Source organism: Micromonospora sp. NPDC003197 (assembly GCF_053590565.1).
This window is the reverse complement of sequence record NZ_JBSFTE010000008.1, coordinates 172,105-229,605: the sequence shown is the minus strand read 5'-3', so window position 1 is coordinate 229,605 and position 57,501 is coordinate 172,105. Positions and strand designations below refer to the sequence as shown.

Annotated in this window: 51 protein-coding genes and 2 pseudogenes (2 of these 53 cut by a window edge); 38 read left to right on the top strand and 15 right to left on the bottom strand. The window is 69.7% G+C overall.

Annotation, left to right across the window (positions count from 1 at the left end):
- The 4 genes from ACWDV4_RS11990 to pspM all read left to right on the top strand — a co-directional run.
- Window positions 1-32, top strand: the final stretch of a protein-coding gene (locus tag ACWDV4_RS11990) for a CinA family protein (RefSeq protein ID WP_449977175.1). It extends 484 nt beyond the left edge of the window; only the last 32 of its 516 coding nucleotides appear in the window; its start codon lies off the left edge, out of view; its stop codon occupies window positions 30-32.
- A gap of 371 nt (window positions 33-403) precedes the next feature.
- Entirely contained in the window at window positions 404-988 is a 585-nt protein-coding gene (locus tag ACWDV4_RS11985) for a helix-turn-helix domain-containing protein (RefSeq protein ID WP_449977173.1), read from the top strand.
- A 217-nt stretch (window positions 989-1,205) separates the two neighbouring features.
- Entirely contained in the window at window positions 1,206-2,069 is an 864-nt protein-coding gene (locus tag ACWDV4_RS11980; RefSeq protein WP_449977171.1) for a PspA/IM30 family protein, read from the top strand.
- Between the two features lie 29 nt (window positions 2,070-2,098).
- The gene (gene pspM, locus ACWDV4_RS11975) at window positions 2,099-2,905 is read left to right on the top strand and encodes a phage shock envelope stress response protein PspM (protein WP_449977168.1); all 807 of its coding nucleotides are present in this window, start codon (window positions 2,099-2,101) and stop codon (window positions 2,903-2,905) included.
- 23 nt (window positions 2,906-2,928) lie between these two features.
- On the opposite strand, the gene ACWDV4_RS11970 is transcribed toward pspM, so the two are convergent.
- Window positions 2,929-6,579, bottom strand: coding sequence for a hypothetical protein (locus ACWDV4_RS11970; RefSeq protein ID WP_449977166.1), 3,651 nt, complete (start codon window positions 6,577-6,579; stop codon window positions 2,929-2,931).
- 267 nt (window positions 6,580-6,846) lie between these two features.
- Window positions 6,847-7,341 (bottom strand): type II toxin-antitoxin system PemK/MazF family toxin, encoded by a 495-nt coding sequence (locus ACWDV4_RS11965; protein WP_449977165.1) that lies wholly within the window; start codon window positions 7,339-7,341, stop codon window positions 6,847-6,849.
- 181 nt (window positions 7,342-7,522) lie between these two features.
- On the opposite strand from ACWDV4_RS11965, the gene ACWDV4_RS11960 reads away from it, so the two are divergent.
- Window positions 7,523-8,758: a hypothetical protein gene (locus tag ACWDV4_RS11960; RefSeq protein ID WP_449977163.1), complete on the top strand. Its 1,236-nt coding sequence runs from the start codon at window positions 7,523-7,525 to the stop codon at window positions 8,756-8,758.
- A gap of 65 nt (window positions 8,759-8,823) precedes the next feature.
- On the opposite strand, the gene ACWDV4_RS11955 is transcribed toward ACWDV4_RS11960, so the two are convergent.
- Window positions 8,824-9,630: a DNA-formamidopyrimidine glycosylase family protein gene (locus ACWDV4_RS11955; RefSeq protein WP_449977160.1), complete on the bottom strand. Its 807-nt coding sequence runs from the start codon at window positions 9,628-9,630 to the stop codon at window positions 8,824-8,826.
- A 239-nt stretch (window positions 9,631-9,869) separates the two neighbouring features.
- Entirely contained in the window at window positions 9,870-10,115 is a 246-nt protein-coding gene (locus tag ACWDV4_RS11950) for a CPCC family cysteine-rich protein (protein WP_312881863.1), read from the bottom strand.
- Window positions 10,116-10,371: 256 nt separating this feature from the next.
- Here ACWDV4_RS11950 and ACWDV4_RS11945 point away from each other — a divergent pair, with 256 nt between their 5' ends.
- From ACWDV4_RS11945 to ACWDV4_RS11935, 3 genes are all read left to right on the top strand, one after another.
- Window positions 10,372-10,851, top strand: coding sequence for a GNAT family N-acetyltransferase (locus tag ACWDV4_RS11945; protein WP_449977236.1), 480 nt, complete (start codon window positions 10,372-10,374; stop codon window positions 10,849-10,851).
- Window positions 10,852-10,925: 74 nt separating this feature from the next.
- Window positions 10,926-11,624: an alpha/beta fold hydrolase gene (locus tag ACWDV4_RS11940; protein ID WP_449977156.1), complete on the top strand. Its 699-nt coding sequence runs from the start codon at window positions 10,926-10,928 to the stop codon at window positions 11,622-11,624.
- A gap of 55 nt (window positions 11,625-11,679) precedes the next feature.
- Window positions 11,680-12,405, top strand: coding sequence for a hypothetical protein (locus ACWDV4_RS11935; protein WP_449977153.1), 726 nt, complete (start codon window positions 11,680-11,682; stop codon window positions 12,403-12,405).
- A gap of 113 nt (window positions 12,406-12,518) precedes the next feature.
- Here the strand turns inward: ACWDV4_RS11935 and ACWDV4_RS11930 are convergent, their stop codons facing one another.
- The gene (locus ACWDV4_RS11930; protein ID WP_449977150.1) at window positions 12,519-17,174 is read right to left on the bottom strand and encodes an ATP-dependent helicase; all 4,656 of its coding nucleotides are present in this window, start codon (window positions 17,172-17,174) and stop codon (window positions 12,519-12,521) included.
- Between the two features lie 214 nt (window positions 17,175-17,388).
- Here ACWDV4_RS11930 and ACWDV4_RS11925 point away from each other — a divergent pair, with 214 nt between their 5' ends.
- From ACWDV4_RS11925 to ACWDV4_RS11875, 11 genes are all read left to right on the top strand, one after another.
- The gene (locus tag ACWDV4_RS11925) at window positions 17,389-17,718 is read left to right on the top strand and encodes a hypothetical protein (RefSeq protein WP_449977148.1); all 330 of its coding nucleotides are present in this window, start codon (window positions 17,389-17,391) and stop codon (window positions 17,716-17,718) included.
- Between the two features lie 135 nt (window positions 17,719-17,853).
- Entirely contained in the window at window positions 17,854-18,255 is a 402-nt protein-coding gene (locus tag ACWDV4_RS11920; protein WP_449977145.1) for a hypothetical protein, read from the top strand.
- A 168-nt stretch (window positions 18,256-18,423) separates the two neighbouring features.
- The gene (locus tag ACWDV4_RS11915; protein ID WP_449977142.1) at window positions 18,424-21,219 is read left to right on the top strand and encodes a Na+/H+ antiporter subunit A; all 2,796 of its coding nucleotides are present in this window, start codon (window positions 18,424-18,426) and stop codon (window positions 21,217-21,219) included.
- Window positions 21,216-21,698 (top strand): Na(+)/H(+) antiporter subunit C, encoded by a 483-nt coding sequence (locus ACWDV4_RS11910; RefSeq protein WP_449977139.1) that lies wholly within the window; start codon window positions 21,216-21,218, stop codon window positions 21,696-21,698. The genes ACWDV4_RS11915 and ACWDV4_RS11910 overlap by 4 nt, the downstream gene beginning before the upstream one ends.
- A complete protein-coding gene (locus ACWDV4_RS11905) occupies window positions 21,695-23,200 on the top strand; it encodes a Na+/H+ antiporter subunit D (protein WP_449977136.1) in 1,506 nt (501 codons plus the stop codon). Before ACWDV4_RS11910 ends, ACWDV4_RS11905 begins: the two co-directional genes overlap by 4 nt.
- Window positions 23,197-23,937, top strand: a complete 741-nt coding sequence (locus ACWDV4_RS11900) for a Na+/H+ antiporter subunit E (RefSeq protein ID WP_449977133.1) — start codon at window positions 23,197-23,199, stop codon at window positions 23,935-23,937. The genes ACWDV4_RS11905 and ACWDV4_RS11900 overlap by 4 nt, the downstream gene beginning before the upstream one ends.
- Window positions 23,934-24,194 (top strand): monovalent cation/H+ antiporter complex subunit F, encoded by a 261-nt coding sequence (locus tag ACWDV4_RS11895; RefSeq protein ID WP_449977131.1) that lies wholly within the window; start codon window positions 23,934-23,936, stop codon window positions 24,192-24,194. The genes ACWDV4_RS11900 and ACWDV4_RS11895 overlap by 4 nt, the downstream gene beginning before the upstream one ends.
- Window positions 24,191-24,547, top strand: a complete 357-nt coding sequence (mnhG, locus tag ACWDV4_RS11890) for a monovalent cation/H(+) antiporter subunit G (RefSeq protein ID WP_449977129.1) — start codon at window positions 24,191-24,193, stop codon at window positions 24,545-24,547. Before ACWDV4_RS11895 ends, mnhG begins: the two co-directional genes overlap by 4 nt.
- A 236-nt stretch (window positions 24,548-24,783) precedes the next feature.
- On the top strand, window positions 24,784-26,112 hold the full coding sequence (locus ACWDV4_RS11885; protein WP_449977126.1) for a hemolysin family protein: 1,329 nt from the start codon (window positions 24,784-24,786) through the stop codon (window positions 26,110-26,112).
- Window positions 26,109-27,173 (top strand): hemolysin family protein, encoded by a 1,065-nt coding sequence (locus ACWDV4_RS11880; RefSeq protein WP_449977124.1) that lies wholly within the window; start codon window positions 26,109-26,111, stop codon window positions 27,171-27,173. Before ACWDV4_RS11885 ends, ACWDV4_RS11880 begins: the two co-directional genes overlap by 4 nt.
- A gap of 177 nt (window positions 27,174-27,350) precedes the next feature.
- Window positions 27,351-28,283, top strand: a complete 933-nt coding sequence (locus ACWDV4_RS11875; protein ID WP_449977233.1) for a sporulation protein — start codon at window positions 27,351-27,353, stop codon at window positions 28,281-28,283.
- 62 nt (window positions 28,284-28,345) lie between these two features.
- On the opposite strand, the gene leuE is transcribed toward ACWDV4_RS11875, so the two are convergent.
- Both leuE and ACWDV4_RS11865 read right to left on the bottom strand, forming a co-directional pair.
- Window positions 28,346-29,017, bottom strand: coding sequence for a leucine efflux protein LeuE (gene leuE / locus ACWDV4_RS11870; protein ID WP_449977121.1), 672 nt, complete (start codon window positions 29,015-29,017; stop codon window positions 28,346-28,348).
- On the bottom strand, window positions 29,014-30,261 hold the full coding sequence (locus ACWDV4_RS11865) for a bifunctional pyridoxamine 5'-phosphate oxidase family protein/GNAT family N-acetyltransferase (protein WP_449977230.1): 1,248 nt from the start codon (window positions 30,259-30,261) through the stop codon (window positions 29,014-29,016). The genes leuE and ACWDV4_RS11865 overlap by 4 nt, the downstream gene beginning before the upstream one ends.
- Before the next feature lie 39 nt (window positions 30,262-30,300).
- On the opposite strand from ACWDV4_RS11865, the gene ACWDV4_RS11860 reads away from it, so the two are divergent.
- Complete coding sequence (locus ACWDV4_RS11860; RefSeq protein ID WP_449977119.1) at window positions 30,301-31,641, top strand: aminotransferase class I/II-fold pyridoxal phosphate-dependent enzyme; 1,341 nt, start codon at window positions 30,301-30,303, stop codon at window positions 31,639-31,641.
- 111 nt (window positions 31,642-31,752) lie between these two features.
- A complete protein-coding gene (locus ACWDV4_RS11855) occupies window positions 31,753-32,481 on the top strand; it encodes a UdgX family uracil-DNA binding protein (protein ID WP_449977116.1) in 729 nt (242 codons plus the stop codon).
- A 37-nt stretch (window positions 32,482-32,518) separates the two neighbouring features.
- Here the strand turns inward: ACWDV4_RS11855 and ACWDV4_RS11850 are convergent, their stop codons facing one another.
- Entirely contained in the window at window positions 32,519-32,932 is a 414-nt protein-coding gene (locus tag ACWDV4_RS11850; RefSeq protein WP_449977113.1) for a TrmH family RNA methyltransferase, read from the bottom strand.
- Between the two features lie 247 nt (window positions 32,933-33,179).
- On the opposite strand from ACWDV4_RS11850, the gene ACWDV4_RS11845 reads away from it, so the two are divergent.
- The 8 genes and pseudogenes from ACWDV4_RS11845 to rny all read left to right on the top strand — a co-directional run bounded on the left by ACWDV4_RS11845 (window position 33,180) and on the right by rny (window position 40,274).
- Window positions 33,180-33,377 (top strand): hypothetical protein, encoded by a 198-nt coding sequence (locus ACWDV4_RS11845; protein ID WP_449977110.1) that lies wholly within the window; start codon window positions 33,180-33,182, stop codon window positions 33,375-33,377.
- Window positions 33,378-33,412: 35 nt separating this feature from the next.
- Window positions 33,413-34,729, top strand: a complete 1,317-nt coding sequence (locus ACWDV4_RS11840) for an MFS transporter (protein WP_449977108.1) — start codon at window positions 33,413-33,415, stop codon at window positions 34,727-34,729.
- 2 nt (window positions 34,730-34,731) lie between these two features.
- Window positions 34,732-34,932 carry a DUF3046 domain-containing protein gene (locus tag ACWDV4_RS11835; protein WP_449977105.1) on the top strand — a complete coding sequence of 67 codons (201 nt, stop codon included), beginning with the start codon at window positions 34,732-34,734 and terminating at the stop codon, window positions 34,930-34,932.
- Between the two features lie 181 nt (window positions 34,933-35,113).
- Window positions 35,114-35,965, top strand: a pseudogene (gene recA, locus ACWDV4_RS11830) (recombinase RecA); the annotation flags it as partial.
- A 60-nt stretch (window positions 35,966-36,025) separates the two neighbouring features.
- Window positions 36,026-36,580 (top strand): annotated as a pseudogene (locus ACWDV4_RS11825) (LAGLIDADG endonuclease); the annotation flags it as partial.
- 171 nt (window positions 36,581-36,751) lie between these two features.
- Window positions 36,752-37,255, top strand: coding sequence for a hypothetical protein (locus ACWDV4_RS11820; protein WP_281385014.1), 504 nt, complete (start codon window positions 36,752-36,754; stop codon window positions 37,253-37,255).
- Between the two features lie 23 nt (window positions 37,256-37,278).
- The gene (locus tag ACWDV4_RS11815) at window positions 37,279-37,998 is read left to right on the top strand and encodes a regulatory protein RecX (protein ID WP_449977102.1); all 720 of its coding nucleotides are present in this window, start codon (window positions 37,279-37,281) and stop codon (window positions 37,996-37,998) included.
- Between the two features lie 506 nt (window positions 37,999-38,504).
- Window positions 38,505-40,274 carry a ribonuclease Y gene (gene rny, locus ACWDV4_RS11810; protein ID WP_449977100.1) on the top strand — a complete coding sequence of 590 codons (1,770 nt, stop codon included), beginning with the start codon at window positions 38,505-38,507 and terminating at the stop codon, window positions 40,272-40,274.
- A gap of 219 nt (window positions 40,275-40,493) precedes the next feature.
- Here rny and ACWDV4_RS11805 read toward each other — a convergent pair whose 3' ends face one another.
- From ACWDV4_RS11805 to ACWDV4_RS11790, 4 genes are all read right to left on the bottom strand, one after another.
- The gene (locus ACWDV4_RS11805) at window positions 40,494-41,387 is read right to left on the bottom strand and encodes an amino acid ABC transporter permease (protein WP_449977097.1); all 894 of its coding nucleotides are present in this window, start codon (window positions 41,385-41,387) and stop codon (window positions 40,494-40,496) included.
- Window positions 41,387-42,061, bottom strand: coding sequence for an amino acid ABC transporter permease (locus ACWDV4_RS11800; protein ID WP_449977095.1), 675 nt, complete (start codon window positions 42,059-42,061; stop codon window positions 41,387-41,389). Before ACWDV4_RS11800 ends, ACWDV4_RS11805 begins: the two co-directional genes overlap by 1 nt.
- An 84-nt stretch (window positions 42,062-42,145) precedes the next feature.
- Window positions 42,146-43,000, bottom strand: coding sequence for a glutamate ABC transporter substrate-binding protein (locus tag ACWDV4_RS11795; protein ID WP_449977092.1), 855 nt, complete (start codon window positions 42,998-43,000; stop codon window positions 42,146-42,148).
- A gap of 58 nt (window positions 43,001-43,058) precedes the next feature.
- On the bottom strand, window positions 43,059-43,787 hold the full coding sequence (locus ACWDV4_RS11790) for an amino acid ABC transporter ATP-binding protein (RefSeq protein ID WP_449977225.1): 729 nt from the start codon (window positions 43,785-43,787) through the stop codon (window positions 43,059-43,061).
- Window positions 43,788-44,077: 290 nt separating this feature from the next.
- On the opposite strand from ACWDV4_RS11790, the gene selD reads away from it, so the two are divergent.
- Together selD and ACWDV4_RS11780 are read left to right on the top strand one after the other, a co-directional pair.
- The gene (selD, locus tag ACWDV4_RS11785; RefSeq protein ID WP_449977090.1) at window positions 44,078-45,094 is read left to right on the top strand and encodes a selenide, water dikinase SelD; all 1,017 of its coding nucleotides are present in this window, start codon (window positions 44,078-44,080) and stop codon (window positions 45,092-45,094) included.
- A gap of 339 nt (window positions 45,095-45,433) precedes the next feature.
- Entirely contained in the window at window positions 45,434-45,916 is a 483-nt protein-coding gene (locus ACWDV4_RS11780; RefSeq protein ID WP_449977087.1) for a hypothetical protein, read from the top strand.
- On the opposite strand, the gene ACWDV4_RS11775 is transcribed toward ACWDV4_RS11780, so the two are convergent.
- Window positions 45,865-46,125 carry a DUF2277 family protein gene (locus ACWDV4_RS11775; RefSeq protein ID WP_449977085.1) on the bottom strand — a complete coding sequence of 87 codons (261 nt, stop codon included), beginning with the start codon at window positions 46,123-46,125 and terminating at the stop codon, window positions 45,865-45,867. The genes ACWDV4_RS11780 and ACWDV4_RS11775 overlap by 52 nt on opposite strands.
- 122 nt (window positions 46,126-46,247) lie before the next feature.
- Here ACWDV4_RS11775 and miaB point away from each other — a divergent pair, with 122 nt between their 5' ends.
- On the top strand, window positions 46,248-47,747 hold the full coding sequence (gene miaB / locus ACWDV4_RS11770; RefSeq protein WP_449977082.1) for a tRNA (N6-isopentenyl adenosine(37)-C2)-methylthiotransferase MiaB: 1,500 nt from the start codon (window positions 46,248-46,250) through the stop codon (window positions 47,745-47,747).
- Window positions 47,748-47,954: 207 nt separating this feature from the next.
- Complete coding sequence (locus ACWDV4_RS11765; RefSeq protein ID WP_449977079.1) at window positions 47,955-48,293, top strand: hypothetical protein; 339 nt, start codon at window positions 47,955-47,957, stop codon at window positions 48,291-48,293.
- A 366-nt stretch (window positions 48,294-48,659) separates the two neighbouring features.
- On the opposite strand, the gene ACWDV4_RS11760 is transcribed toward ACWDV4_RS11765, so the two are convergent.
- Entirely contained in the window at window positions 48,660-49,868 is a 1,209-nt protein-coding gene (locus ACWDV4_RS11760; protein ID WP_449977077.1) for a DUF349 domain-containing protein, read from the bottom strand.
- A gap of 209 nt (window positions 49,869-50,077) precedes the next feature.
- Here ACWDV4_RS11760 and ACWDV4_RS11755 point away from each other — a divergent pair, with 209 nt between their 5' ends.
- The 3 genes from ACWDV4_RS11755 to dapF are packed head-to-tail and all read left to right on the top strand — an operon-like array spanning window position 50,078 to window position 52,703.
- Window positions 50,078-50,869 carry a hypothetical protein gene (locus ACWDV4_RS11755; protein WP_449977075.1) on the top strand — a complete coding sequence of 264 codons (792 nt, stop codon included), beginning with the start codon at window positions 50,078-50,080 and terminating at the stop codon, window positions 50,867-50,869.
- On the top strand, window positions 50,854-51,771 hold the full coding sequence (miaA, locus tag ACWDV4_RS11750) for a tRNA (adenosine(37)-N6)-dimethylallyltransferase MiaA (protein WP_449977073.1): 918 nt from the start codon (window positions 50,854-50,856) through the stop codon (window positions 51,769-51,771). Before ACWDV4_RS11755 ends, miaA begins: the two co-directional genes overlap by 16 nt.
- Window positions 51,772-51,818: 47 nt before the next feature.
- Window positions 51,819-52,703, top strand: a complete 885-nt coding sequence (gene dapF, locus ACWDV4_RS11745) for a diaminopimelate epimerase (RefSeq protein ID WP_449977071.1) — start codon at window positions 51,819-51,821, stop codon at window positions 52,701-52,703.
- 76 nt (window positions 52,704-52,779) lie between these two features.
- Here dapF and ACWDV4_RS11740 read toward each other — a convergent pair whose 3' ends face one another.
- The gene (locus ACWDV4_RS11740; RefSeq protein ID WP_449977068.1) at window positions 52,780-54,261 is read right to left on the bottom strand and encodes a malic enzyme-like NAD(P)-binding protein; all 1,482 of its coding nucleotides are present in this window, start codon (window positions 54,259-54,261) and stop codon (window positions 52,780-52,782) included.
- A 310-nt stretch (window positions 54,262-54,571) separates the two neighbouring features.
- Between ACWDV4_RS11740 and hflX the strand changes: the two genes are divergently transcribed.
- Both hflX and ACWDV4_RS11730 read left to right on the top strand, forming a co-directional pair.
- Window positions 54,572-56,008 carry a GTPase HflX gene (hflX, locus tag ACWDV4_RS11735; RefSeq protein ID WP_449977065.1) on the top strand — a complete coding sequence of 479 codons (1,437 nt, stop codon included), beginning with the start codon at window positions 54,572-54,574 and terminating at the stop codon, window positions 56,006-56,008.
- A gap of 64 nt (window positions 56,009-56,072) precedes the next feature.
- A protein-coding gene (locus tag ACWDV4_RS11730; protein WP_449977063.1) for a hypothetical protein crosses the window boundary here: on the top strand, window positions 56,073-57,501 show its 5' portion. 212 nt of this gene lie beyond the right edge of the window; only the first 1,429 of its 1,641 coding nucleotides appear in the window; it begins with the start codon at window positions 56,073-56,075; the stop codon falls past the right edge of the window.

Genomic DNA, 57,501 nt, shown 5'->3' with positions numbered 1-57,501 from the left:
TCCACGCTGCCTCGGCCGGCTCGGCCGGGTAGCGGCCAATTCGGCCGGGTGCCGACCAATTCAGCCGGGTGTCGACCAATTCGGCCGGGTAGCGGCCAATTTGGCTAGGTGTCGCCCAGCTCTGCGGCACGCCAGCTCGCCCGAGGGGTAGCCAACGTGCCAGTCGACTCGGTGCTGACCGCCAGGCGCGAGCGAGCGGGCACGGGCGGGCGGGCACGAGCGAGCGGGACGAACGGGAACCGGAGGCAGATTCGGTGCGGCGCTGGGATGTCGTGGTGGCCGGCAGCGGGTACGGTTGCGGAAAGGCTCTGGCGGTGGCCGGGCTGGTTCGGAATGATTCAGTTGAGCGCCGGGGGCGCCAGTGCTGGAGCGGGGAAGTCGTCCCGCGTGAGGGGGAGGTGCGATGATCCTGTTACGCCGGGTAATCGGTGACGCCTTGCGCGCCCGCCGACAGGGCCAGCACCGGACCCTGCGTGAGGTCTCCTCCGCAGCCAACGTCAGTCTGGGCTACTTGTCCGAGATCGAACGAGGGCAGAAGGAGGCGTCGAGCGAACTGCTCGCCGCCATCTGCGCAGCCCTCGGCGCGCAGCTCTCCGAGTTGCTGCGCGAGGTGGGTGACACGGTCGCCCTGGCCGAGCAGATGACTGGCGTGCTGGTGCCGGTCACCGAGCAGTCGGTGCGGGCAGCCGGATCGGCGCAGACATCCGCTGCTACCAGCGCCGCCACTGAGCCGGCCACCTCCGGTACACCGGCCGGCGCTCCTTCGACGGCTACCACCCCTGCGGCGGCGCCTGAACCCGCGATGGCCAGCGCTGGTGCCGGCCTGGGCTCGCGCCGGATGACGCCAACCCCGTCGGTGCATCGCGTGACGACCGACGGCAACGTCTCGGTTTCGGTCCGCCAGGATTCGCCGCTGAAGGCCACCTTGCGGACGACCCGCCGGGTCCGGTCGGCCAAATCCGAGCCGTGCGCCGTCGTCGCAGCCTGACCAGCGCGTCGTACCGAGCCCCAGCATGGCCCTGATCGGCGGCATCCCCAGGCCATGCTCGTCGGGCACCTGCGCTTGGCGTCCATCCGCTGGCAACCCGCTACGGTTCTTTGCCGGGGGTGGCATTCGGCTGCGACCATGGAAAGCCACCGCGCCGTTCGCCAGGTCGATCCGGCGCGGCCGGTAGAGGCGATGACACTGAGGGGATACTGCGAATATGGCGAACCCGTTCGTCAAGGGCTGGCGTTACCTGATGGCGTTGTTCGGCGCCAAGATCGATGAGCACGCCGATCCCAAGGTGCAGATCCAGCAGGCCATCGAGGAGGCGCAGCGGCAGCACCAGGCGTTGGTGCAACAGGCTGCCGCGGTCATCGGTAACCAGCGTCAGCTGGAGATGCGACTCTCCCGGCAGATGTCCGAGGTCGAGCGTCTCCAGGCGATGGCCCGGCAGGGGCTGGTGCTCGCCGACCGGTCCCGGGCCGCTGGCGACGAGGCGGAGGCCACCAAGTTCGAGCAGACCGCGCAGACCCTAGCCACCCAGCTCGTCTCCGCCGAGCAGTCGGCCGAAGACCTCAAGGCGCTGCACGATCAGGCCATTGGTGCCGCTGCCCAGGCCCGGCAGGCGGTCGAGAACAACTCGATGATCCTCCAGCAGAAGCTGGCCGAGCGTACCAAGCTGCTCAGCCAGCTCGAACAGGCCAAGATGCAGGAGAGCGTGGCCCGGTCGCTGGAGTCGATGTCGTCGCTGGCCGCACCTGGCAACACCCCCTCCCTGGACGAGGTACGCGAGAAGATCGAGCGGCGGTACGCCAACGCGATGGGCCGCGCCGAACTGGCCGGTAACTCGGTCGAGGGGCGGATGCTTGAGGTCCAGAAGAGCACGCTGGACCTGGCCGGCTCGTCCCGGCTGGAGCAGATCCGGTCGAGCATGGCGGGCGAGAAACTGGCCGGTTCCCCGGCTCAACCCAGCGTCACCCAGAACGCGCCGGCCGCCGACCCGGCCAGCGTCGCCCGGTTGGACGAGATCCGGGCCAGCATGGCCCGGGACAAGGGCACGGGCGACACCAGCGCCGCCAGCTGAGGCGGCCGGCCTGAGCTAGGAGGGCTGTCGTGGCGGACCAGCGGGCTCGTTACTTCCGGCAATTGCGCAAGCTGCGCCGGTCCGCCCGACGGTGGAGTGTGCTGGGCGGTGGTCTGGGCGGTGCCGCGGCGATCCTCACCCCGTACAGCGGTTTGGGGTTGCCCGACGCGTTCTGGGCCGCTGCCGCCGGTGGATCCATCACGCTGGCTCTGTGGCGTTGGTCCGACCTGCGGGCGTTGGCCGCGCAGCCGGCCCCGCCGCCCCCCGAGCAACGGTCGGCCGAGCTGACCCAGGCCCGGTTGGCAGCCGCCGTCGAGCGGCTGCCGGCCGGCCGCAGGGTGCTGACCGGGGTACGCCGGGGACGGTCCCGGCTGGCGCTGCGCGGCTCCGCCGCCGCGCGTCCGTGGGCCCGGCTGAATCGGGCCACCTCGACGCTGGCCGGCTTCGCCAATCGGTTGACCGGTCCCGCCGCGCCTGCGGTGCTGGAGGCCGCCGTTGCGGAACGATCGCTACGCGAGCTGGCCAGCCGGGTGGTCAGTGTGGATAAGTCGCTGCGGCGCGCGCCGGCCGAGTCCCGACCGGCGCTGAAGGCGGCCCACCGCAACCTGACCGAGCAACTCGACGGGGGAGTGACGGCCTACGAGAAGCTGGTCGCGGCGGCGGCCGGCTACCTGGCCGAGGAGGGCCGGACAGCCGGGGAACATCCCGCTGCGGCGCAGCTCGACGAGGCCACCGCGTTGCTGCACGGCGTTGCCACCAGTCTGGCCGAGCTGCGTTCGCTGGGTGATCCGGCGGCGGGACCGACCGGCCGGAGCACCCCACAGGCCAGCCACTGAGAGCTGCGCCGGCTCGAACCCGGTCACGGTGGGGTGGTGACGGAGACCGGGGCGGTGAAGGCGGAGAGCCCGGCGGCGTTACCAGCTCGGATGCGGTAGTAGTAGGTCGTACCCCGGGTCAGGCCGGTGTTGCTGAAACAGTGGCTCGCGCTGGTGACGCTGAAGGTCGCCAGGCCGGCGGTGAAGCTCGGATCGGTGGCCCGTTGGATGGTGCAGCCGCTGACCGCGCTGCCGCTCGGCTCGGTCCAGCTCAGTTCGACGGTGGCCGCGTCCGTGCCGGCCGCGACGGCGGTGGCGGTGAGGTTGGTTAGGGCCGTTGGTGGTGCGGGTGTGGCCGTCGAGGACACGTTGGACCAGGGGGACGACGCGCCGAGGTAGCTGGTGCGAACCCGGTGGTAGTAGGTCGTGTTCCCGGCGACGGTGCTGTCCAGATAGGTGCTGGTGACGGGGATCGACCGGGTGACCAGGCCGGCGCTGAAGGTCGGGTTGGTGGCCCGCTGCACGTCGATGCTGGTGGCGAAGGAGCGGTTGGTCCAGGCCAGACTCGCCCGTAACGGGGCTGCTGGCGGCACGGCCACGGTCAGCCCGGTGGGGGCGAGCAGTCGTACCACTGTGGAGACCGTGCCGGACCAGGCGGAACAGCTGACCGCGTTCTCGGCCCGGATGCGGTAGTAGTAGGTCACCCCCGGGGTCACCGTCGAGTCGGTGTGCGCACTGGCGTTGGCCGGGACGTTGAGGTTGGCCAGGTTGGTGCTGAAGGTGACGTCGGTGGCGCGCTGGATCAGGTTGATGGTGGCCGCCGGTCGGGTGGCGTTGTTGGTCCAGACGAGCGCGATCGCCGGTAGCTGGGTGGCCGAGCCGGGGGACGGGGTGGCGGTCAGCCCGGTGGGCGCGGCCGGTGACACCCGCAGCACCAGCGGCCGGGCCATTTCACCGTCGGCGTGCCCGAGGAGTTGGCCCTGCCAGGCGTACGTCCAGCCCAGGTTCACCTCCCGGTTGGTGACCAGCGCCGGCTCGCCGCTGTGCGGGTCGACCTGCACGAGGCCCTGGGCGGTTCCGGCGACCCGGGTCGGGTCGGAGAGTCGTACGTTGTCTGTGATCTTGAAGGGCAGTGGCTCGGGCAGCGCCGGGCGCATCGCCACGATCGTGTCCTCCAGCGGGTTCAGTCGTACGGTGTCCTTCCAGCCCAACTCGTTGGGATCGGGCGGTCGGATCACCCCGTTCCGGCTTACCCGATTGATCAACTGAACGTTGACGTGATGGAAGTGGACGAATTCGGTGGCCACGCCGTGATGGGAGACCTTCCACAGTTGGGTGCCGTCGTCGTCCGAACCGATCGGAGTGGAGAGGTCCGAGGCGAAGAGCGTCTCCGTCGGTGGATCGGCGTACCCCAACGGAATGGTCGTCTGGACCAGGGCGCTGGTGCTGGGCAGTTCGACACCGAGGCGGGTGGAGGTGCGGCCGTACTCGGACTCGAACTGTTCCGCGACCGCCTTCGGCAGCAGCGGCAGGGTCACCGGCCCGATTCCGCCGAAGGGCGTGAAGGTGATCGAGGTGTCCTGGATCGGCACGTAGGTGTTTCGCTCGGTCTGGGTGCCCAGTGCCGGGTCGTACGCCTGCTGCGGCACGATCGGCGGCGGCTGGCTGGCGGCGTACGCCCGGGGTAGCCGTTCCTCCAACGCCGCCAGGTCGAACGGGGCCGACGGGGTGCCGACCACCTGGAACTGCAGCAGGGTCCGGATGTTCGGTCCGTAGCCGGGCAGCGTGGAGGGCGCCCCACCGTGCTGCGTCTGGTCGGCATCCTCCGTGTAGTAGTCGTAGCGGGCGTCGAAGGCCGGGATCGGGGCCGGGCAGTCGTTGTAGAGGATGATCTTCGAGCCGGGGGGCGCGGACGAGAAGTCGACGATCACGTCGGCCCGCTCGCCCGGCCCGATCAGCAGGGTGTGGGCGCAGAGGTTCAGTGTCGTGGCCTCGCGGCGGTGGTAGGCGTAGTTGATCGGCTGGTTGGCCAGCACCACCGGGGCCGGTAGCAGGCCACCGTCGTTGCCGATCTGAATCATCTCCGGCCCGGTCGACGCCGGGTCGGGCACCCCGCCGGGTCGGCCGTCGGTCGGCCAGTCTGCCGGGAAGCCGGGCGTGGCGGCGGCCTCCACCATCGGCACCTCGCCAGCGCCGCCGTCCTGTAGCGAGCCGTCCGGATTCCACATCGGGGCATTGGAAGCCGCGTAGTAGAGCTGGAGGTTGAGCGCCCGGTCGTTGCAGGCGTTCAGGATCCGGAACCGGTACGCCTTCGGCAGCACCCGCAGGTACGGGTAGGCGCAGCCGTTGACCAGCGGGGTGTCCAGGTACGCCTCGGGCACGATGGACGGGTTCGGCGTACCCGGGGCGACCGGCGGTTGCCAGGGTGCCCCATCCGGGTCGTGGTACGGGTTGGGCACCGGCCCGTGCACCGTCCCGGTCGACGGTGGCCAGAACCACGGCGCGTAGTCCCAGCGGCCCATCCGGTTCGATCCGGACTCGTTGTACGGGTTCTGGTTGGGCATGTACACGTGCGGAAACCACAGGTTGCTGCGTGCCCCCCAGGCGGCCCGGTCCCAGGTCGGGTCCTGAGCGGCCAGTTGGTCGTCGTCGGGCACGAAGGTCTTGTCCTGGATCACCAGCGGAATCTGCTCGCTGGGCAGGATGCCGTCGGCCACCAGCCGCTGCTCCGCCGGGTCGTCGAGCAGATAGAGGCTGAGCTGTCCGGAATGGACGGTCAGGCGGCTGAGGCCGGCGGTGTTGTCGTGCAGCCACAGCAGTCGGCCGCTCTGCTGGTTCGGATAGAACAGGGTCACCGCGCCCTGGTTCGGCTCCGTCATGTCCGGCACGTTGGCCAGCCCCGCCCCGGTGGCGTACCGGGTGGCCTCCCCAGCCGGGGTGAGCCACTGGTCGGGCGTCCCGCTGCTGATCCACGGCGTCGCACCCCCGTGCAGGTGCAGCACCGCACGGTTCTGCGGGTATGTCTCGGCTCCGGCCAGGGGCCCGGTGCCGCCCAATGGTCCGGCTCCGCTCAGTGGTCCGATGCCGGCACCGGGAACGGTGGGGTCGACCGGCAGGAAGAGTTTGCCCGCCGGGCCGGTGGGCAGTTGGTTGATGAACTTGATTCGGACCGGGCGGTTGCGGTGCGCCACGATCACCGGCCCGAGGTGGTGTACCCGGTTTGGCGGCGTCACCGTGTTGTGGCCATTGGCGTCCGTACCGTTGTTGACTTGGCGGTAGCCCCGGAGCCGGGTCATCTGGAGATCCTGGTGCAGTTGCTGGCTGTACTGCTGCAACCCGATCTCGTAGTAGTCGCAGCCCGGGTAGGTGATGGTGTCGGGTACTGCCACCGGCAGGTAGTTGCCCAGGTCGTTCTGGTTGGCCGGCCCGAGGCCGGGCAGCGAGTCGACGAACTTGCGGATCCCGGTGCCGGGCGCCACCCGACCGGCCGAATCGAGGCGGGGCAGTGGGCTGTTGGCGTAGTTCGGGATGAATCCGAAGTAGTCCGGCGGCGCGCCTGGGTCCAGCGCCGCCGGTGGTTCCGCTGGGCGTTCGGTGGCGACGCGAGCCGAGGGCACCGTGGGCCGGTCGCCCTCCGTCGCCGAGTGAGCGGTACGCGCGGAGCGGATCGCCGCGAGCCTCTTGAACATGAGCATGCTCCTCCCCAGGCGACGGCTCGACGGCCCCGGGTCCAACCCGAGCACGGCCCAGGCTGAGCACAGGCCCGGGCCCAGCCCGAGCCCAGCCCGAGCCCAGCCCGAGCACGGCCACAGGCCCAGCCCGAGCATGGCTACGGTTTTAGCCGGAGCGGTCGCCATCACCAGTCCGCGACGCTGACCATCCGTAAGCAGATAACTGCCGAACGTGTCCAGTGGATACGGCGAAGGAGTGGTCAGTTGCGGCGGAGGAGCGGTCGGCCGCGGTCAGGACCAGCCGTAGCCGGCGCGCAGCGCCTGACTGACCCGGTCGAACCGGGCGCGGTCCAGCACCGCACCCTCACGCCGGATGCTGTCTTCCCGCATGGTGAGGACTCGGTCGAGGCGGACCCAACTGGGCCGGTTGGCGTTGTCCCAGGCGCCGGGGCCGAGGGCGAACCAGTGTCGTTGGCCGTTCCGGTCGCTCTGACTGGACAGCATGAGGCCGAACAGGGTCCGACTGTGGCGTCCGACGACCAGTACGGGGCGGTCCTTGCCCTGTCGGGGGTCGTCCTCGTACGGCACCCAGGTCCACACGATCTCGCCCGGATCGGCCTGCCCGTCCAGTTCCGGGGCGTAGGTCAGCTGACGGCGTTGCAGTGCGCCGAGCTGGCGACGTCGAGCGACCTGTGCCGGTATGGTGCGGGGACTCCCCGCTGCCGTGGCGCGGTTCCTGGTCAGTCGGCTGATCGTTGCCGCCACGTTCTTCAAGAGATTTGCCACGGCGGGCAGCCTATTCCCCGTACTGCCAGCCCGCTGATCCGGCCAGTCCGCTGACCCGGCGTCGGCTGGAGCTTTCCTTCTTGACTATCGATCATGGTGGTGATTTTCTACATCGCATCGATCGATACATTTATCGGCATTGAGCAGTCGTCGCCGACTGGCGGCCCGCAAGGAGTGTGTGATGACGTACCGCAGATCCCGTCCACGCCTGGTCACCGCAGTGGCCGGCGCCATCGTCGCGGTCCTGGCCGCGACACCGGCCACGGCCGCCACTGGTACAGCCCCGGCGTCAAACCCCGACCGCCAGCAGTGGCGCGTCGATCTGTCCACCATCGACGGGGACGACGTCAATGTGGTGTACACGCGGACCGATGGTCTACGCCTCGCCGGCCCGGCCGGGCTTTCCGCCGGTCAGCGTCGGACCACCGCCGTCGAGGGCATGTTGGTGCTCACCCCACATTCGCTCACGACCCCGGCCAACCGGGTACGCGCCGAACTGACCGCCGACGTACCGGCCGGCGGCACGGTCGACGTCGAGGTACGCGGCTGGCGGTCGGCGGGCTGGACGGAGTGGCGCTCGGCCGCCGCCGAGCCGGCCGTCTTCGACCAGCCGGTGAGTCAGGTCCAGGCCCGGGTGACGCTGACCGCCGAGCAGCTCGCCGCCGCCCCGACCGCGCGGGAACTGAGCCTCTCCGTCGACACGGTAGCGGTGACGGCCGCCGCGACCCCGGGGCTGACCTACCGGGTGTACGCCACACGGGAGGGACTGGTCGGTGGCACCACCGCGAACGGGCACGTGATCACGTCCCGGGACCACTTCGTCGCCCTGCCCTCCCGGCGGGGCCTGGCACCGAAGAACACCGGTGACTACACCGTCCGGGTCTGCACCACCAGCGGCAGCCGATGCGAGTACGCGCCGGTCTGGGACGTCGGGCCGTGGAACACCAAGGACGACTACTGGAACCCGTCGAGCGTCCGCGAGTCGTGGCAGGACCTGCCGCAGGGCAAACCCGAGGCGCAGGCCGCCTACCAGGACGGCTACAACGGCGGCAAGGACCAGTTCGGTCGTACTGTGGCCAGCCCGGCCGGTATCGACCTGGCCGACGGCACCTTCTGGGACGGGCTGCTGCTGACCGACAACGCCTGGGTCGACGTCGCGTACCTGTGGACCGGCAGCGGTCCCCGGGGACGGATCGGCAGCGGCCCGCTCAACATCCGCAGCGGACCGGGCACCAGCTACGCGAGCAAGGGGTACGCGGCGACGTACGCCATGGTGCCGATCGAGTGCTGGGTCAGCGGCCAGTCGGTCAGCGGCCCGTACGGCACCACGACCAGGTGGAACCGCCTGGCCACTGGGCAGTACATCAGCCACGCGTACATCTCCACCGTCACCGGCGGCACCGTCCCCACCTGCTAGCTGTGTTAGGAAGGGCCCCTTGTTATCGCATTTTGTAGAGGAAGGGGCCCTTCCTAACACGTTGATCAAGGAGCGCCGTTGGTCGGCGGTGGCGGCTGGCAGACCGGGCACCAGTAGGTGATCCGCTCCCCCTGACCCGTTGAGCGGATCGGGGTGCCGCAGCGCAGGCAGGGGCGGCTTCGGCGGCCGTACACATAGCTGGCCTGACCCGGCCGGGTCGAGCCGGTGGTGCTCCGACCCCACCGCGACCGGTTGGCAACCAACAGCCGGTAAGTCAGCGACACCAGGGCGGGCAGATCCGGTACGTCGCGTACCGGGGTCCACGGTGAAACGCCACGCAGGAACAGCACCTCGCACTTGTAGACGTTGCCGATACCGGCCAGATTCCGTTGGTCAAGCAGGGCGTCGGCGATCTGCGTGTCCGGGTGGGCGGCGAGTCGACGTACCGCCTCGTCCAGGTCCCAGTCCGGTCCGAGCAGGTCAGGCCCAAGGTGGCCGACCAAATCGGTCTCGGCAGCCGTCGGCAGTAGCGCCAGGTCGTGCAGGTGGTATCCGACGGCGACTCGTGCTGCGGTACGCAATACCACCCGGATCAGGTGGGACGGGCCGCCGGTCCAGCGCTCGCCCGGGGCGTACGTCCGCCAAGCGCCCTCCATCCGAAGATGCGAGTGCAGGGTCAGCCGCCGCTCGTCCGGGGCGGCCAGGCGCAGGAGCAAATGCTTGCCCCGGCTGGTCGACTCAGTCACGAGCCAGCCGGCCAGGTCGACGGTGGCCAGCCGTGGCACCCGGAAGTCGGATGCGGTCAACCGGGAACCGGCCAGTGCGTCCTGTAGTACGCGGGCGGTCAGCCACACCGTGTCACCCTCGGGCATCCGTCCATCCTGGCCGCGATCCGTCGGTTTCGCCGTGAAACGCGGCGAGCTGCCTGTCGTACGGCTTTGTGGGGCCAGGTTCGGTGCTGGCGCTGATGTCGACCGGTTCTGGTGTGGGGCTCGCGTCAGCGTCGGCGTCGGCCGGAGGTGCTCCGGCCGACGGGGCGGATGGTGGGGCTGGCGGGGCTGGCGGGGCTGGTTGGGGCTGGGTGGGGCTGGTTGGGGCTGGTGGGGGATCGTCAGGGCAGCTCGTCGGGCCTCGGCGGGCGGACGGTGTCCTGGTAGCGGGGATGGCAGGCGCCGTAGATGGCGAAGTTGAGCCGGGCGTGGGAGAGGGTCAGGTCACCGTTGGGGCCGTCCCGCACGATGTCGGCCTCCTGGTCGCGTCGGCCGTCGTCCGTCCAGAAGCAGACGGGGCAGGTTTCACATCCGGTCCGGTAGCCACAGCAGGGGCACGCATCGATATCAATCGAATGCTTGTTCACTCGGTAAGCATTTCACAGCGATCGGTGAGCCGGTACCTGGCACCCGAGTGGGGAAACCGTCCAGAATGGTCAGAGCGGGTCGCTCCTGGACGCTCTCGCAGATATCAGCTGACATTGACCGGGCGGGCGCAAAATTGACTGGTTACCGGCCCGGGACGGCGCGATCATCCATGCCGTGACGAACGAAGGTGGCCCAGAGCCGCGTACCCCGAACAGTCCACGATCGGTGCGTTTCGTGGAACTGTCCCGTACGGCGATGACCGCGCTGCTGGAGCAGGACCTGGCCCGGGCTAGTGTCGAGGCTGGCGTCGTACTCACCGACTACTTCGTGACCGACGAGGCGAGCTGGCTGTGGCGACTTCGTGTCGACCAGATGGCCGCCGACCCGGCCAGCGCCCGTTGGATCGCCCGCGCGGCGGTAGCTGAGCCCGAGGGGATCGTCGTCGGCCACGCCGGGTTCCACGGACCCCCTAACGAGGCGGGCACGGTGGAGATCGCCTACTCGGTCGACCCTGCCCATCGCCGCCGGGGCTACGCCCGGGCCATGCTCGCCGAACTGCTGCGTCGGGCCGCCGCCGAACCAGACGTCCAGACCGTACGGGCGACGATCAGCCCCGACAACGCCGCGTCCCTGGCCACGCTTGCCGGGTTCGGTTTTACCGAGGTCGGCGAGCAGTGGGACGAGGAAGACGGTCTCGAAATCATCTTCGAGCGCCCCGCCGACGACCAAAGCTAGAAAGGGTCGTAATCGCAGGAGTCCGGCCCACTGGCCACAGGCGACTCTTCGAACGGGCGTGCTAACTTGCCGGCATGGCGGAATTCGTACTGGTGGCAGGCGCGTGGCTCGGGTCGTGGGCATGGGACGAGGTGGTGCCGGCGCTACGTGCTGCCGGGCACGGGGTGCACCCACTGACGCTCTCCGGCCTCGCCGAGAAGCAGGGCGTGCCAGCCGGCCAGCAGACCCACGTCCAGGACATTGTCGACATGGTCGAACGCCACGACCTCCGGGACGTCGTCCTGGTCGGGCACAGCTACTCCGGCATCCCGGTTGGTCAGGCCGCCGAACGGATCGGCGAGCGGCTGACCCGGGTGGTCTTCGTCGACTCCGAGGTGCCGGTCGACGGCGAATCCTTCGCCTCCGGCTGGTGGCAGGGGCCGGCGGCGTTCATCGCCACGATCGCCGAGAACGGTGGCTTCTGGGCACCCCTGACCGCCGCCGACTGCGCGGGCCAGGGCCTTACCGACGACCAGATCGCCCGGTTCGTGGCCGGCGCGACCCGCCACCCGGGGGCCACCCTGACCGAGCCGGCCGTGCTGGCCCGGCCGCTCGGCGCTCTTCCCACGACGTACGTCAAGTGCCTGCTGGACGGCCCCGAACCGAACCCGACCGTGTCGGCACTGCTGACCAGCGGGCACTGGCAGCTGGTCAAGATGGACACTGGTCACTGGCCGATGTTCTCCCAGCCGGAGGAGTTAGCCCGCGTCCTGCTCGACGCCGTCGCAGCCTGACACGTCCGTCAAGCGTCAATACGCCGGCGTTGCGGCGTCATCCCACAATCGTGCCGTGGCATGGTGGTGGGGGCGCGCAAAGTGCCCGGTGCGGCAGATCGAGCAGGACTGGATCGATAGCTCGCTGGACTGGCTGCTGGACGAATTCGGCAGTGCCCGGTTGCACGGCACGGTCGTACTGCCGACCGACGACTTCTTTCCCGGTGCCTACCAGGGCCGTCGCTCGGACATCAAATCGGTTCTCGACCTGCTCTGTACACACATGGACATCAACCCGGACCGGATCGTGCTGGAGCACTACGCCGAGGATGTCGACCCGGAGTTGTCCGCGTACGTGCCGATGAACTGGCGATCGACGGGTGCGGCAGGGCATTACCAGGTACGTGATGGCCGCTCGGTTGTCTCGATCTCCGATGGCCAGGCGAAGTCGCCGATGGCGCTGGTGGCGACCATCGCCCACGAGTTGGGGCATGTGCTGCTGCTGGGCGACGACCGGATCTCGGCACAGCGGGAGGACCATGAGCCGCTGACCGACCTTTTGACGGTCTTCTTCGGGCTGGGCATCTTCGGGGCCAACTCCGCGTTCGAGTTCTCCCAGGATCGCACCAGCTTCCGTACGGCGCGGCTCGGTTATCTGACTGAGCCGATGTTCGGCTACGCGCTGGCCCGCTATGCCTGGATCCGCGGCGAGACAGACCCGCCGTGGGGCAGACACCTGGACACGAACCCGCGTACGTTCCTCAACCGCGGTCTGCGCTATCTCACCCAGACCAACTCCTGACAGCGGCAGGTGGCGATGTCGCTATCCAAGTAACAAGGCCTGCTTGTATGTCGCTATGTGAGAAGCATTGTGATCCGATGATCTATCGCTCGGCTCGTGGCGCGACCGGTCGGTCAACCGCGTAGCCGTAGCCCGCGTGGGGTGGCCCGGAAACCGGCGGCGGTCAGCGCGGCGTGCAGCGGCGAGGACCGCCCCACCGCCTCGCCGTCGGCCCGCTCGACCGACATCACCCCGAGCGCCCCGGAACGTACCGCGTCGCCGAGCGCCCGGGCCGCCGCCGCGAGCAGCTGCTCATCGTCGACAAAGGACAAGAGGGTACGGCCACCGCGCTCGACGTACAGCACAAGCTCACCCCCGACGAGTACGACCAGCGCGCCCGCCTTGCGTCCGGCCCGGTGCCCACCGGCCGGGACCTCGACGCCGTCCCCGGAGTCGACCACCCGCTCCGGCCAGGGCAGGGCCGCGCCGTACGGGTTGGCCGGGTCGGTGGCCGCCAGCACCAGCGCTCGCCCGCCCCGCTGCCCGGACCCGTCCCACCCGTCGCTGCGCCCGCCCCGCTGCCCGGACCCGTCCCACCCGTCGGCACCGCCCGCCCGGTCACTACGGCCGATCCCGCCCGGCTCGGCCAGCGCCCGCAGCCGGTCGACGGCCCCGGGTACGGCGAACTGGGCGGCCCCGAGTCCTTCGACGAAGTAGCCCCGGCGGGCCGCCCCGCGTTCCTCCAACGCCGACAGCACCGGGTAGACGGCGGCGAACCCACCGGTCACCCCTTCGGCGGCGACCGCGCCCCGGGTGACCACCCCGTGGCGTTCGAGTAGCGTGTCGGCCAGCGTCGCACCGCGTCGGGTCGGGTCGGTGTCCCGGTCGGGCAGCAGCGACCAGCGTCCGGCAACGGTCGGCGGGCCGGTACGGCTGGGCAGCGCCACCCGGCCGGGCCGCCGGTAGCGGGTACGTGGCGCACCCGGGCGGGACCGGTGCGCACCACCCCCGCCGAGCGTCACCCGCAGCGGGGCGAGGGTGTCGTTGGTCAACCGGCCGGCCCAGACCAGGTCCCAGATGGCGGCGACCAGCGCCGCGTCGTCGACCGGCCCGAGGGTCGGATCCTCGGTGCCGCCCACCCGGTCGGCCAGGGCCCGGAAGAAGAGGGCCTGACCGTCGTCGAGCGCGGCCAGCACCGCCTCGTGCAGCGGAGTCAGGGCCAGCGCCTCGTCCGGCGGGGGGAGCAGCAGCGGCGCGGTGTCGGCGTACGCCAGGGTTATCCAGCCGTCGCCCCCGCTGATCGAACCGGAACCGGCCCACACCACCTCGCCGCTGGCGCACAGCTCGTCCAGGTAGGCGGGGGAGTAGTCGGCGACCCGGGCGGGCAGGACCAGCCGTTCCAGCGCGGAGGCGGGCACGGCGACGCCCTGCAACTGTTCGACGGCGGCGGCGACCGCCTCGACGCCCCGGCTCGACGCGCCGATCTGCTGCCAGCGGGGCAGGAAGTCGGCCAGCGCCCGGGGCGACACCGGTTCGATCTCCCGGCGCAGTGCGGCCAGGGACCGGCGGCGCAGCAGGCGCAGCACCTCGGCGTCGCACCATTCGGCCCCAGCCCGGTCGGGGGAGAACTCGCCGGAGACCACCTTGCCGGTGGCGGCGAGCCGGCGCAGCGTCTGCTCGACGACGAAGACACCGAGCCCGAACCGGGCGGCACAGGCGGCGGCCGGGAACGGGCCGTGCGTACGGGCGTACCGGGCGACCAGGTCACCGAGCGGGTCGGCCACCGGGGCCAGGTACGCATCGAGGACCCCGACCGGCAGCGCCACCCCGAGCGCGTCGCGCAGTCGGCCAGCGTCCTCGATACCGATCCAGCGCTGCTCACCAGCGATGCGTACCGGCAGGATCCGCCGGGACTGGGCCAACTCGGTCAGCCACTGCGACCGGACCCCACGCTCGGTCAACTCCGCGTCGGAGAGGTCACCGAGCAGTCGGAGCAGTTCGACGGCGTCCTCGGCGTCTCGGGGCCGACGGTCGTCGGTCAGCCAGCGCAGGCGTCGCTCGGTTTCGGCGAGCACCGCCGGATCGAGCAGTTCGCGCAGGTCCACCCGGCCGAGCAGCTCACCGAGCAGGGTCGAGTCCAGCGCCAGCGCGGCGGCCCGGCGTTCGGCCAGTGGCGCGTCGCCCTCGTAGAGGAACGCGCCGACGTAGCCGAAGAGCAGCGACCGGGCGAACGGTGACGGCCGGGGGGTTTCCACCTCGACCAGTCGGACCCGGCGGCCGGCCAGTTCGCGCATCAGCTGCACCAACCCGGGTACGTCGAAGACGTCCTGGAGGCATTCGCGGGCCGCCTCCAGGGTGATTGGGAAGTCGGGGTGGTCCCGGGCCACGTCGAGCAGTTGGTTGGCCTTCTGGCGTTGCTGCCACAGTGGCTGGCGGCGGCGTGGGTCGCGTCGGGGCAGCAGCAGCGCGCGGGCGGCGCATTCCCGGAACCGGGCGGCGAACATCGCCGAGCCGCCGACCGACTCCTCCACCAGTTGGGTGATCTCGTCTGGGTCGAAGGCGACCAGCTCCGCGCCGGGTGGTTCGTCGGCGGTGTCGGGCAGTCGTACGACGATGCCGTCGTCACCCGGCATGACCTGGGCGTCCACCCCGTAGCGCTCGCTGAGGCGGCGGCTGATGGCCAGCGCCCACGGGCCGTTGACCCGGGCCCCGAGCACGCAGTGCACGGCCAGCCGCCAGTCGCCCAGCTCGTCGCGGAACCGCTCCACCACCACGGTCCGGTCGTCGGGCAGGGACCGGGTCGCGGCTCGCTGTTCACGCAGGTAGGCGACGAGGTTGCCGGCCGCCCAGTCGTCCAGCCCACCCGCGCGCAGCGCCGAGGTGGCGGTCTCGTCGTCCTGTCGGGCCAGGGCGCGCACCCGGGCACCGATGGCCCGCCCCAGCTCGACCGGTCGGCCCAGCGAGTCGCCCTTCCAGAACGGCATTCGGGCCGCCTGCCCCGGGGCGGGGGAGACCAGTACCCGGTCCGGGGTGATCTCCTCGATCCGCCACGACGAGGAGCCGAGCAGGAACACGTCGCCGACACGTGACTCGTAGACCATCTCCTCGTCGAGTTCGCCGACCCGGGCGGCCCGTTGCGCACCGGCCAGGAAGACCCCGAACATGCCCCGGTCGGGGATGGTGCCGCCGCTGGTCACCGCCAGCCGCTGCGCGCCGGGTCGGCCGGTGAGCAGGTCGGCTGCCCGGTCCCAGACCAGCCGGGGGCGCAGCTCGGCGAAGGCGGTGGAGGGGTAGCGGCCGGAGAGCATGTCCAGCACCGCGTGCAGTGCCGAGTCGGGCAGCTCGGCGAACGGGGCCGCGCGCCGGACCAGGGCGGCGAGATCGGCGACCCGCCACTGGTCGAGCGCGACCATCGCCACGATCTGCTGGGCGAGCACGTCGAGTGGGTTGCGCGGACTGTGCAGTTCCTCGATCCCACCGTCGGCCATCCGGTCGGCGACCACGGCACAGGAGAGCAGGTCGCCCCGGTGCTTCGGGAAGACGACGCCCCGGGATACCGCGCCGACCTGGTGTCCGGCCCGGCCCACCCGTTGCAGACCGGCGGCGACGCTGGGCGGTGCCTCGATCTGCACGACCAGGTCGACCGCGCCCATGTCGATGCCGAGTTCCAGGCTGGAGGTGGCCACCACGGCGGGGAGCTGCCCGGACTTGAGCGCCTCCTCGATGTGTTTGCGTTCCTCCCGGGAGACGCTGCCGTGGTGGGCGCGGGCGATCACCGGGGCGGCGCCGGTGGCCGTACCGGACTGGGCCATCAGCTCGGCCGGTGGCCGGGTCGGGGCCGGTACGGGTGTGCCGTCGTGGGCGGCGGCCAGCTCGTTGAGCCGGGCACACAACCGTTCGGCGCTGCGCCGCGAGTTGGTGAAGACGATGGTGGAGCGGTGTGCGCGGATCAGGTCGTGCACGCGTTCCTCGACCGCCGGCCAGATCGAGGCGCGGCGGGGCGGACCGCCCAGCTCGTCGTCGACCGACTCGTCCGCCTCGTCCAGCCGGGTCATGTCCTCGACCGGCACCTGGACGCTGACCTCGATCGTCTTGGCGGTGGCCGGGGCGACGACCGTCACCGGCTGTGCACCGCCGAGGAAGTGGGCCGTGGCGTCGACCGGCCGTACGGTGGCGGAGAGCCCGATCCGCTGGGCCGGCCGGGACAGTAGGGCGTCCAGGCGTTCCAGGGAGAGCGCCAGGTGGGCACCGCGTTTGGTGCCGGCCACGGCGTGCACCTCGTCGATGATCACCGTCTCGACGCCGCGCAGGGAGTCCCGGGCGGCGGAGGTGAGCAGCAGGAACAGCGACTCGGGCGTGGTGATCAGAATGTCCGGCGGGGTACGTGCGAACGCCCGCCGCTCGTCGGCCGGGGTGTCGCCGGTACGCATACCGACGGTGATCTCCGGTGGCGGGATGCCGAGCCGGGTCGCGGCGTGCCGAATGCCGGTCAGCGGGGTACGCAGATTGCGTTCGACGTCGACCGCGAGCGCCTTCAACGGGCTGACGTAGAGCACTCGGCACCGACGCTGTCGATCTTCGGGTGGTGTCTCACGGGTCAGCCGATCCAGCGACCACAGGAACGCGGCGAGGGTTTTGCCGGAGCCGGTCGGCGCGACCACGAGCGCGTGGTGTCCGGCGCTGATCGCCTCCCACGCGCCGGCCTGGGCGGCAGTGGGGGCGGCGAAGGCGGCAGCGAACCACTCTCGGGTCGCGGGTGCGAACCGAGCTGTCACGTCGGGCCTCGCCATCAACCCCGCCCCGCCAGTACGTCGATCACGGGTTCCATCCTGCCTCGCGGGTCGGACAGGTTCCGCAGGCGCTGGCGGTGTGCGAGGCGACAACATGAAGAACAGCTGTGGTCTGCCCGTTCTGTGGCTTTAAGTCTTACTTAACTGCTTGCTTGGGCGGAACAACGTAAAGTAACTTTTCTCGCAATGCCGGGTCGAGGCCAAGGAGGACCAGATGGCCGTCGTCGAGCGAGGCAACCAACACGGCACCGATGTCCTCATTCGCAAGGTGAACAGTCACCTCGCCTCGGTGCGTCCCGGCCTGCGCGGTGCCGACCTCAAACTCGCCGAGCAACTCGCGGCTGCCCTTCGTGAGCTGGTCGTCGTCACCACCGCTGCCAGCGCCGCCGACCGGGCCCGAGTACGAGCCGCCGTGCACTACTTCGTCCTGCGCCGGGAGAGTCGGGACCATCTGCTCCCCGTGGGCTCACTTGCCGCAGCACAGCGGGTGGTCAACAAGATCGTCGTGCAACTCGGGCGCCCGGACCTGGTCGTCGAGTCGTAACTCCGGCCTGGGCGGTGCAGCCGGCACCAGGCCGGTGCGTGGAGGCACTCGTCACAAGGCCGAAACATCGACGACCGGTAACGACTCAACCGACCGGTTACACTTTCTCCTCAGCGAGCGGATGCGGGAGGCGATGTGGGCGGAGTGCTGCTGATGCGCCGACCCGTCGGCTGGTTGATCGCCGCAGCCCTCTTCGTCATTCTCTCCATCACCTCGGTGCTCGGTGCCGGCTTCGCCGCCGCGCCCGCCGTCGCCATCGCCGCCGGGCCCGCCTCCATCGGCGCCGCACTCTTCCATCCCACCCCCTCCGTGGGCCGGGACGACGAGAAGACAGCCGGCAGCGAGGCATCCGCCCGCGAACACAGCTTCGAGGAACGGCATCAGCCCGGGGCCGGGCAGCTACCCGCCGTGACCCGGTCAGCCCCGGTGTGGGTCGCCTCGCTGGGATCGGCGGAACCGGCCCTGATCGGCCGCTCCGAACCGGCGTTGTCCTCGCGGGCCGTGCCCGGCAACCCCAGCCGCGCACCGCCCGCCTGACGCCCCTCCCCACGGTTCCCACCCGCCGGTCGTCCCGACCGGTCCGACACCGTACCGCCGTCCGTTCTATCGGCCCGGCTCATCCATATCTCCGGCTTTCTGCCGTCTGATCCGCCGCAGTCATGGACCCTCGACAGGGGCCCATGCTGACGTCTACCTGGAGTACGTGTGCTGCTTTTGCTGACCCTCCACCTTGCCGTGGCGATCTGCGCACCGCTCTTCGTCCGATGGTGGGGTCGGCGTGCCTTCTACCTGTTGGCGTTGGCCCCCGCCGCCACCTTCGTCTGGGCCGCCGCGCACACCGAGGTGATGAGCAAAGGTGGGGCGGTCGCCGAGACGTACCCCTGGATCGCGCAGATCAACCTCGACCTGGCCCTGCGCGTCACGACGCTCTCCTGGCTGATGATGTTGCTGGTCGGCGGCGTCGGCGCGGCCGTACTGGTCTACTGCGCCCGCTACTTCGACGCCGACGAACCCGGCCTCGGCCGGTTCGCCGGGGTGTTCGTCGGCTTCGCCGGCGCGATGCTCGGCCTGGTCGTCTCCGACGATCTGCTCCTGCTCTACGTCTTCTGGGAGTTGACCACCGTCTTCTCCTACCTGCTGATCGGGCACAACCCGGAGAAGCGGGCCAGCCGCCGGGCCGCCTTCCAAGCCCTGGTGGTCACCACCCTGGGCGGCCTGGCGATGCTGATCGGCTTCATCATGCTCGGCCAGCACGCCGGCACCTACCGCTGGTCCGAGCTGATCAACGCGCCCCGGCCCGGTGCCGGCTACCTGGCCACGGCGCTGGTGCTGATCCTGATCGGGGCGCTGTCCAAGTCGGCAATCTTCCCGCTCAGCTTCTGGCTACCCGCCGCCATGGCCGCCCCCACGCCGGTCAGCGCCTACCTGCACGCCGCCGCCATGGTCAAGGCCGGCGTCTACCTCGTCGCGCTGCTCGCCCCGGTCTTCGCACTCACCACCGGCTGGACCGTGATCGTCACCGTCGCCGGGGTGGTCACCATGCTCTCCGGCGGCTGGGCCGCGCTGCGCCAGACCGACCTGAAACTGCTGCTGGCGTACGGCACCGTGAGCCAGCTGGGCCTGCTGATCGTGGTCACCGGCGCCGGGCACCGCAACGCCGCGCTCGCCGGCACCGCCATGCTGCTCGCCCACGCGTTGTTCAAGGCGGCGCTCTTTCTCATCGTCGGTGCCATCGACCGCACCGCCGGCACCCGGGACCTGCGCGCACTGTCCGGGCTGTGGCGCCGTACACCGGTCCTCTTCGGCGCGGCCGTCCTCGCCGCCGCCTCCATGGCCGGCCTCCCACCGCTCTTCGGCTTCGTCGCCAAGGAGGCGGTGTTCGAGTCGTTCGCCGACAACTGGATCGTGCTCGCCGCACTGGTGCTCGGCTCCACCCTCACCGCCGGCTACAGCATCCGGTTCGTCTGGGGGGCCTTCGCCAGTAAGCCCGACGTCGAGCCCAGCCAACCGCGACCGGCCGGCGTGAGCATGCTCGCCCCGATCGGGCTGCTCGCGCTGGCCGGACTCGCCCTCGGCCCGCTGGCCGCCGTCGTGGACAAGCTGCTCACCCCGTACGCCGGTTGGGTCGGCCCGACCGGCTACCACCTGGCGCTCTGGCACGGTGCCACCCCACCGCTGGCCCTGTCGGCCATCGCGCTACTCGGCGGTGGTCTGCTCTTCGTGTTCCGCGAGCGGGTCACCCCCATGGTCCGGCGGGTCCGGGCCCCCATCGACGGGGTGAGCGCCTACCAGCGGGTCACCGGCTGGCTGGACCGGTTCGCCACCGAGGTCACCGCCGCCACCCAGCGCGGTTCCCTGCCCCAGTATCTGGGCATCATCCTGCTGGTCCTGGTGGTCGGCCCGGGGGGTGCCCTGCTGCTCGGGCGGGTCTGGCCACAGCGGGTCGATCTCTGGGACAGCCCGCTGCAACTGGTCGTCGGGCTGGTGCTGGCCACCGCCGCCGTGCTGGCCGTACGAGCCACCCGGCGGCTCGCCGCCATGGTGCTGGTCGGCGTGACCGGATACGGCACCGCGATGATGTTCGTTCTGTACGGAGCACCCGACCTGGCACTCACCCAGTTCCTGGTGGAGACCGTCACCATCGTGGTGTTCGTACTGGTGCTGCGCCGGTTGCCGATCAAGTTCTCGGCCCGGCCGTTACGGCGTACCCGGTGGGTCCGGATCGCCATCGGTGTGGCGGTCGGGGTGGTCATGTCGGCGTTGGCACTGGCTGCGGCAGGGGGGCGCGAGGCTATCCCGATCTCGGTCGACTTCCCCGAGTTGGCCGTGTCGTACGGACACGGGCGCAACGTCGTCAACGTGACCCTCGTCGACATCCGGGCCTGGGACACCATGGGCGAGATCTCGGTGCTGCTGGTGGCGGCCACCGGGGTAGCCAGCCTGATCTTCATCCGGCCGCGTGGTGGCCCGGTGCCCCGTCGGCCAGAGTTACCCACGCCCAGCCGCCGGCCCCGGGGCTACCGGATCTGGTTGCGGGGCGGCCCGACACTGCGGGAACGGCGCCGCTCGATCGTCTTCGAGGTGGTCACCCGACTGCTGTTCCACACCATCGTGCTGTTCTCCATCTACCTGATGTTCTCCGGGCACAACGCACCCGGCGGCGGATTCGCCGGTGGCCTGGTGGCCGGGCTGGCGCTGACCGTCCGGTACTTCGCCGGTGGTCGGTATGAACTGGACGAGGCGGCACCGGTGGACGCCGGCCTGGTGCTCGGGGCCGGGCTGTTCCTCTCCGTCGGTACGGGCGTGGTGGCCATGCTGCTCGGCGGTGACGTGCTGCAGAGCGCCGTGGTCGACCTGCACCTACCGGTCATCGGCGACATCCACCTGGTGACCTCGCTCTTCTTCGACATCGGGGTCTATCTGATCGTGATCGGCCTGGTACTGGACATCCTGCGCAGCCTGGGTGCCGAAGTGGACCGGCAGATCGAGGAGGCGGAATGAACAGCCCGAACCTGGTCCTGGTGGTCGTCATCGGGGTGTTGTTCGCCTGTGGCGTGTCGCTGCTGCTGGAACGCAGCCTGACCCGGGTGCTGCTCGGCATCATCCTGCTCGGCAACGGGGTCAACCTGCTGATCCTGGTGGGCGGCACGAACGGCGGTGCGCCGATTGTGGGCGTCACCCCGGAAGAGGAGATGAGCGATCCGTTGACCCAGGCGATGGTGCTGACCGCCATCGTGATCACGCTCGGGATGACCGCCTTCCTGCTCGCCATGGCGTACCGCAGTTGGCAGTTGTTCGGCCACGACGAGGTCCAGGACGACCTGGAGGACCGGCGGATCGCGGAACGTGCCGAACGGGACGCCGCCTCCGGTCTCGACGACACCGACGACGAAGGCATCGACGACAGTGGCGATGACCTGGAGAAGCTCGACCCCGGGCCGACGACCCGGCGGCAGGGCGGGAACGAGGCGACCAAGTGAACACTCTCGTACCGCTTCCGGTGGTCATGCCACTGTTGGGTGCCGCGCTGACGTTGGTGCTGGCCCGGCACCCCCGCGCCCAGCGGGCGGTCAGCGTGCTCGTGCTCACCGCCACCCTTGCGGTGGCGGCGGCGCTACTGGTGGCGGCCTACCGGGACGGCCCCCTCGTGGTGAACGTCGGCGGCTGGCCCGCGCCGGTGGGCATCGTGCTGGTCGCCGACCAACTCTCGGCGCTGATGCTGGTGGTCTCCGCTGCGGTGACCCTGTGCGTGCTGCTCTACTCGATCGGCGAGGGGCGGGAGGACGGCGACGAGGGCACTCCGCTGGCGATCTTCCACCCGACCTATCTGGTGCTGACCGCCGGCGTGACCAACGCCTTCCTCTCCGGCGATCTGTTCAACCTCTTCGTCGGCTTCGAGATCCTGCTGGCGGCCAGCTACGTGCTGCTCACCCTGGGTGGCACCGACGTACGGATCCGGGCCGGTACGACCTACGTCGTGGTCAGCCTGCTCTCGTCGTTGATCTTCCTCAGTGCGATCGGGCTCATCTACGCGGCCACCGGCACCCTCAACCTGGCCCAACTGGTCGACCGGCTCGACGCGCTGCCGGACAACCTGCGGCTGGTGCTGAACCTGATGCTGCTACTGGCGTTCGGGATCAAGGCAGCGGTCTTCCCGCTGTCATCCTGGTTGCCGGACAGCTATCCGACCGCACCCGCGCCGGTCACCGCGGTCTTCGCCGGCCTGCTCACCAAGGTCGGTGTCTACGCGATCATCCGGACCGAGACGCTGCTGTTCCCCGGCGGCCGAGTATCCGACGTGCTGATGGTGGTGGCGCTACTGACCATGTTGGTCGGCATCCTCGGTGCGGTCGCCCAGTCCGACATCAAACGGTTGCTGTCGTTCACCCTGATGGGGCACATCGGTTACCTGATCTTCGGGGTGGCGCTGGCCACGACCGCCGGCCTGGCCGGGGCGATCTTCTACGTGGTGCACCACATCATCATCCTGACCACCCTCTTCCTGGCCACCGGGCTGTTGGAGCGGCGGGCCGGCAGCACCAACCTGGAACGGATTGGCGGGCTCGGCCGGATAGCGCCCCTGCTCGGGGTGTTGTTCTTCCTGCCCGCCATCAACCTCGCCGGCATCCCGCCGTTCTCCGGCTTCCTCGGCAAGGTCGGCCTGTTGCAGGCCGGGGTGTCGGCCGGCGGGGTACTGCCCTGGATGTTGGTTGCCGGAGGCACCATCACCAGTCTGCTCACCCTCTACGCGATCATGAAGGTCTGGAACATGGCCTTCTGGCGGGCCCCCAAGGTGGACTCGCCCGACGTGCCGTCCCGGCTGTCCCCGCTGATGGTGGGCTCGACCCTCGCCCTGGTCCTGCTCGGGGTGGCACTCACCCTGGTCGCCGGGCCGCTCTACGAGGTCAGCGCCGACGCCGCCGAGCACCTGCGAGAACGCTCCCCGTACGTCGATGCGGTCTTCCCAGGAGGTACGCCGTGACCCCGCCACCAGCGCAGCCCTCCGCTGAGCCGCCAGCGGAGCGGCCGGCTGAGCCGACTACTCAGCCTTCCGCCCCGCCACCGCCACCCAGCGTCGAACAGCGGAAGCGGTCGGAGTTGTCGGAGTCACCAGTGATCGAGTCACCGCTGACCGAGCTGGAGCCGGAGACCCCGCGGGTCGTTCCGCCGCGTACCCGATGGCGGGACCAGGCGGTCGCGGTGGGCTGGCTGATCCTGGTGTGGAACCTGCTGTGGGGTGAGTTCACCTGGGGCAACATCGTCGGTGGTCTGGCCGTGGCGCTGGTGGTGCTGCTGTTCTTCCCGCTGCCGCCAGTGACCTTCGAGGGGCGGCTCCGCCCGATCGGCCTGCTCCGGTTCGGAACACGGTTCATCTACGACCTGATCACAGCGAGCGCCCAGGTCGCCTGGACCGCCCTGCGACCGCGCTACCAGCCGCGCAACGCGATCATCGCCGTACCGCTGCGGGTGCGCTCGGACCTCAACCTCACGCTGACCGCCGAGGCGGTGTCGCTGGTCCCGGGCAGCCTCATCGTGGAGGTGGACCGGTCCGCCGGCGTGCTCTACGTCCACGTACTCGACGTCCGGGGCCCCGAGGACCTGGACCAGGCTCGCCAGGACGTGCTGGACCTGGAGGCCCGGATCCTCCGGGCAGTCGGTTCGAAGGCCGAGTTGCGTCAGTTGCAGCAGTCTCCCATCGACCGAGGAGCAATCATATGACCGCCGTCGTCGTGATCGTCACCGCTCTGCTCGCCATCGCGGCGGTGCTCGCCCTCATTCGGATCGCCCGTGGTCCCTCCCTGCTCGACCGGGTCGTCGCCACCGACGTCCTGCTCTCCGTGGTGGTCGGTGCCCTCGGTACGGAGGCGGCGATCAACCGGCACGCCACCACCCTGCCGATCATGGTTGTCCTCTCCATCCTCGGTTTCGTCGGTTCGGTGGGCGTCGTCCGCTTCGTGGCGCGGGAGGAGTCGTGACCGGGGGCGAGATCATGGACATCCTGGCGGCCGTCTGCCTGATCATCGGGGCGCTGTTGAGCCTCATCGCGGGAGTGGGGCTGGTGCGCTTTCCCGACGTGCTGTCCCGGATGCACGCCGCCACCAAGCCGCAGGTGCTGGGCCTGCTGCTCATCCTGATCGGGGTGGGGCTGCGGCTGCGTACCGGGCCGGATCTGACCACCCTGCTGCTGGTGGGCGTATTTCAGCTGGCGACCGCCCCGATTGCCGCGCATCTCGTCGGGCGGGCCGCCTACCGGGCCGGCCGGTGTGAGAAGGAACGTCTGGTCGTGGACGAACTCGCCGACCAGCCGGTCCGCCACCACGCCGACTAACCCGGCGCGCGACGCTCAGAGGTGGGCACCTGAGCGCTGAGAGGTTAGGAAGGGCCCCTTCCAAGGCAGAAAGCGATAAGAAGGGGCCCTTCCTTGCACGTACAGCGAATCCCCAGGTCATGCCGATAGACTGACCGAATGATCGAATCCACTGCCCAGGAGGGCAGTTATAGCCAGCCGGGTTGGACCCGGCAACATCGGGCCCAAGTACCGTCCCGGGGAGCCCTGAGCAACCCGTGTTGATCGCGCTTGGCCTTCTTCTGATCATCCTGTTGACCGCCGCGACCGGCTACTTCGTGGCCCAGGAGTTCGGTTACATCGCCGTCGATCGGGGCAAGCTCCAGCAGCTCGCCGACCAGGGCGACATCGCTGCCGAACGGGCCCTGAAGGTAACCGGTCGGCTGTCATTCATGCTCTCCGGTGCCCAGCTCGGCATCACCGTCACCGCGCTGCTCGTCGGTTACGTGGCCGAGCCCTTCCTGGGTGACGGACTGGCCGACCTGCTCGGCCTGACGGGGATGTCGCGGGCGGTCAGTCTGCCGCTCTCCGTGGCACTCGCCCTGATCATCGCCACCATCGTGCAGATGGTGCTCGGCGAACTCGCCCCGAAGAACCTCTCCATCGCCCGGCCCGAGGCCGTGGCTCGGGCGCTCAGTCAGTCCACGCTGATCTACCTGGCTGTCGCAGCGCCGGTGATCAAGCTCTTCGACATGGCCGCCACCCGGCTGCTACGTCGGGTGGGCATCGAACCCATCGAGGAACTGCCGAGCGGGGCCACTCCCGAGGATCTGGAGCAGATCATCGCGGAGTCCCGTCAGGAGGGGCACCTCGACGCGGAGATGTCGAACCTGCTCGACCGAGGGCTGGACTTCCGTCAGCTCACCGCCGGTGAGGTGATGGTGCCCCGGGTCGACGTGCACACCGTACGGGCCGACGAGCCGGTCAGCCGGGTCGTGCAGCTGCTGGACACCGGACACTCCCGGTTCCCGGTACGCGGCACCGAGGGCGTCGACGACCTGGTCGGCGTGGTCGGTATCGCCGACGTACTGGGAGTCCCCCCGGAGCAGCGGGGTAAGACCTTGGTCAGCGCGGTGGCCGGACCGCCGCTGCTGGTGCCCACGACGCTGCTGCTGCCGACGGTGCTGGACCGGCTGCGCGCCGGCCACCGGCAGCTCGCCTGTGTGGTGGACGAGTACGGCGGCTTCGCCGGCGTGATCACCCTGGAGGACATCGCCGAGGAGCTGGTCGGGCCGATCCGCGACGAGGACGATCCGCCCGAGCGGGCCCCGATGCGGCAGGCCGATGGTTCCTGGGTGGTTCCGGCCCGTTGGCGCATCGACGAGGTCGCCGACAGCACCGGTATCGCGCTGCCCGAGGCGCCGGAGTACGACACCATCTCCGGACTGGTGATGCGGGAGCTGGGCCGGGTGCCCGAGGTGGGTGACCGGCTGGAGATCACCCTCGCCGCCGAACTGGACGCCGAACTGCCACCGAGGGCGTTGGTCGAGGTACTCGCCGTCGACCGGCACGTGGCCGACTCCGTACGGCTGGAGGTGGCCCGATGAGTACGACCTGGGCACTACTGTTCTCCCTGGCCCTGCTGGCCTTGAATGCCTTCTTCGTGGCGGCCGAGTTCGCTCTGGTCGCCAGTAAGCGCTACCGCCTGGAGCAGGCCGCCGCCACTGGTGGCCGGGCGGCTCGGGCGGCGTTGGCGGGCAACCGTGAGTTGTCGCTGATGCTGGCCGGTGCGCAGCTCGGTATCACCATCTGCACCCTGGGGCTCGGTGCACTCGCCGAGCCGGCGATCGAGCATCTGGTCAGCCCGGCGCTGACCGCCGTGGGACTACCGGAGGCGACCAGCCACATCATCGCGCTGGTGTTCGCGCTGATTCTGGTGACCTTCCTACACCTGGTGGTCGGCGAGATGGCCCCGAAGTCCTGGGCCATCACCGACCCGGAACGTTCGGCATTGCTGCTGGCGTTGCCGTTCCGGGCGTTCGCCCGGTTGGTTGGGCCGGTGCTCTCGGTGCTGAACGGCATGGCCAACGCCACGCTGCGGCTGGTCCGGGTGAACCCGCAGGACCAGTTGGCGCAGGCACACGGGCCGCAGGAGTTGCGGATGCTGTTGGAACAGTCCCGGGAGCACGGGCTGCTCGCCGCCGACCAGCACGAGATGCTGACCAGCATGCTCGAACTGCAGGGGACCCTGGTGGCCGACGTGATGGAACCGGTGGACCGGATCGTCTCGGTGCACCGGGACGACAGCGCCGAGCGCATCGAGCAGGTGTGCCGGGACAGCGGCCGGTCGCGGCTGGCTGTGCTGAACGGCCCCGGCGAGGTACTGGGCGTGGTACACGTACGGGAGGCGGTCCGGGCCACGACGGCGGGTCGGGTGACGACGGCGCAGGAGTTGATGACTCCGGCGTTCAGCCTGGCCACCACCGCGTCGGTGACCGAGGCGGTCGCGGCGATGCGGGCCGACCAGGTGCAGTTCGCCATGGTGACCAACGGGGCGGGCACCGGCCGGCCGGTGGGCTTCGTCGCGCTGGAGGATCTGCTGGAGGAGGTCATCGGCGAGTTCGATGACGAGACCGACCCGGTGCCGCGTGGGCGGCGAATGCGCTGATGAGCGGGCATCCCTGCCGTGGGGGTGGAGGCGCTGACTAGCAGTGTCCCCAGCGCTCACGGTGGTGGAGACGCTGACTAGCGGCGTCCCCATCGCCGACAGCGGAGGCGCCGAGTAGGGGGCATCCTCGCGCGGGCGTCACCGGGGGAGAGGGGGACCCTGGTGACCATCGGGGGGATGCCGCCCGGGCTGGGTGCCACGGGCCTGTCGGTCAATACCGTCCTGACGAATCCGAGCACCCGGCCAGGGCTGCGTCTGCCCGGCCGGGTGGTCCTCACCGCCGGCTCTGCCGACGTACCGGTGGAGCAGGTCGTACTCGGGCTGGTCACCCAGGTGGAGCCGGACGACCCGGCCGCCGGCCGGGTCCTGATGGAATTCCACCGGGTGACCGTGGCCGGTCCGTTCGTGGTGCCGGCGGGCCAGCGGCGGGCGGTGGCGTTTGCCCTGGCGATGCCCTGGGAGACTCCGGTGACGGTGCTCAACGGCCTGCGGCCGCTCACCCTGCGAATGGGGTTGCGCACCGAGGTCGGGGTCGACCCGATGTTCGACCAGGGCGGCATGCTTCCGGTGTACGTACATCCGCTGCCCGCCCAGGAGCGGATCTTCGCGGCGTTGGCCGCGTTGGAGTTCCGCCTGCGGCAGACGGGACTCCAGTCGGGGCGGCTGCCCGGGGTGGCCCAGACACTGCCGTTCCACCAGAAGATCGGATTCTGGGCTCCGCCCCTGTATGCCGGGCCCTTCTCCGAGCTGGAGGTGACCCTGGTGACCAACCGGTACGGCGTGGAGGCCATCTTCGGCCTCGACCGGCGGGCGGCGATGGCCGGGGCGGGGCACTACAGCCTTAGTCGGTTCCGGGTGCGGCACATTTCGCCCGGGAGTGATGGCGACTGGGTGAACCTGATCGATGGCTGGCTACGGCAGGCGATCAACCGGCATGCCTACGCGGCGTCCGGCTACCGGAATCCCACCCCGATCGTGGAGTCGGCGAACGTGACCCATCCGCCCGAGGACACCCAGGAGAGCCACTCGCCCGAGGCCGCCGAGCAGGGCACCGCTGGCGGTGGCCCGGGAATCGGCGGCAGCGGAGGAGGCGGCGGCGACGGCACGTGAGAGGTGTTAGGAAGGGCCCCTTCCTATGCAAAAAGCGATAAGAAGGGGCCCTTCCTTACACCTCAGCCGGCGCTGGCGGTGGCGAGTTTGACGCCGAAGCCGAGGAAGAGGGCGCCGACGCCGGTGGTCATCCCGGCGGCCAGTCGGCGACGCTGACTGAACTGTGTCGCCAGGTAGGCGCCCGCAAAGATCAACAAGCTCAGGTAGAGGGCACTGGTCACCTGGGCGATCAGCCCGAGCAGCAGAAACGACAGCGCCGGATAGGCGTAGGACGGGTCGACGAACTGGATGAAGAAGGAGACGAAGAACAGGATCGCCTTCGGGTTCAGCAGGCTGATCACCGCCGCCCGGCGGAACGGACTCCGTACCATCGCCGGCTCGGCGGCGTCGATCAGCCGCGGCGTGGCGGCGTCGTTGCGGCTCCGCCAGCGCCGCCAGGCCCCGCGCAGCATGGTCAGACCGACATAACCGAGGTACGCCGCGCCCGCGTACTTGATCACCAGAAAGATCGGTGGGTACGCCTTGAGCAGCGACGCGATCCCGGCGGCGGAGAGCACCATGAGCACCGTGTCGCCGACGAACACCCCGGCGGCGGCCCGGTAACCGGCCGGTATCCCGCGTCGGGCCGCGACCGAGAGCACGAACAGCGAGTTGGGGCCGGGTAGCAGGACGATCGCGATCGTTCCCAGCACGTACGTCCAGATGTCGGTTATCCCTAGCACGGGCGACATCATCCGGCCACGGGTACGCCCCGACGCAGCCGGTCCCGCAGTGTGGCCTGTGCGGATGGCCACTCATCGGCGGTCATCGAGTAGACGACGGTGTCCCGCCACGACCCGTCCGGCCGCTGCCGGTGCATTCGCAGTACGCCTTCCCGCTGCGCCCCGAGCCGTTCGATGGCCCGCTGCGAGCGGTCGTTGCGGATGTCGGTGTGCCAGACCACCCGTACCGCGGCCAACTCCTCGAAGGCCCGGGTGAGCAGCAGCAGCTTGGCCTCCGTGTTGATGCCGGTACGCCACCAGGGCTGACCGAGGAACGTGTAGCCGATGGCGACGGTGCGCCGGACCTCGTCGACGTCGTAGTAGGAGGTGCTGCCGACGACCTGGCCGGTGACCGCGCAGCGCTGTACCCAGGGCACCCGGTCACCCCAGTGGGCGGCGCGCAGCGCCTCGGCCACGATCGCCACCGCGTCGTCGCGGGTCCGGGGCATCGGGTTGCCGAGATGTTGCCACACCTCGGGGTCGGCGGTGGCGGCGTACAGGGCGTCGACGTGGGACAGGTCCAACGGTTCCAGGATCACGTGCTCGCCCCGCATCGGTGCGGCGGTCAGCCAGGGCGAGTGCACCGGGCGCAGGTAGTCGGGCAGGGGCGCGGTGACTCCGGTGTCGGGTTCCGGGAGGCCCGGGACGAGCCGCAGCGGTACTACCCCGGCCCAGTACGGCAGGGCCTGGTCCTCGGGCTCGTCGCTCACTCCGCCGAGGCGGATCCGGGTCGACACCTCGCGTAGGGGCAGCGCCAGCACCGCCGTCTCGGCGAGTTCCTTGCGGGTCGGCGGCCGACTGTCGGCGGCCCGGCCCCGGCCGACCTTCTCGACCAGGGCGGTCATCGCCGCGCGCTTCTCGGTTTCGTCGGTGACCAGGCGGGCGGTGCCGTGCGCGACCACCGAGCGGTAGTTGGCGCTGTGGTGGAACTGCGAGCGGCCGTAGATCAGACCGTCGAGCAGGGTGACGGTGAGGCAGACAGCCAGCCCGTCGGCGCCCCGGGCGGCCAGTAGCGGCCGGCTGCCGGTGGAGCCGTGCAGGTAGACGGTGTCGTCGACGCGTACGTGCAGGGTGGGCAGTGCCCGGGGTTCGCCGTCGACGGTGAAGGCCAGCACACAGTGGTACGCCTCGTCGAGGATCGCGTGGGCCACCGCCCGCTGGTAGCCGATCCGGCCCCGGTCACGGTGGGCGGTGGTCCGCTCCGTCTTCGGGTACATGTCGTACTCCCGCATTTGTTCTAGTACAATACTGCAACTGTGGCAGCACGTTATCAGATCATCGGTGGTACAGCAGCCGCGATAGCGGCCAGCGTGGAAACCGGCGTACGCACCGGAGCACTGCAACCCGGGGCAGCACTACCCGCCGTCCGGGCACTGGCCGAGCGGTTGGCCGTCAGCCCGGCCACCGTCGCCAAGGCGTACCAGGGTTTGCGGCAGCGGGGCGTGGTCGAGACCGCCGGTCGCAACGGCACCCGGATCCGCCCCCGCCCCCCGGTCGCCGCCCAGCGCTCCGCGCTGCGCCTGCCCCCGCCCCCCGGCGGCTGGGACCTCTCCGCCGGGGAACCCGACACTCGGCTGCTGCCCCGGCTCGGACCCCACCTGGCGGCCATCGCCGCCCCGGACGACGCGCCGGTCGGTTACGCCACCGCCGGGGTACTGCCCGAACTGGCCGACCTCGCCCGGGTCCGGCTCACCTCAGACGGGGTCCCGGCCGACGCGATCACCGTCACCAGTGGAGCGTTGGACGGCATTGACCGGCTGCTCGCCGCCCACCTGCGTCCCGGTGACCCGGTGGCGGTGGAGGATCCCGGCTGGGCCAACCTGCTCGACCTCGTCGCAGCCCTCGGGCTCCGGCCGATCGGCGTACCGGTGGACGACGACGGACCCACCACCGCCGGGGTGAGCGCCGCCCTGGCCGCCGGGGCCCGCGCGCTGATCGTCACCACCCGCGCGCAGAACCCGACCGGTGCTGCCGTCACCGCCGAACGGGCCGCAGAACTGCGCAGACTGCTCGCCGACCACCCCGAGCTGCTGCTGATCGAGGACGACCACGCCGCCGAGCTGGCCCCCGTACCGGTGCACAGTCTGGCTGGGGCCACCCGGAGCTGGGCCTTCCTCCGCTCGGCGAGCAAGCCCTACGGGCCCGACCTGCGCCTGGCGGTGCTGGCCGGTGACGAGGCGACCGTGGCCCGGGTTGCCGGCCGGATGCGGGTCGGTGCCGGCTGGGTCTCCACCCTGCTGCAACAACTGATCGTCCGACTCTGGCAGGACCCGGCCGTGACCGCGCAACTCGCCGAGGCCCGGGACAGCTACGAGCGTCGCCGCCACGCCCTGCGCACCGCGCTCGCCGACCGGGGAATCACCGCGTACGGGCGCACCGGCATCAACGTCTGGCTGCCGGTACGCGACGAGACCCGGGTGGTCACCATGCTGCGCGACGCCGGGTACGCGGTCGCCCCCTCCTCGCTCTACCGGCTGGCCACCGGACCGGGGGTACGGATCACCATCAGCCCGTTGACCGAGGAGGAGATTCCGCGATTCGTCGACGCGGTGACCCGGGCGATGGCGGCCGACACCGCCGGCCCGTTCAGCGCCTGATCTGTGGCGCCGGCCGGCCCGTTCAGCGCCTGAGCGTCGATCCGGGGCTGCCGACGGCGAAATCTCCGACCCGCCGTACTCGTGTCGGTGGTAGGGGGTAAAAAGGTCGCCATGGCCGAAACCACGACCGCGCCCGGTGCCCAACACTTCATCCCACCGGACGCCGACGACCTGGCGGAGCTACGCACCGCCGCCACCGACTGCCGGGGCTGCGAGCTCTATCAGGACGCCACCCAGACGGTCTTCGGGCGAGGCAACGCCAATGCCCGGGTGGTCTTCGTCGGCGAGCAGCCGGGCGATGTGGAGGACCAGAAGGGACTGCCGTTCGTCGGGCCGGCCGGGCACCTGCTTCGTCGGGCGGTGGACGACGCTGGCCTGAACCCCCGCGAGCTGTACATCACCAACGCTGTCAAGCACTTCCGGTTCGAGCTGCGGGGCAAGCGGCGTATCCACCAGACCCCCGACCAGGTGCACATAGTGGCCTGTCGGCCTTGGCTGGTCGCCGAGTTCGCCCAGTTGCAACCGGAGGTCGTCGTGGTGCTCGGTGCGACCGCCGCCAAGGCCCTGCTCGGCCCGTCGTTCCGGGTCACCCGGTCGCGGGGCGTGTTGCTGCCCTGGCCCGACTCGGCCCAACGGCCGCAGGACTTCACCCGAGTGCCGACCGACGCCACCGGCAAACTCGGATCGGTGCCGCCGGCCCAACTGGTCGCCACCATCCACCCGTCGGCGGTGCTGCGCGCCGACAACCGCGAGATCGCGTACGGCGGACTGGTTGACGACCTGAAGGTCGTCGCCGGTGCCCTCGCCGCTGCCGGAGGTGCCGACCGAGGTGTCGCCTGAGGTGCCACCTCGGTCGGGCGGTGGGTGACGTGTTGGGTCAGAGCAGTCCCGCGAGTTTGTACAGCACAAGCGAGCCGGCGACCGCGACGTTGAGACTGTGACCGGTGCCGACCATGGGGATCTCCACCGCGCAGTCGAGCAGGTCCAGGGCTTCGGAGGGGATACCGGAAGCCTCATGGCCGAGGATCATGATGGTCCGGCGGTCGGCCGTCGGGAGATCGGCCAAGCGGATCGCCTCGTCGGCCAGTTCCACGCCGACGATACGTGAGCCGTTGGCTCGTTCAGTTTCCAGCCAGCGGACGGGATTCCCGACCCGGTGTACGCAACTGGGCCGGCGCAGCGTGTTTCCCCTGGCCAGGGCCTCATCGACCCAGCGGAAAGGGGGAACCACCAGGCATGCGCCGACTGCGTCGCAGGTGCGTAGTAGGGTGCCGAGGTTCGCCCCGTGCATTGGCCAGAGAGCCGCAGCGACGAGGTGTCCCCAACAGGGGTGGGAGCGGGGGCGGCGGGCGGCTCGTAGATCCTTGCGGGAGCGAACCCTGATCGCGGGACTCACCGGACGGGAGCGGTCCGGCTCCGAGTGTTGAAACGCATAAGTGGAGGTACTTCGCGGCGTACCTGGGCCATCGACAGAGAACGAGTGTGTGGCAAGGATAGCGCCCCTTCGTAGGTTGTCGCCCGTTGCCTAGCATGCGTGGATGGAAATGTCGGACGACAGCGCCGTGGTGATGGGACGGCAGGTGCTGGCTGAGGGACGAGGACTCGATGTCGTGCTGGCCGCGGTGCGACGTGAGTCGACGCCAGCTCTGACCGAGCTGGCGTACCCGCGCTCGATCTTCGGGTCGGTCGTGCGGGCGTACCCTGAGGGCCCGGCTGCATCGGCAGTAAGGATGTAGCCGACCGTCACCCCTTACTGCCGATGGAGCCTCCGATGGCCACCGCCGCCACCGTGCCCCCACCCGGGAGCGCGACCGAGTTCCGTGACCCCGCCATCGCCCGGGTCCAGCGTCGTACCCTCCGGCTGCTCTTCGGCACCCAGATCATCGGCGGCATCGGCACCACCATCGGGGTCTCCGTCGGTGCGCTGCTCGCCGCCCGGCTGGTCGGCACCGCCGTCTCCGGGCTGGCCCAGAGCGCCGCCGTGGTCGGCGGCGCGCTACTCGCCATACCGGTCACCCGGATCATGAGCGCCGCCGGTCGGCGACCTGGCCTCGTGGCTGCCTACCTGACCGGCGCGCTGGGCGGCGTGCTGGTCGTGCTCGCCGCCGTGACCGGCTGGATCCCGCTGCTCTTCCTCGGCATGCTGCTCTTCGGCGGCGGCTCCGCAGCCAACCTCCAGGCCCGGTACAGCGCCGTCGACCTCGCCGAACCGGCCCGTCGGGGGCGACAACTGTCGCTGATTGTCTGGGCCACCACGATCGGGGCGGTAGCCGCTCCCAACTTCGCGGCCAGCGCCGACCGGTTCACCACCGACCTGGGCCTGCCCGCGCTCTCCGGCCCGTTCGCGTTCAGCGCGGTCGCCTTCATGCTGGCCGCCGCCGTGCTCTTCGTGTTCCTCCGCCCGGATCCGTTGCTCACCGCCCGGCGGCTGGCGGATGACCGTACCCCGACGGCCGTCACTCCCGCCGGGAAGCGCGGCGGCAGTCTGCGGGCGGCGCTGCGGGTGGTCGCGGACCGCCCGGCCGCCCGTCTCGGCATCGCCGCCGTGGCCGTCGGGCACCTGGTCATGGTCGGGGTGATGTCGATGACCCCGGTACGCCTCGGCGAGTCACACGGCGACGCCGACGTGCTGCACGTGGTCGGCATCGTGCTCAGTGTGCACATCGCCGGCATGTACGCGTTGTCCCCGGTTGTCGGCTGGCTCACCGACCGGTTCGGCCGTCGACCGGTCATTCTCGGCGGGGTCGGCCTGCTGCTCGCCGCGTGTGCGGTCGCCGGCACCGCCGGTCATGACACGACCCGCTTGACGCTGGGCTTGGCCCTGCTTGGCCTGGGCTGGTCGGGCACCATGGTCGCCGGCTCGACCCTGCTGTCGGAGTCGGTGCCGGCCGAGGTCCGACCGGCTGCCCAGGGGCTGTCCGACCTGATCATGGGCCTGGCCGGGGCCACCGCCGGTGCGGTCAGCGGGTTTGTCGTCCAGTTCGCCGGCTACCCGGTGCTCAATCTGCTGGCGGCGCTCGCGGTGGTGCCGCTGGTGGCGCTAGCGTTGCGTCCGGCTCCGCGTGGGGCCACGACAGAGGGGGCGTGAGGGTGCGGCTGACCGACTTCTGGACGCGTCTGGAGCAGACGTTCGGGCCTGCGTACGCCGGCAGTATCGCCGCCGACCAAGTGCTCACCCAGCTCGGGGGACGCACCATCGAACAGGCGTTCGCGGAGGGCGAATCGACGCTGGCGGTGTGGCGGGCGGTGTGTGCCGCCTATCCCGATCGAGTGCCGGCGCAACTACGCTGAGCTGCGGATGTGTGACAGTGGCGTGTCGGTCGTCGGCTCGTACACCTGTTCGGCTATTGTCCACAGCGGGGGTGCCTGTCCACAGATCACAGCCGGTCAGCTGTTTTCTGTCGGACCCAGCGCCTAGCGTGTCCGCGTGACTAAGGGATCAAAGACGCCGGCAAAGGCAGGGGTGGCGACCATGGCGGCAGGACCTGACCGGGAGAAGGCACTCGACCTTGCTCTTGCTCAGATCGACAAGCAGTTCGGCAAGGGCTCGGTGATGCGACTCGGGGATCGACCGGTCATCCAGACCGCGGTGATTCCCACCGGCTCGATCGCGCTCGACGTGGCGCTCGGCGTGGGTGGGCTACCACGCGGGCGGGTGGTGGAGATCTACGGTCCCGAGTCGAGCGGTAAGACCACCGTGGCACTGCACGCGGTGGCCAATGCCCAGCGGGCCGGTGGCATCGCGGCGTTCATCGACGCCGAGCACGCGCTCGACCCGGAGTACGCCAAAGCCCTGGGCGTGGACACCGATGCGATGCTGGTCTCCCAGCCGGACACCGGTGAGCAGGCCCTGGAGATCGCGGACATGCTGATCCGCTCCGGTGCGCTGGACATCATCGTCATCGACTCGGTCGCCGCGCTGGTGCCGCGCGCCGAGATCGAGGGTGAGATGGGCGACAGTCACGTCGGTCTCCAGGCCCGGTTGATGAGCCAGGCGCTGCGGAAGATCACCGGTGTGCTGAACAGCACCGGCACCACCGCGATCTTCATCAACCAGCTCCGCGAGAAGATCGGTGTGATGTTCGGCTGCATGTCCTACTCGACGCGGGTCACCCTCGCCGACGGGACGCAGGAGAAGATCGGCAAGATCGTCAACCAGCGGATGGCGGTCGAGGTCCTGTCGTACAACCCGGAGACCGACCGGGTCGAGCCGAAGAAGATCACCAACTGGTTCAACAACGGCCCGGCGGAGCAGTTCCTCCAGTTCACGGTCGCCAAGTCGGGCGGGAACGGGCGGGCGCAGTTCGCCGCCACCGCCAACCACCTGGTCCGGACCCCGGGCGGGTGGCGCGAGGCTGGCGAGCTGATCGCCGGCGACCGGGTGATGCTGGCTGAGGAACGCCGGCTCAGCGACCAGCAGTGGCAGGTCGTACTCGGTTCGTTGATGGGCGACGGCAGCCTCTCGCCCAACCTCCGCGACCGGGCGGGGGCCCGGTTCCGACTGGGCCATGGTGCCCAGCAGGCCGACTACCTCGACTGGAAGGTAGCGCTGCTCGGTAACGTCCCGAACTCGCGTCGGACCGACACCCGAGGTGCGGTCTTCGCCGACTTCACGCCGCTTCCCGAGCTGGACGAGCTGCGGCGGGCGGTCTATCTGGGCGACGGCAAGAAGCACCTGAGCTGGGACTACCTCAAGGCACTGACGCCGCTGGCGCTGGCGGTGTGGTACATGGACGACGGTGGCTTCACCGTGCGCTCCAAGGGGCTTCAGCAGCGTACCGAGGGCGGTTCCGGCCGGATCGAGATCTGCGTCGAGGCGATGGCCGAAGGCAGCCGTGCGCGCCTCGTCGAATATCTGCGCGATGGCTACGGGCTGGACGTGAAGCTGACGGCGCGTGGTGCGCGGAGCATGGCGGTAGTCCAGTTCACGACGGAGGCGTCGGCGAAGTTCCAGGAACTCGTCGCGCCGTACGTGCCGGTGGCGATGGAGGCCAAGCTGCTTCCGCGTTTCCGTGGCCAGTGCGTCGTCGAGCCGGAGTTCGTGTCGACGGAACTGCGTCCGGTGCCGGCCCGGATCATCGACGTACGGGTCAAGCCCAAGACCCGCTCGATGAACCGGTTCGACATCGAGGTCGAGGGCAACCACAACTACTTCGTCGACGGGGTGATGGTGCACAACAGCCCCGAGACCACTACCGGTGGTCGGGCGCTGAAGTTCTACGCCTCGGTCCGGCTCGACGTGCGTCGGATCGAGAGCCTCAAGGACGGCACCGACGTGGTCGGTAACCGGACCCGGGTCAAGGTCGTGAAGAACAAGGTCTCGGCTCCGTTCAAGCAGGCCGAGTTCGACATCATGTACGGCAAGGGCATCTCCCGGGAAGGTTCGCTGATCGACGTCGGCGTCGAACAGTCGATCATCCGTAAGTCGGGTGCCTGGTACACCTACGACGGCGACCAGCTCGGCCAGGGCAAGGAGAAGGCCCGCGAGTTCCTGCGGGAGAACCCGGACGTGGCGGCCGAGATCGAGAAGAAGATCCTCGAAAAGCTCGGCGTGGGGGCGGGCGCTGCTGGCGACGCCGCTGGCGGGCCGGAGCTGCCGCCGGTGGACTTCTGATCGTCGACTGACATCACATCGACGTGACTGGACGACGTCGAGGCGCGCGGTCGGGGCGGGGCTGGGATGCGGCCCCACCCCGACCGCGTACTACCTCTACCGGGCGTTCCCGGTCCGGCCGCAGCGCCGACCCGGATTCCGCCAACCCCGACTCCGACTTCGCCGACAGCTCTCCGGCTAATCCGCCCCGGAACGAGGCGGAGGTGGCTCGGGAGATCTGCCTGCGCCAGCTCGCCGTACGACCCCGTACCCGGGCCGAGTTGGCCGCCGCGCTGGCCCGGCGGGGGATCTCCGAGGAGACCACTGAGCAGGTGCTCGACCGCTACGACGAGGTCGGGATCATCGACGACGCTGCCTTCGCCCGTGCCTGGGTGAGCAGCCGGCATCAGGGACGTGGCCTGGCCCGCCGAGCGTTGGCCAACGAGTTGCGTCAGCGCGGCGTCGACGGGGAGGTCGCCAGCGAGGCGCTCGGGGAGTTGGACGAGACGACCGAGGCGGCGACTGCGCGGTCACTGGTCGACCGGAAGCTTCGTACGGCACGCGGTGAGCCGGATGCGATTTTCCGCCGGCTGGTGGCGATGCTGGCCCGCAAGGGCTACCCGGCCGGGGTGGCGATCCGGGCCGTCAAGGAGGCGTTGGCCGCGCAGAGCGCCGAGGCGGCGGAGTTTGCCGAGCACATCGACGCGGACGCGCTGGCGGACGCCGAGGGCGAGTTGGACCGCGAGGGCAGCTCGTTCGACTAGGCAGCCAATGCCCCTGGGGTGCGACGGTGGCGGGTTCGACCTTGGTGCCCGCGCGGAGTGAAATTCGGCTTTTATCCGATAAGTCATCAGCTGCCGGTGAGCAAGTCCATGCGCTGCGTCCGACCGGATGGTCGATCATGCCTCCTTGACCGAATGGCACCTTGCGACCTAGCCTCGCCATACAACGAGTACGACCGACCTTCGCAGCTAACAGCACAACATAGATCGCGTAACAGTACGACAACAAGTTGACCAGCTCAGTGGGCCAACTGCGCCAACCGGGGGCCGGTCCGGAAAGGCGTGACATCGATATCTGGCCATAGATGGCTCCCGATGGGGGTCGTCGATGGTTGCGTGCTACCCCGGCCAGCCGCCTCGGTCGGGCGCCTCGACAGCCGTAGAGCCATCCCACCAGGGCCGGCCCTACGGGGTGGGACGGCAGGGGAGGCGGCCATGAGGGATAGCGGTACCGGCAGCATCGGGTGCGACCGAGGCGGGCCGTCAGCATGAGCGCGTTGGACGTGGGACTGCTCACCACGACCGTGCTCCTGGCGACCCTCGTTCTGGCGGGGCTGTTCGTCGGCATGCGGGCCCTGCGCAGGCTGACCGTCCCCTCAGCCGCAGCCGACAACAGCGACTTCGTCGCCGAGAAGGATCGTCAGGAACAATCGCTGGCCGCCCTGCGTACCGCAGCGGACAAGGCGACCTCCACCGCCGACGTGGCGAAGTCCGAATTGGCCACCGCCCGGGCCGAGGTCGCCGCCGCCAAGGCAGAGGCAAGTGCCGCCCGCGCCGAGGCCCGGCGCGTACTCGACGCCGCCCGCACCGAGGCGGACACCGTACTGGACCGGGCACACCGCCAGGCCGAAGCCGACGCCGAACAGGTCCGTGCGGCGGCCCGGCGCAGCGGGGAACGGGAGATCGCGCTGCTCGCCTCCACCGCCAAGGAACAGGCGGCCGAGATGGAGCGTCGGGCCCAGCGGATGGACGAGCGGGAACGGCTGCACACCGAGGAGGTCGAGCGGTTCGCCGAACGCGACCGGCGATTGGCCGCAGCCGCCACCAAGTTGACCACCCGGGAGGCCGCGCTCGCCGTACGGGAGACCGCCGTGACCGAAGCGGAGGAGCAGCGCCGGCGGGAACTGGAACGCATCGCCGGCCTGACTGCCGAGGCGGCCCGGTCCGAGTTGATCGAGGCGGTCGAGGGGCAGGCCAAGCGGGAAGCGGCGATCCTGATCCGGGACATCGAGTCCGACGCGCGTAACACCGCTGAGCAGCGGGCCCGACACATCGTGGTGGACGCGATCCAGCGGGTGGCCAGTGAGCAGACCGCCGAAAGCGTGGTCAGTGTGCTGCACCTGCCCGGCGACGAGATGAAGGGCCGGATCATCGGTCGGGAGGGGCGCAACATTCGCGCCTTCGAGTCGGTGACCGGAGTCAACCTGATCATCGACGACACGCCCGAGGCGGTGCTGCTGTCCTGCTTCGACCCGGTACGCCGGGAGATCGGCCGGCTGACCCTGGAGAAGTTGGTGCTGGACGGCCGGATCCATCCGCACCGGATCGAGGAGGTCTTCGACAGCGCCCGACACGAGGTGGAGCGTCTCTGCCTGCGCGCGGCGGAGGACGCGCTGGTCGAGGTGGGGATCACCGACATGCACCCGGAGCTGGTCACCCTGCTCGGCCGGTTGCGCTATCGGACGTCGTACGGGCAGAACGTGCTCAAGCACCTGGTGGAGACCGCGCACATCGCCGGGATCATGGCGGCCGAGCTGCGCCTGGACGCGGCCACGATCAAGCGGTGCGCCTTCCTGCACGACATCGGCAAGGCGCTCACCCACGAGGTGGAGGGCAGCCACGCGATCATCGGCGCGGACCTGGCCCGCAAGTACGGTGAGTCCGAGGAGGTCGTACACGCCATCGAGGCGCACCACAACGAGGTGCAGCCGCAGACCATCGAGGCGGTACTGACCCAGGCGTCCGACGCCTGTTCCGGCGGTCGGCCGGGCGCGCGCCGGGAGAGCCTTGAGGCGTACGTCCGGCGGCTGGAGCGGATCGAGGAGATCGCCGGCCTGAAGGCCGGGGTGGAGAAGGTCTTCGCGATGCAGGCGGGGCGGGAGATCCGGGTGATGGTCCGCCCGGAGGAGGTCGACGAGATCGGGGCGGCGGTGCTGGCCCGGGACGTGGCCAAGCAGATCGAGGAGGAGCTGACCTATCCCGGTCAGATCCGGGTGACGGTGGTGCGCGAATCCCGGGCCACCGAGATCGCCCGCTGACCCCCCTGGCAGCCCGCGCCGGTCCGCCGTCCGGACCGACGGCTGCGCTGGTTCGGGCGGCGGGGCGTGTGGCAGGTCCCGGCCCCGAGGCGGCAGGCCGAAGGGACAGGGCAGTTCCAGGCGTGGCGGGGGACTGTGCAGTAGACGAGGAACGCCCCCGACGCGGCAAGAGCGTCGAGGGCGTTCCTCGTATTGATCGAGCCGTGTAGACGGCCAGGGTCAGTCGTCGCCGGCCTTCTCGCCCGCACCACCCACCTGGACCACGGCCGGCTTCGGGGCGGTGGTGGCCTTTCCGAACCGGTAGGCCCGGCGCTTGCTACGCCGGTCGAGCCAGCCCGCCAGCATGGTGAGCAGCGAGTTGATGACGATGTAGATCGCGGCGACCACGATCGCGGCGGCGACGAGATTGCCGTAGTTGGCACCAAGGTCGTTGACGCCGCGCTGGAGCAGCTCGGGGAAGGCGACGATGTAGCCCAGCGCGGTGTCCTTGAGTAGGACCACGAGCTGGCTCACGATCACCGGCAGCATGGCCCGGGCCGCCTGGGGGATCAGGATAAGCTGCATGACCTGACCCTTGCGCAAACCGATCGCGTACGCCGCCTCGGACTGTCCCTTCGGCAGCGACTTGATGCCGGCGCGGAACGCCTCGGCCAGCACCGACCCGTTGTAGAGCGTCAGACCGATTACGACCGACCAGAAGGCGGGCATCGCCTGTTGGGTCAGGAACGGCACGCCGTAGAAGATGAAGAACATCATCAGCAGCAGCGGTACGGCGCGGAAGAACTCCACGACGACGCCGGCCGGGATGCTGAGCCACCTGTGGTCGGAGAGCCGGCCGACGGCGAAGACGATGCCGAAGACGAGCGAGAGCACCATGCCGGTGGCCGCGGCCATGAGGGTCTGCTGCAGACCCGGCAGGATGAACTGGGTCCAGGTGGTCGGCTCGGTGAACGGCTCCCAGAGCCGCGCCTCCCACTGGCCCTTCTCGTCGAACTTCGAGTAGATCCACCAGAGCAGGCCCGCGATGGCGATGCTGAAAACGACGGTGAGGACCGCGTTGCGTATCCGGGCCCGAGGTCCGGGGTGGTCGTAGAGGACCGTGTTGCTGCTCATCAGCGCTTCACCGCCAGTCGGTTGGCCAGCCAGCCAAAGAAGTAGCCGATCGGTACCAGCACCGCAGCGAAGGTGCCGGCGAAGACCAGGAAGATCGGGATGACCGCGTCGCCGTTCTCGTTGATCAGGTCCTTCATCACGCTCGACGACTCCATGACGCCGATGATGCCGACGATCGTGGCGTTCTTGCAGAGCGCGATGAGGACGCTGCCCAGCGGCGCGATGACCGCCCGCCCGGCCTGCGGCAGGATCACGATCCGCAGCGTCTGGGCGAAGGTCAGGCCGATGGCCCGGGCGGCTTCGGCCTGGCCGGCGTTGACCGTGTTGATGCCGGAGCGGATGGCCTCACAGACGAACGCCGCCGTGTAGACCGACAGACCCAGCACACCGAGCCAGTAGTTGTTCAGGTTCAGGTCGTCGGAGAGCACCAGGTTCAGCGTGGCGTAGAGCCCGAAGTAGCAGAAAAAGATGATCAGCGTTAGCGGGGTGTTGCGGAAAATGTTCACCCAGGCGGCGCCGAAGGCGCGCAGTACGGGAACGGGGGACACCCGTGCGGCGGCCAACAGCACGCCGATGACCAGCGAGAAAAGCGCCGAGGCGCCGGTCAGTTTGAGGATCCACAGGAAACCCGACAGATAGGCGTCGAGGTTCACCGGATCGGTGAATACATGCATGCCTTCGCTCCCCGGAGCATATCTTCGCCAGTCGAGGGCCGGGGTCGGCAGCCGATGGCCGCCGACCCCGGGAGGAAACTAACTTCAGCCGCAGTTGGTCAGCTTGCTGGTGTCCAGCGTCGGCGCGGGGGTGCCGCTCTTGCCGAGGGTGTTGTCCCAGGCGGCCTTGTAGGAGCCGTCCGACGCAGCGGTCTTCAGGATCTCGTTGACCTTCTCGCAGCCGGCCTTGTCTTCCTTCTTCAGGCCGACGCCGTAGGGCTCGGAGGTGAAGGGCTTGCCGACAACCTTGAACTTGCCCGCGTACTGCGTCTGGGCGGCGTAGCCGGCGAGGATGATGTCGTCGGTGGTCACCGCGTCGACCTGCCCGCCCTCAAGCGCGCTGACGCACTTCGAGTACGAGTCGAACTGCTGTAGCTGCACCTTCGGGTAGTCGGTCTGCATCTTCTTGGCCGGCGTGGAGCCGCTGACCGAGCAGACCTTCTTGCCTTCCAGACCCTCCGGCCCGGTGATGGTGGAGTCCGTCTTCACCAGCAGGTCCTGCCCGGCGATGTAGTACGGCCCGGCGAAGTTGACCTTCTTCTTCCGGTCGTCGTTGATCGTGTAGGTCGCGATGACCAGGTCGACCGTGCCCTGCTGGATGAACGGCTCACGGTTGTTGGAGACCGTGGTCTTCCACTCGATGTTCGCCGGGTCGACGCCGAGGCCCTTGGCGATGATCTTCCCGATCTCGATGTCGAAGCCCTCGTAGTTGCTGCCGGTCTGCAGGCCCAGGCCAGGCTGGTCGGACTTGACGCCGATGACCAGCTTCTTGTCCTTCTGCGCCTTGCCGACGATCCCGCTTGCGCCGGTGCCGCCCTCGTCGTCACCGCCGCCACAGGCCGTAACACCGAGCGAAAGTGCCGCGATCGCGGCGATCGCCGCCACGCGCTTGATCCGCATTCCTCATCTCCTTCTTCGGTGGAGCCCGTCGGGGGATGACGTGCTCCGCAACGGACGCCTAGTGCGTCAGGATCTTGGACAGGAAGTCCTTCGCCCGCTCGCTGCGCGGGTTGGCGAAGAACTCGGTCGGGGGAGCGTCCTCGACCAGTTGGCCGTCGGCCATGAAGATGACCCGGTTGGCGGCGTGCCGGGCGAAGCCCATCTCGTGGGTTACCACCACCATCGTCATGCCCTCGCTCGCGAGGGAGGTCATCACGTCGAGCACCTCACCGACCATCTCCGGGTCGAGCGCGCTGGTCGGCTCGTCGAAGAGCATCGCCTTGGGCTTCATTGCCAGGGCGCGGGCGATCGCCGCCCGCTGCTGCTGTCCGCCGGAGAGCTGGGCCGGGAACTTCTCCGCCTGGTTGGCGATGCCCACCCGGTCGAGCAGCGCCATCGCCTGCTCCCGGGCGGCGGCCGGCTTCTCCTTGCGGACCTTGATCGGACCGAGCGTGACGTTCTCGAGAATCGTCTTGTGCGCGAAGAGGTTGAACGACTGGAACACCATGCCGACCTCGCTGCGCAGCCGGGCGAGTGCCCGCCCCTCAGCGGGCAGCGGCTGCCCGTCGAACGTGATCGAGCCGGAGCTGATCGTCTCCAACCGGTTGATCGTCCGGCAGAGGGTCGACTTGCCGGAGCCGGACGGACCGATCACCACTACGACCTCACCCTTGCCGATCGTCAGATCGACGTCGCGAAGCACGTGTAGCGGCCCGTACCACTTGTTGACCGCCGTGAGCACGATCAGTGGGTCGCCCGTCGTCACCGTCTTCCACCATCCTGTCAAGGGCCAGTTCTGAGGTGGTGCACCTCTGGTGGGGCAACTCTAGGCGGGACTGCATGTCAGAACGCGACCTAAGTTGGTCACGGAGCGGTAACACCATCAGTTGCTGGTTGCGGAACGTCGCCGACTGCACCGAATGGCCGTTTCTCGGGGCAGTGGCTGATCAGTCTGCGCTGGGGACGAAAACCGACAGTTTTGGGGCATCGAAGATCCCAACATGGTGGTAACCATCGGTAACCGGATTGGAGCTGTACATGGAACCGGTACGCCTGACGCAGTACGCCCGGGGTGGCGGTTGTGCCTGCAAGATTCCGCCCGGGGAGTTGGAAACCATCGTCGCTGGACTGGGGCTCACCCCGTCGGCGGGTGACCTGGGTGCCGACAGTCGGACGCCTGGCAGCCTGCTGGTCGGGCTGGACCACGGTGACGACGCAGCGGTGGTCGCCCTGGCTGACGGGAACGCGGTGGTGGCGACGGTCGACTTCTTCACCCCGGTCGTCGACGACCCGTACGACTGGGGGCGGATCGCCGCCTGCAACGCCCTCTCCGACGTGTACGCCATGGGCGGCAGTCCACTGGTCGCGTTGAACCTGCTCTGCTGGCCTCGGGAGGTGCTGCCGCTGGAACTGGCCACCGAGGTGCTCCGGGGCGGCCACGACCTGGCTCGGCAGGCGGGCTGTCATCTTGCCGGCGGGCACAGCGTGGACGACGACGGCCCCAAGTACGGCTTGGCGGTGACCGGGATGGTCCGGCAGGACGAGTTGATCACGCTGGACGCGGGACGGTCCGGGCTACCGCTGTCCCTGACCAAGCCGCTGGGGGTCGGGGTGCTCAACTCCCGACACAAGGCGACCGGTGAGCCGTTTCCGCAGGCGGTGGCGGCGATGTCCACTCTGAATCGGGAGGCCGCCCGGGCAGCGGTGGCGGCCGGTATCCGCTGTGGCACCGACGTGACCGGGTTCGGGCTGCTCGGGCATGCGTCCAAGCTGGCCCGGGCCAGTGGCCTGACCGTGGCGATCGAGTCGGCCCGGGTGCCCTACCTCGACGGTGCCCGGGAGGCCGTACGGGATGGTTTTGTCAGTGGGGGCACCCGGCGCAACCTCGACTGGGTTTCGCCGTGGACCGAGTTCGACGGGGTTTCCGAGGCGGACCGGCTACTGCTGGCGGATGCGCAGACCTCGGGTGGACTACTGCTCGCGGGCGAGGTTCCGGGTGGGACGGTCGTGGGTGAACTGCTTCCCCGGGGGGAGGCGATGGTGCTCGTACGCTGACGCCCCGCCGCGTCGCCCATATCCAGCCACGATGGATACGAGCAAAGCGCGCCGTCCAACGAGCAAGTGCACCGTCCACGAGCAACATGGTGGTTCTGGGTATTTTGCTGGGTAACGTGAGGAAATCGCCGAATCGAGATATGCGATCGAGTGCTTCACTCGCGATACGGTGTAAATCTCTGATCACCCACAGTGGTGCCCGACTGGTGGGTGACAGTCGGATTTCGGCGGAAATGGTCACAGACCGGTAACTTGGCCCCACCTGGCCCCGTTCGCCGGTCACCATCGTGAGGTGGGGCACGCTTCGGAGACCATGACTGAGCACAGCGAGGAGGCAGCGTGACCGAGCTGTGGAACTGGAGGATCGACGACCATGTCGCTCCTATGGAGATCTACTCCGCACTCGCCGATCTACTCGGCCTGCCGGTGATGCCGCTTGGCGCGGCAGATCCGGCGCGCTTTCCGCTCGACGCCGTGCTCTGCGACGTCTGGCAACCGCCGGGAGAGTTTCCGACTGCGGTGGACTGCTACGGCGTGCCGGCCGGACGGTCCGAGCCGGCGATGATCGCGGCGTTCGCCCGGCGGCTGGACCGGCACTGCCTGCTGCCGGACGACACCTTCGACCCCGGCCGCTACCTGCTCGTCGCCCCGGACGGAATGACCCGCCCGGTGCATCTGGACGTGCGGGACACCGAGGAGGGCGAGGCGTTGACCAACCGCCGCCTCTGCACCAACGTCAGCCCGCGATGTCGGGGCTGGTCACAGTGTCATCAGTCCCGGTGGGCACCGGACTCGGTCGTGCCGGCGCTCGCTGCGGCGTGACCCCGGCCACGTACCTCCAACTGGTCGAGCAGGGTCCGGGTGGCGGCGGCGACCGCAGCGACGGCGGCATCGAAGGCTGCCGCGTTGTGGGCCGCTGGCGCCCGGAACCCACTGATCTTGCGGACGTACTGCAACGCGGCGGCCTCGATGTCGGCTTCGGTGACCTCATCGACGTAGGGCTCACGTAGCGTCTTGATACTCCGGCACATGATCTTCTCCTCGCCCGGTCCCCGACCGTTGCTCGCCTGATTTACCCGCTCAGTCCTCGACCGTTACTCGCCCGGTCCTCGGCGCAGGCGAATCCCGGTTCTGTGGATACTCTGTCAGGGCCATGACTACCGCAACCCCGGACAGCCCTCGCACCTACCAGGTGCGCACCTACGGCTGCCAGATGAACGTGCACGACTCGGAGCGGATCTCCGGCCTGCTGGAGGAGGCCGGTTACGTCCGGGCCGCCGAGTCGGCCGAGCCCGACGTGATGATCTTCAACACCTGCGCGGTACGGGAGAACGCCGACAACCGGCTCTACGGCAACCTCGGCCACCTGCGCCCCGTCAAGGACAAGAACCCCGGGATGCAGATCGCGGTCGGGGGATGCCTGGCGCAGAAGGACCGGGGCGAGATCGTCCGCAAGGCGCCCTGGGTCGACGTGGTCTTCGGCACCCACAACATCGGGTCGCTGCCGGTGCTGCTGGACCGGGCCCGGCACAACACCGCCGCCGAGGTGGAGATCCTCGAATCCCTCGACGTCTTCCCGTCCACCCTGCCGGCCCGGCGCGAATCCACCTACGCCGGCTGGGTGTCGATCTCCGTTGGCTGCAACAACACCTGCACCTTCTGCATCGTGCCCTCGCTGCGGGGCAAGGAGAAGGACCGTCGCCCCGGCGACATCCTCGCCGAGGTAGGGGCCCTGGTCGCCGAGGGCGTTTCGGAGGTGACCCTGCTCGGCCAGAACGTCAACTCCTACGGCGTCGAGTTCGGTGACCGGCTCGCCTTCGGCAAGCTGCTGCGCGCCTGCGGCGACATCGAAGGGCTGGAACGCGTCCGCTTCACCAGCCCGCACCCGAAGGACTTCACCGACGACGTGATCGCGGCGATGGCCGAGACGCCCAACGTCTGCCACTCGCTGCACATGCCGTTGCAGTCCGGCTCCGACGACGTACTGCGGGCGATGCGCCGGTCGTACCGGGCCGAGCGCTATCTGGGGATCATCGAGAAGGTACGTGCGGCGATGCCCGACGCGGCGATCACCACCGACATCATCGTGGGCTTCCCCGGCGAGACCGAGGCAGACTTCCAGCGCACCCTGGACGTGGTACGGGAGGCCCGGTTCTCCTCCGCGTTCACCTTCCAGTACTCCAAGCGCCCCGGCACCCCGGCCGCGACCATGGACGGCCAACTGCCCAAGGAGGTCGTCCAGGAGCGCTACGAGCGGCTGATCGCCTGCGTCGAGGAGATCACCTGGGCGGAGAACAAGAAGCTGGTGGGCGAGACCGTCGAGGTCCTGGTCGCGGTCGGCGAGGGACGCAAGGACGAGCGGACCGGACGGCTCTCCGGCCGGGCCCGGGACGGCCGACTGGTGCACTTCGACGCTGGCTCGTACGCCGGGCAGATCCGGCCGGGCGACATCGTGCACACCACGGTCACCTACGCCGCCCCGCACCACCTCAACGCCGACGGCGAGCCACTGTCGCACCGGCGTACCCGGGCCGGCGACGCCGCCGAGGCGGGCCGCACCCCTCGTACGCCGGGAGTGCTGCTTGGACTGCCGACGATCGGCGCGCCGGCCGTACCGCCGACCCCGGCGTCCGCCTGCTCCCTCGACAGCTGAGAACGCGCAACGGCGGCTGAGTCAGCATTGAACGCTGGTCCAGCCGCCGTTCCGCGCCTGCTGCCCCGATCTTCCGGGCTGGGCCGAGATGCGGTCCGGCCCGGCCCGAGCTTGCCGTTTAACACCTGTCCGTTCCCGTATCGAACTCCGACGCACGCGACGTACCCTTTGGAGATCTTGTTCGATCACCCCTGTGGGAGGATCTTCGTGCGACTCCGAACGCGTCTTGCGACTGCTGGTGCATCCCTGCTGCTGGCCCTGAGTGGCACACTCGTCGTGGCCGGCCCAGCGTCCGCCGCGACCTACGGTTACATTGCGTACTCCAACAACTGCGGTAGCGCCAGGACACTGTGGATCGTGTACAAGGGCGGCGCGAACGCCGACAAATACGTCACCTATCAGGCTTCCGCACCGAATGGCTGGAAGGGCACCTTCAAGGTGCCGTCGGCGCAGAAGTACAGCGTCCGGGCGTTCCCTAGCGACAAGGTCGTGACGATCTACAACTTCGCAGGCAGGGTTCACAACGTCGCCGTGAAGGCCTGCTGACCTGAGGTTCCCCGTACGCGGCACTACGACCGGATAGGCAGAGCCGCACCGGTGGTCGAGCGGCGAATCCGGGTGCCCCACATCGACAGTCCCCGCGTTCGCAGCTCGACCGGTCTTGCCTGACCAACAGGCAAGACCGTCAAAAGAGACCTGTCCGTCACCGCGCTGCGGTGACGGACAGATTAAACGACAAGCTGACGTGCGGTACGGCACCAACTTGGGGTTCGGGGCGGAGTGCCCAGCGAAGGGATCAAGCCTGACCGCCCTGAGCGGGCACTCCGTCCCGAACCCCACCGCACTCCGCCCTGAGCACACGCCACCGCGGGCACTCCGAACCCAACCGCGCACACCGCCCCGAATCAAGTGCTAGGCAGTCTTCTCCGCCAGTTGGAGGAACTGCCGCTTGGCGGCCAGCGCCGACTCCGCCTCGCGGATCCGCTTGGCGTCGCCGGCCGCCTGGGCCCGAGCGAGCCGCTGCTCGGCCTCGGCCACCTGGTCGCGCATCTGGGCCAGCAGCGGGTTGGCCGAGGGCTCGGTACGCCGCCACGCGGAGTCCATCGCCTGCCGAACCTTCTCGTCCACTGCCCGCATCCGCCGGTCCAGGCTGGCTGCCGCCTCGCGGGGCACCCGGCCCGCCTCGTGCCACTGGCCCTGGATCTCGCGCAGCTTGTTCTGCGCCGCTCGAGGGTCGCTGTCGACGTCGAGCGCCTCGGCCTCGGCCAGCAGCGCCTGCTTGCGTTCGAGGTTGCCCCGCTGCTCGGAGTCCCGAGCGGAGAAGACCTCGCTACGCCGGGTGAAGAAGGCGTCCTGGGCGGCGCGGAACCGCTCCCAGAGCTTCTGCTCGGCCTCCTTGGCGGCCCGAGGAGCAGCCTTCCACTGGGTCATCAGCTCCTTGAGCCGGTTGGCGGTCGCCGCCCAGTCGGTCGACTCGGACAGCGTCTCGGCCTCGGTGACCAATGCTTCCTTCTCGCCCTGCGCCTGCTTGCGCTGGGCGTCCAGGCTGGCGAAGTGGGCACCGCGCCGCCGGGTGAAGCCGTCCCGGGCGGCAGCGAACCGCTTCCACAGCTCACCGTCGGTCTTTTTGTCGACGCCCCGGATGCTCTTCCACTCGTCGAGGATCTCCTTGAGCCGATCCCCGGCGGTCTTCCAACCGGTGGACTCGGCGGCCAGCTTCTCGGCCTCCTCGACCAGGGCCGTCTTGCGGGCCAGGGCTTCGGTACGGGCCACCTCGCGAGCGGCCCGCGCCTCGCCAGCCTTCTCCTCGGCGATGGTGGCCAGTTTGTCCAGCCGGGCGGCGAGCGTATCGATGTCGCCGACCACGTGAGCCTCGGCCAGCGAGGCGCGGATCCGGCGGACTGTGGTCAGGGAATGCGCGGCGTCGGCGGCCCCGGAGTTGAGCCGGGCCTCAGTCAAGTCGACCTCGGTGACCAGGTCGGCGAAGCGGCGGGCGAAGTGTGCCAGCCCCTCCTCCGGCGCTCCGGCCTGCCAGGAACCGACCACACGCTCACCCTCGGCCGTCTTGACGTACACGGTGCCGTCCGCGTCCACCCGTCCGAAGGCAGTCCAGTCGCTCATGTGCCATCCTCGTTCTCCCGGCGTCGCCGGGAAGTCCCGACGATCACCGCCGCTGCGCAGCCAGTTACCGTAAAGTTTCTCCCGGCATTGTCACAGGTCCAACCCGGTCCCCGTCGAGCGCCTAAGGTCGACCGTGACCATACGGTGTCCTAGACCGGGTCGGGGCGGTAGGAGTCGGGCCGTCAATCGTTGCCGGCTACGGTGGGAGCGTGCCACTGGTCGCCGCCGCTGTCTGCCCACATCCGCCCCTGATCGTTCCGGAGATCGCCGGAGCGGCCGCCCCGGAGCTGGACGATCTCCGCGTCGCCTGCGACGCCGCCGTCGGTCGACTGCTGGCCGCCGAGCCGGACGTCATCTTCGTGGTGGGTGGTGGGCCCGAGACTGTCAGCCTGCGGGCCGCCGACTACGGCAGCCTGCGGCCCTACGGGCTGGACCGGCAGATCCACCTGTCGAAGGTCAACTGTGCGGGGGGCCCGCGACTGCCGTTGAGCGTGCAGGTCGGTGCCTGGTTGATGCACCGGGGCGGGGCCGAGTGCCTACGGCTCGGACAGGCGGTCGCGCCGGACGAGCCGGCCGCCGCGTGCGCCCGGATCGGAGCGCAGCTCGCCGCTGGCGCCGTCAGCGGCACCGGGTCCGTCAGCGGCACCGGGTCCGTCAGCGGGGCGGGATCCGGCAGCGCCGTCGAGCCTGACCATCGGGTGGCGCTGCTGGTGATGGGGGACGGGTCCGCCTGCCACGGCGAGAAGGCACCCGGGTACGACGACCCGCGCGCCCGGTCGTACGACGATGGGGTTGCCTCGGCCCTGGCCGGCGCGGACCCGGACGCCCTGCTCGGCCTGGACCTGGGACTTTCGGCGGAGCTGCTGGTGGCCGGTCGTGCCCCCTGGCAGGTGCTGGCCGGCGCGGTCCGGGCGGCCGGCGGAGCGTGGCGCGGCGACCTCACCTACTACGCGGTGCCCTACGGGGTCGCCTACTTCGTCGCGGAATGGCTGCCGGCATGACGGTGGTGGCGGTCGTCGGCCCGACCGCAGCTGGCAAGTCGGCGTTGAGCATCGCCCTGGCCCACGCGCTCGACGGTGAAGTGGTCAACGCCGACTCGATGCAGCTCTATCGGGACCTGGACATCGGTACGGCCAAGCTGACCCCGGCCGAGCGCGAGGGGGTGCCGCACCACCTGCTGGACATCTGGGACGTGACCGAACCGGCGAGCGTGGCCGAATACCAGCGCCTGGCCCGCGCCGCCGTGGACGACATCCTGGCCCGGGGGCGGGTTCCGTTGCTGGTCGGCGGCTCCGGGCTGTACGTCCGGGCGGTACTGGAGGAGTTCGAGTTCCCCGGCACCGACCCCGGAGTGCGGGCGCGGCTGGAGGCGGAGCTGGCCGAGGTCGGCCCGGCACCGTTGTACGAGCGGCTGCACGCCGCCGACCCGGCCGCCGCGGCGAACATCCTACCCGGCAACGGTCGACGCATCGTACGGGCGCTGGAGGTGATCGAGCTCACCGGTGCGCCGTTCACCGCGTCCCTGCCCGATCCGAAGCCGTACTACGAGTCGGTGCGGCTCGGCGTCGACCTGGACACCGCCCTGCTCGACGAGCGGATCGCCACCCGGGTGGATCGGATGTGGGCGGCCGGACTGGTCGAGGAGACCCGGGCGTTGGTCGACCGGGGACTGCGCGAGGGACGTACCGCCAGCCGGGCACTGGGCTACCAGCAGGTGCTGCGCTTCCTCGACGGGGAACTGACCGAGCCGGAGGCACACGCCGAGACGGTACGGGCGACCCGCCGGTTCGTCCGCCGGCAGCGGTCCTGGTTCCGCCGTGATTCCGGCATCGTCTGGTTCGACGCGGCCCGTCCCGATCTGCTCGACGCCGCGCTCGGGGCGCTGGGCGCACCGGCTCGTTGATCGGGGACGGTGGTGGGGCGGGCGGAGTGGTCCGGAATGATGGAGCCGTGAAGTTCACCAAGGGCCACGGCACCGGCAACGACTTCGTCATCCTGCCCGACCCGGAGAGGCAGCTCCCGCTCACCGCGGAGTTGGTCGCCGCGCTCTGCGACCGGCGGCGTGGGATCGGCGCGGACGGGGTGCTGCGCGTGGTACGCGTCCCGCACCATCCGGAAGCAGCCCGTCTGGCCGCTTCGAGCGCCTCCGCCTCTGACGCGGACGCCGATGGGGGTACGGCGGAGTGGTTCATGGACTACTGGAACGCCGATGGCTCCATCGCCGAGATGTGCGGCAACGGAGTACGGGTCTTCACCCGCTATTTGATCGATGCCAAGCTTGCCGAGCCGGTCGATGGTGGCCTGCCGGTGCTTACCCGGGCCGGTCTGGTGCGTGCGCTGGTTCGTGAGCAGGACATCGCGGTCGACATGCGGCTGCCCCGCCTCTACGACCAGGGGGCGGCCACCGTCGCCGGGCTGACCCTGCCCGGTACGGCGGTGGACTGCGGCAACCCGCATCTGGTGTGTGTCCTGCCCGACGGCGTCGAGTTGTCGGACCTGGATCTCAGTCGCGCGCCGGGATTCGACCCGATGCTCTTTCCCGCCGGGGTCAATGTCGAGTTCGTCACCCCGGCTCTGCCGGTCGAGGGCGCCGACCTGCACGTACGGATGCGGGTCTACGAGCGGGGGTCGACCGAGACGCTGTCCTGCGGGTCGGGGGCCTGTGCCGTCGCGGCGGTGGCGTTGCGGGACGCCGGTCTGGCCGCCGGAGAGGTGGCCGTCGACGTGCCCGGCGGCCGCCTGACCATCACCCTGGACGAGGAAAGCTGCTGGCTCGCCGGTCCGGCCGTGCTGGTCGCCCACGGCGAGGTCGACCCAGCCGCGCTGCGGTGTTAGGAGCCCCAGCCGCGCTGCGATGTTAGGAAGGGCCCCTTCTTATGCAAAAAGCGATAAGAAGGGGCCCTTCCTAACATCAGTTGGAGAGCGGGTTGGCCGGAGCCGCGTTCTCGGCGGCGATCTCCGGCAGGTCGGCCGGGCCCGGGTCGGCGGCCGGCGGGGGAGCCGGCAACTGGGCGGCGGCCCGGACCGCGGCGGCCACTGCCGGGGCTACCCGCGAATCGAAGACGCTCGGCACGATCACCGTCGGGTTGATCTTGTCTTCGCCCACCACGTCGGCGATCGCCTGGGCCGCCGCGATCGCCATCTCCTCGGTGAACTCCTCGGCGTGCGCGTCGAGCATGCCGCGGAAGACGCCCGGGAAGGCCAGGACGTTGTTGATCTGGTTGGGCTGGTCGGACCGGCCGGTGGCTACCACCGCCGCGTACTTACGGGCCTCCCGAGGGTCGACCTCGGGGTCCGGGTTGGCCAGCGCGAAGACGATCGAGTCCTTGGCCATGGCGGCGATGTCGTCGCCAGTGAGCAGGTTGGGGGCGCTCACCCCGATGAACACGTCCGCACCCCGGACCGCCCCGGCCAGGTCACCGGAGTAGTTGTCCTTGTTGGTGTTCTCGGCCAGCCACTGCCAGGCCGGGTTGAGGTCGGACAGCCCACGGTGCAGGGCACCCTGCCGGTCGTACGCGATGATGTCGCCGACGCCCTGGCGGAGCAGCAGTTTCATGATCGCCGTACCAGCGGCGCCGGCGCCGGAGACGACCACCCGTACGTCGGCGAGCTGCTTGCCCACCACCCGCAGCGCGTTGGTCAGCGCGGCCAGGACGCAGATCGCGGTGCCGTGCTGGTCGTCGTGGAAGACCGGGATGTCCAGCAGCTCCCGCAGCCGCGCCTCGATCTCGAAGCAGCGCGGCGCGGCGATGTCCTCCAGGTTGATCCCGCCGTACCCGGGGGCGATGGCGCGCACGATCGAGACGATCTCGTCCGGGTCCGTGGTGTCCAGCACCACCGGCCAGGCGTCCACCCCGCCGAACCGCTTGAACAGTGCCGCCTTGCCCTCCATGACCGGTAGCGCCGCCGCCGGGCCGATGTCGCCCAGGCCGAGCACTGCCGTGCCGTCGGTAACGACCGCGACCGTGTTGCGCTTGATGGTCAGCCGGCGGGCGTCGGCCGGGTTCTCCGCGATGGCCAGGCAGACCCGGGCGACCCCCGGGGTGTACGCCCGGGACAGCTCGTCACGGGTACGCAACGCCACCTTGGGCGCGACCTCGATCTTGCCGCCGAGGTGTAGCAGGAACGTCCGGTCGGAGACCTTGCGGACATCCACCCCGTCCAGGGCGGACAACGCCGCGACCACCTGGTCGGCGTGACCGGAGTCGGCGGTGTCGCAGGTGAGGTCGACGATTACGGTCGTCGGGTCGGAGTCCACCACGTCCAGCGCGGTGACGATCGCACCAGCTTCCCCTACGCAGGTGGTCAGCCGGCCGATGGCCGAGGCGTCGGCGGTGACGCCGATTCGGATGGTGATCGAGAATCCGGCGCTCGGCAGGCGGGTGGTCGCCACGTGATCCCTCCGTTTGTGGTGGGGCGGTCGGTCGGCCGCCGCTCTGGCATTCTTCCCCGGCACCGTTTGGGCTCTGTCAGCACCCCGGGTTAGTCCCGAAATTCCGGCATTTCGGGCGCTGTTGGTCAACGTTGCCATAGGTCCGCCGGGACGGGAGAGTTGGGCAGGTCACGCAGCCGAGCTTTGCGTTGCCCCATCGGGGGAAACTCATCAGCCAGCACGGCGCAGAGTCGGGCGAATATAGCGGGTGCGTCCGGCGACCATGCGTGTCAGGATTGGTCGGCACGGACCAAACGGACAGGAGAGCAGCTTGCGACACCAGGAGAGCTTCGTTCCCACGGCGGACGAAGAACTCGCCGCCACCACCGGTGAGCTGGAGCTGGAGGATCGCCAGGCGCTGCGCCGCGTTGCCGGCTTGTCCACCGAGCTCACCGACGTCACCGAGGTCGAATACCGGCAGTTGCGGCTGGAACGGGTGGTTCTGGTCGGCGTGTGGACCGAGGGTTCGGTCACCGACGCGGAGAACTCCCTCACCGAGCTCGCCGCGCTCGCCGAGACCGCCGGATCCCAGGTCCTGGAAGGGCTGATCCAACGGCGTACCCGGCCTGACCCGGCCACCTACATCGGTCGGGGCAAGGTCGACGACCTGGGCGCGGTGGTCCTCTCCACCGGGGCGGACACAGTGATCTGCGACGGGGAGCTGTCCCCGTCCCAGCTGCGCAACCTGGAGCAGCGGACCAAGGTCAAGGTGGTCGACCGGACCGCCCTGATCCTGGACATCTTCGCCCAGCACGCCAAGAGCAAGGAAGGTAAGGCGCAGGTCGAGCTGGCCCAGCTCGAATACCTGTTGCCCCGGCTGCGGGGTTGGGGTGAGAGCCTGTCCCGGCAGAGCGGTGGTAGCGCCCGGGTGGGTGGTGCCGGTGGTGGTGTGGGTCTGCGTGGTCCCGGTGAGACCAAGCTGGAGACCGACCGCCGACGGATCCGCACCCGAATCGCCCGCCTGCGGCGGGAGATCAAGGGCATGCGCACCGTACGGCAGACCAAGCGCTCCCGGCGCTCCCGTAACGCGGTGCCGGCGGTGGCCATCGCCGGTTACACCAATGCCGGCAAGTCCAGCCTGTTGAACCGGCTGACCGGCGCCGGGGTGCTGGTGGAGGACGCGCTCTTCGCCACCCTGGACCCGACCACACGTCGGGCGTACGCGGCGGACGGGCGGGTCTACACCCTGTCGGACACGGTCGGATTCGTCCGGCACCTGCCACACCAGATCGTCGAGGCGTTCCGCTCGACGCTGGAGGAGGTGGCCGACGCCGATCTCGTCGTGCACGTGGTCGACGGAGCCCATCCGGACCCGGAGGAGCAGGTCCGGGCGGTCCGCGAGGTACTTGCCGAGGTGGGGGCCGACCGGCTGCCCGAACTGCTGGTGGTCAACAAGACCGACGCGGCCGACGAGGAAACCCTGCTACGGCTCAAGCGGGAGTGGCCCGAGGCGGTGTTCGTGTCCGCCCGAGCCGGCCGGGGCATCGACGAGCTGCGTACGGCGATCGAGAGCCGGCTGCCCCGTCCTGCGGTCGAGGTACGCGCGGTCCTCCCGTACGACCGGGGCGACCTGGTCGCCCGGGTGCACCAGCGGGGTGAGGTGCTCGGCAGCACACACACCGGTGAGGGGACGGTGCTGCACGTACGGGTCGACGAGGCGCTGGCGGCGGAGTTGGCGCCGTACCGGGTAATGGAAAGTGCTCGGTAACGCACCCACGGTTATGGATTACGCTGCGCCGCGACGATCGAAGGCATCGTGCGACACTGAGCGAATGCGGCGTAGTGTGTCCTCGATCGCGTTATCCCTCGGCATGATTGGCGTGACTCTGGTCGCGACCGGCACACCCGTGCTCGCCGTGGAGCCTGGCAAGAAGGTCTGCACGATCAACGATCCCCGACTGCGCGAGTTGTCGGGTCTGGTGGCTACCGAAGACGGGTACATCGTTGTCAACGATGGCACCGAGATCGAGAGCCGCAAGAAGGTCTTCTACCTCGACAGCAATTGCAAGGGCAGCAAATCGGTCGAATACAGCGGCAACGGTCCGTTCGACACCGAGGATCTGGCCCTGTCAGCCGACCGTAAGACGCTGTGGATCGCCGACATCGGTGACAACGCCACCAGCAGCGAGCGGCGGACGAGGGTGGTGCTGTGGAGCATGCCGGCGGATGGCTCCAAGAAGCCGGTACTGCACCGCCTCCGCTACGAGGATGACAAGCCCCGGGACGCGGAAGCCCTCATCATGGGCGACGACAACCTTCCCATCATCATCACCAAGTCGACCGGTAAGGCGGAGATCTTCACGCCTACTGCCCCGGTACCCGCCAACAACACCGAACCGGTAGCGCTGAAGCGGGTCGGCGAGTTGACCGTTCCAAAGACGACCACCGAGAACCCGCTCCAGGCGGCCGGGCGGGTCGCCATCACTGGTGCGGCCCGATCGCCTGACGGGGCCCGCGTGGTGGTACGCACCTATGCGGACGCCTTCGAGTACGACGTGACCAACGGCGACATCGTCAAGGCGTTGACGACGGGCCGGCCCCGGGTCACCCCGCTCAGTGATCCGTTCGGGGAATCCATCACCTACACCCCGGATGGGGCCACCTTCCTAACCGTTTCCGACGCCGGCAATCTGGGTGACGACACTCCGGTGACCATCCTGAGCTATACGCCGTCGAAGACGTTGGCTGCGGACACCAAGGAGGAGGCGGAGAAGTCCACCGACGAGCGGTCATGGATGGACAAGATCGACCTCGACGACGTCACCTATCTGATCATCGGAGTGGGTCTGTTCGGCGTGGTGCTGGTCGGTCTGGGCGTTTTCGGGATCATCCGGGCCCGACGCAACCCTCGCGCTCCCGAACCGAGCCGCCGGGGAAAGAAGAATGACGGATCCGGTCCGCCGGGCGCGGTCGGTGATGGTGACCCATCGGACCAGCGTGGCGAGCGGGGCGGGGCACCGGACCGGCGCGGCGAGCGGGGCGGTGCGCCCGGCCGACGGGACGACCAGGATGCCTGGTTCGGGCGGCAGGCCGGCCCAGGGGATCAGCCGGAATCGTCCTTCGTCCCGAGCCGTGGGGGGAACGTCCGGGGCGCGGCCCAACGACCGGAAGCAGCGGACAGCCAGCGGCCACGTGGTCAGGAGCCGGGAGGGCGTACCGGCGGGGTGTACGGCGGTGGCCGTTCCGACGGCGGTGCGGTCT

Coding starts and splice junctions, on each gene's coding strand:
- ACWDV4_RS11925 (WP_449977148.1), top strand. CDS start 17,389: ATGGCCGTCGTCGAGCGAGGCAACCAACACGGCACCGATGTCCTCATT.
- ACWDV4_RS11845 (WP_449977110.1), top strand. CDS start 33,180: ATGGAAATGTCGGACGACAGCGCCGTGGTGATGGGACGGCAGGTGCTG.
- ACWDV4_RS11775 (WP_449977085.1), bottom strand. CDS start 46,125: ATGTGCCGGAGTATCAAGACGCTACGTGAGCCCTACGTCGATGAGGTC.
- ACWDV4_RS11960 (WP_449977163.1), top strand. CDS start 7,523: ATGACGTACCGCAGATCCCGTCCACGCCTGGTCACCGCAGTGGCCGGC.
- ACWDV4_RS11985 (WP_449977173.1), top strand. CDS start 404: ATGATCCTGTTACGCCGGGTAATCGGTGACGCCTTGCGCGCCCGCCGA.
- ACWDV4_RS11875 (WP_449977233.1), top strand. CDS start 27,351: ATGCCGCCCGGGCTGGGTGCCACGGGCCTGTCGGTCAATACCGTCCTG.
- ACWDV4_RS11805 (WP_449977097.1), bottom strand. CDS start 41,387: ATGAGCAGCAACACGGTCCTCTACGACCACCCCGGACCTCGGGCCCGG.
- ACWDV4_RS11945 (WP_449977236.1), top strand. CDS start 10,372: ATGACCGCGCTGCTGGAGCAGGACCTGGCCCGGGCTAGTGTCGAGGCT.
- ACWDV4_RS11760 (WP_449977077.1), bottom strand. CDS start 49,868: ATGAGCGACTGGACTGCCTTCGGACGGGTGGACGCGGACGGCACCGTG.
- ACWDV4_RS11970 (WP_449977166.1), bottom strand. CDS start 6,579: ATGCTCATGTTCAAGAGGCTCGCGGCGATCCGCTCCGCGCGTACCGCT.
- ACWDV4_RS11910 (WP_449977139.1), top strand. CDS start 21,216: ATGAACAGCCCGAACCTGGTCCTGGTGGTCGTCATCGGGGTGTTGTTC.
- miaB (WP_449977082.1), top strand. CDS start 46,248: ATGACTACCGCAACCCCGGACAGCCCTCGCACCTACCAGGTGCGCACC.
- ACWDV4_RS11980 (WP_449977171.1), top strand. CDS start 1,206: ATGGCGAACCCGTTCGTCAAGGGCTGGCGTTACCTGATGGCGTTGTTC.
- ACWDV4_RS11840 (WP_449977108.1), top strand. CDS start 33,413: ATGGCCACCGCCGCCACCGTGCCCCCACCCGGGAGCGCGACCGAGTTC.
- ACWDV4_RS11820 (WP_281385014.1), top strand. CDS start 36,752: ATGAACCGGTTCGACATCGAGGTCGAGGGCAACCACAACTACTTCGTC.
- leuE (WP_449977121.1), bottom strand. CDS start 29,017: ATGATGTCGCCCGTGCTAGGGATAACCGACATCTGGACGTACGTGCTG.
- ACWDV4_RS11795 (WP_449977092.1), bottom strand. CDS start 43,000: ATGCGGATCAAGCGCGTGGCGGCGATCGCCGCGATCGCGGCACTTTCG.
- ACWDV4_RS11930 (WP_449977150.1), bottom strand. CDS start 17,174: ATGGCGAGGCCCGACGTGACAGCTCGGTTCGCACCCGCGACCCGAGAG.
- ACWDV4_RS11865 (WP_449977230.1), bottom strand. CDS start 30,261: ATGTACCCGAAGACGGAGCGGACCACCGCCCACCGTGACCGGGGCCGG.
- ACWDV4_RS11800 (WP_449977095.1), bottom strand. CDS start 42,061: ATGCATGTATTCACCGATCCGGTGAACCTCGACGCCTATCTGTCGGGT.
- ACWDV4_RS11850 (WP_449977113.1), bottom strand. CDS start 32,932: ATGCACGGGGCGAACCTCGGCACCCTACTACGCACCTGCGACGCAGTC.
- ACWDV4_RS11940 (WP_449977156.1), top strand. CDS start 10,926: ATGGCGGAATTCGTACTGGTGGCAGGCGCGTGGCTCGGGTCGTGGGCA.
- ACWDV4_RS11855 (WP_449977116.1), top strand. CDS start 31,753: ATGGCCGAAACCACGACCGCGCCCGGTGCCCAACACTTCATCCCACCG.
- selD (WP_449977090.1), top strand. CDS start 44,078: ATGGAACCGGTACGCCTGACGCAGTACGCCCGGGGTGGCGGTTGTGCC.
- rny (WP_449977100.1), top strand. CDS start 38,505: ATGAGCGCGTTGGACGTGGGACTGCTCACCACGACCGTGCTCCTGGCG.
- ACWDV4_RS11955 (WP_449977160.1), bottom strand. CDS start 9,630: ATGCCCGAGGGTGACACGGTGTGGCTGACCGCCCGCGTACTACAGGAC.
- ACWDV4_RS11895 (WP_449977131.1), top strand. CDS start 23,934: ATGACCGCCGTCGTCGTGATCGTCACCGCTCTGCTCGCCATCGCGGCG.
- ACWDV4_RS11880 (WP_449977124.1), top strand. CDS start 26,109: ATGAGTACGACCTGGGCACTACTGTTCTCCCTGGCCCTGCTGGCCTTG.
- miaA (WP_449977073.1), top strand. CDS start 50,854: ATGGCTGCCGGCATGACGGTGGTGGCGGTCGTCGGCCCGACCGCAGCT.